Here is a 41061-nt window from a genome sequence, read left to right as displayed (position 1 = left end):
CCCCTAAAGGGGCGCTCGCTCCAGCGCCCTTTCTTTTGGGGGCGCGGGGAACTGCGCGACAAGCCCCCACCGGCCCGCACGGCCACACAACCGAACGGACCCCCACGTGTGCCACAAGCCACGGGGGGGGGTCCGCTCATTGGATCGCCGGGGACGCCCAACTCCCCGGCGCCGGCTGCCATATCAGCCGTGGGCCGTCACCCCCCGACCGGCAGCCCGCCCCGGAAGCACCGTCGGCCAGTGCGCCAGCGCAGCCGTCGCGGCGTACCAGGCCACCGCCCCCGCCGCCACCGCAACCCAGCCGCCGGCCTTGGTCAGTGACGAGCTGTCGGCGAACTGCGCGACGGCGAGCACCAGCATCGCCAGGAACAGCAGCCCGTGCACGGCCTGTCCGAGCTGGTCGCCGCCCGCGAGGGTCAACGACAGGGCCACGAGGGCGAACAGGAGCAGGAAGAGCCCGGCTCCGTTGGCCGAGGTGTGACCGCCAGAGGAGGCGGCCCAGGTGAACCAGAGGGCGCCGAGGGCCACATAGCCCGTGCCGTTCACGGTGTCACGGTCACGGAAGGCCAGCAGGCCGACGAGGAAGAGGGCGACTCCGCCCACGTAGTGGGCGATTGACACGGCGTCAGACGTGGTGACGTTGTCGATGACGCCGGTGGTGCCGAGGCCGAACGCCAACAGGGTGATTCCCAGGGCGAGTCGGCCGGCCACGGTAGTGGTTCCGCTTCCCGCAGAGACGTCGTTGTCCACGGCGGGCTCCCTTCATGCTCTGTGCAGTTGTGCGCGGTGACCGATATATGCCCTTCACAAGGGCACAAACACCTCTACGCACGAGTAGATTTACGCACGGCACAAAGAGAGCCGGACCGTTCCCACGGCACATCTCACCTGGGAGAACGGGGAGTTACGGAATGACAACGACGGGCCGCCTGGCCCGCTTGGCGAGTCTGCCCGCGACGGAGCCGAAAATCCGCCCCACGATCCCCTGGGTCGACCCCACGACGATCGCGTCGGCCTCGTACTCCCGCCCCACCTCTTCGAGTTCATGGCAGATGTCACCGCCGCGCTCGACGAGGATCCAGGGCACTTCGGCCAGGTACTCGGCACAGGCGAGTTCGAGCCCGAGCACCTCGGTGCGGTGGTCCGGCACGTCGACGAAGACGGGTGGCTCGCAGCCGGCCCACACGGTGGTGGGCAGTCGGTTGGCGACGTGGACGATGATCAGCCCCGCGCGGGAGCGGTGCGCCATCCCGATCGCATAGGCGAGGGCGCGCTCACTTGAGGTGGAGCCGTCGAAGCCGACGACCACCCCGTGCTTGAAGGCGGGATCGCAGGAAGGGCGTGCCTCTTCCGCCGCCTGCGCATCGGCCGCCGTGGGGTCGGCGACCGGCCGCTTGCGGTCCGCTGGATCGAAGAATTCGTGACCGGCCATGGCTGTCTCGGCGTTGTGATCCTTGTGTGGGAGGGACGGCAGTGTTGCGGCGGAGCTGTGTCCGGGAAACATCTTCCCAACCCCATACCCCCAAGGGTACGGCGGCACGCCTCCTCAGCCCAGATCCCGCACACTCTCCGTAGGGGACCTTCCCCGGAGTCGGTTAGGGGTTCCAGGGAGCATGCACGAGCCGCGCCCGTAACGCAATGGTTGCTGCCCCGTACAGGCGGTTTGCACAGGATTCGGACAGGCCGGAGCTCCACGCACGGTGACCGACCGCCCGAACACGCGTTGATCCCGGTACGAGTGCGTCACAAGGGAGCACAAGGGAGTACGACGAGGGAGTACGACCATGTCCGGACCGCGCCCCACCACCCCCGCTCCGCGCCCCGCCCGGCACACCGACCCGCACGCCGCCCGGCGCCCCGCCCGGCACCCCGCTCCGGACACCGCCGGCGACGTGGTTCGCTGGGCCGTGTTCTCCTGCGTCCTCGTTCCCGTGGTGCTCCTCTGGTACGGCACCTCGCCGGGCGGCGCGGTCGGCACCGCCCTCGGCCTCGCCGCCGTCACCGCCGCCTGCCGCTTCCTGCTGCGCCGCTCGGAGCGCGCTACGACGCCCCGGGGAGGCGGACGTCACACCCGGAGCAGTACACCGGTCGACTGACCGGTTTCCGCGCACACGAACGCTTCTTTTCAGCCAACTTCCCGGACCTGTGCAAGAGAGGCACCAACCACCCCCCAACCCCCGTTCCACCTGCACGGAAAGGGTCCGCAGGACCCTCCGCACCCTACGCTGTTTGGCCACTGCGACGAGGCGCACTTCCCTGCACGGCCTGTGAGTGCAACCCTTCGTGATCGAATGCTTCACGCCAAGTTGTCATGTCGACAATCGGCGGCGTGTCGAACTGGTCACCGTGACACCGCGGAAACCAGTAGATTCGATCTTGACGTCTTATGGCGGGGGACTCGTGCAGGACCAAGGGGAAACGTGCAGGAGCGACACAACCGAGGAGCCGCGACCACCGAGGGGGGCTTAGCAGGATGAGCCACGACTCCACTGCCGCGCCGGAAGCCGCGGCCCGGAAACTCTCCGGGCGACGCCGCAAGGAGATCGTCGCGGTGCTGCTGTTCAGCGGCGGCCCCATCTTCGAGAGTTCCATACCACTGTCGGTGTTCGGGATAGACCGCCAGGACGCCGGCGTGCCGCGCTACCGACTGCTGGTGTGCGGTGGCGAGGAAGGCCCGCTGCGGACCACAGGGGGCCTGGAACTCACCGCGCCGCATGGCCTGGAAGCGATCTCACGCGCCGGCACGGTCGTCGTACCGGCCTGGCGTTCGATCACCGCGCCGCCGCCCGAAGAAGCGCTGGACGCGCTGCGCCGCGCCCACGAAGAAGGGGCCCGCATCGTCGGGCTGTGCACGGGCGCGTTCGTGCTGGCCGCCGCAGGTCTGCTGGACGGCCGCCCGGCCACCACCCACTGGATGTACGCGCCGACGCTGGCCAAGCGCTATCCGTCGGTGCACGTCGACCCGCGAGAGCTCTTCGTGGACGACGGTGACGTCCTCACCTCGGCCGGTACGGCGGCCGGAATCGATCTCTGTCTCCACATCGTGCGGACGGACCACGGCAACGAGGCGGCCGGTGCGCTGGCCCGCCGCCTGGTGGTCCCGCCGCGCCGCTCGGGCGGTCAGGAGCGCTACCTCGATCGATCTTTACCAGAGGAGATCGGCGCCGACCCGCTCGCCGAGGTCGTCGCCTGGGCGCTGGAGCACCTCCACGAGCAGTTCGACGTGGAGACGCTGGCGGCTCGCGCGTACATGAGCCGCCGCACCTTCGACCGCCGCTTCCGCTCACTGACGGGATCGGCCCCGCTCCAGTGGCTGATCACGCAGCGGGTGCTGCAGGCACAGCGTCTCCTGGAAACGTCGGACTACTCGGTGGACGAGGTGGCGGGCCGTTGCGGCTTCCGCTCCCCCGTCGCGCTGCGCGGTCACTTCCGGCGCCAGCTGGGTTCGTCCCCGGCGGCGTACCGGGCGGCGTACCGGGCGAGGCGGCCACAGGCCGAACGGGCCGACGCGCCTGAACCGGCACCGCTGCCGCCGTCGGGCCCGCTCGCGGTCCCGTACCCCGAGGGCGTACTGCCGATGCAGACCCGCAGGACAGCAGCGGTAGGCCTCTCACCCAGCCTCCCGGGCCCCCGCACAGGCAGCTGACCCACCCTTGCCCACCCGACACCCTCGGGTGGGCAAGGGCTGGCCCCTGCCCATCCACCACCCGACTCGGTAGGACAAACGGCGAGGCCAAAAAAGGACAAGGGGCGGGCCCAAGAACGACAACACTCAGCTGCCCACTCCACCGACCCGCCACCTCACTCGGCAGGACAAGGGCAAGGTCGACGACGGTGCCCAGCCACCGCACCTCCGACCGCCCCGGTAAGACGAGTGGCAAGGCCGAAGACAGCGCCCAGCCACCGCCCTCCACCCCCACCCGACTCGGTAGGGCCAGCGGCGAAGCCGAAGACGAGGGCGTACGCAGCCACACCTTCTGGCCACCCGCCACCCAAGTCGCCAAGACGAGCGGCGAGGCCCACGACGGCGCCCGGCCACCGCTCTCAGTCTCCGCTTCCGGGCGTCCGGCGCTCCGAAGCGGAGGTGCTCAGCGGCCGCCCTCCGATCGCCCGGCATCCGACGACGACGGTGCCCAGCCGCCCCCTCAGCCCGTCCGGCGTTTGAGGGCGAGGCCGTAGGCCGATGATGCGGGGGTACGGGGGCGGCAGCCCCCGAGATGTCGGCGCTGCACCCGGGGCACCCAAACGGCGACGCCAGCTTTAGGGTGGTCGCATGAACGATCGCATGGTGTGGATCGACTGCGAGATGACCGGCCTCTCGCTGTCCGACGACGCGCTCATCGAGGTGGCCGCGCTGGTCACCGACTCCGAGCTGAACGTGCTCGGCGAGGGCGTGGACATCGTCATCCGTCCGCCGGCCAAGGCACTGGAGACGATGCCGGAGGTGGTGCGGCAGATGCACACCTCGTCCGGCCTGCTCGACGAGCTGGCCGGCGGCACGACGCTCGCCGAGGCCGAGGAGCAGGTCCTGGCCTACGTACGGGAACACGTGAAGGAACCCGGCAAGGCCCCGCTGTGCGGCAACTCCGTCGGCACCGACCGCGGCTTCCTCTCCCGGGACATGCCGGACCTGGAGGGATACCTCCACTACCGGATCGTGGACGTGTCCAGCGTCAAGGAGCTGGCCCGGCGCTGGTATCCGCGGGCGTACTTCAACAGCCCGGAGAAGAACGGCAACCACCGCGCCCTCGCCGACATCCGCGAGTCGATCGCCGAACTGCGCTACTACCGCGAGGCCATCTTCGTACCGCAGCCCGGCCCGGACTCGGACACCGCGCGGACGATCGCGGCCAAGCACGTCCTGCCTGCGGAATAGCCGTCCGGAAGGTGTCCGGGAAGTCCGCGGAGGGGCTCCGGGAAAGCCGTGCGCGAGCACCCCTTCGGACCCTGTACACTTTTTCTCGGCCGGTCGGAGAAACCACAAAGTCACCGCCGGTCGTGGTGGGTGTAGCTCAGCTGGTAGAGCACCTGGTTGTGGTCCAGGATGTCGCGGGTTCGAGTCCCGTCACTCACCCTGAACAACCAAGGGCTGGTCTGCGAAAGCAGACCAGCCCTTGATGCTTTCCGGAGCCCGGCCCGGAGCCCGGCCGAAGGCCGGGCCACGCGGCTCAGGACGAGGCCCGCACCACCAGTTCCGCCGGCAGTACCGCATGCCGCCGCTCCAGCCCCCGGGACACGGCCGGGCGGCGGTCGGCGATCTCCGCGAGGAGGAGGTCGATCATCGCGCGGCCCATCTCCACTATGGGCTGGCGGACGCTGGTGAGCGGCGGGTCCATGTGGCGGGCGATGGCCGAGTCGTCGTACCCGACCAGCGCCACGTCGTCGGGGATCCGGCGGCCCGCCTCGCGCAGCACCTGGCGGGCGCCCGCCGCCGTCACGTCCGAGCCGGCGAAGACGGCGTCGAGGGCGGGGTGCCGGTCCAGCAGCACGGACATCGCCCGCCGGCCGCCCTCCTCGGTGAAGTCGCCCGGCTCGATGAGGAGTTCGTCCACCTGGTGCCCGGCGTCGCGCAGGGCGTCGCGGTAGCCGTCGACGCGGCGCTGGGCGCCGTACACGTCCAGGCGGCCGGTGATGTGCGCGATCGTCCGGCGGCCGCCGGCCAGCAGGTGCTCGACGGCCGCCCGGCCGCCGCCGTAGTTGTCGGAGTCGACGGACGTCAGTGTCTCGGCGGCCGAGCGCGGGCCGCTGATCACCGCGGGGATCTCCAGCTGGGCGAGGAGGTCCGGCAGCGGGTCGTCGGCGTGCACGGAGACCAGCAGGACGCCGTCGACACGGTGCGCGGCCAGGTACTGGGCGAGCCGCTGCCGCTCCCGGTCGCTGCCCGCGAAGATCAGCAGCAACTGCATCTCGGTGTCGGAGAGTTCGGCGCCGACACCGCGCAGCATGTCCGAGAAGTACGGCTCCGCGAAGAACCGGGTCTCCGGCTCGGGGACCACCAGGGCGATGGCGTCGGTGCGGTTGGCGGCGAGGGCGCGGGCCGCCGTGTTCGGGACGTAACCGAGCTCCGCGACGGCGGCCTCGACGGCGGCCCGGGTGGCGTCGCTGACCCGCGGCGAACCGTTGATCACCCGGGAGACGGTGCCGCGCCCCACCCCGGCCCGGGCGGCCACCTCTTCGAGAGTGGGCCGACCACCGCTACGCCCCCGCGCTCCGTGGCTTGCCATGGGCTCCGCCCTCCTCGCCGACGTACAACTCGCTGGCCTGGAATCTAACAGTGCCGCCCGCCGCCATGACCCGAGCCATCACCTCGGTCATTTTGTCATGACATATACGATTTTCACGGCGCCGAGCGGAGTTAGCTAACAGCCGGATAACTGAACGCGGTTCGCCGCGCCCACTCCCTTGACACCCCGCTCCGAACCGACGACTCTTCAACACATCACTGGTGGGAGCGCTCCCACAGTACCTGACACATACACATCCCGCACGTTCCCCGCCCGAGCCGCAGCGAGAACTAACGGGCCCAACCATGCAGTTGGCCGGGGGGTCGGCACGTCAGGGCAACAGGAGGACGTAATGCGAGCACGTACCCGAACCGCCTCGCACAAGGCGGTGGTCCTGGCGGCCGTCTTGGCACTCGGAGGAACGCTGCTGGCCGGCTGCGCCGACGACAGCGGTGGCAGCAGCGACGGCACCAGCGGCGGCGGCAAGGGCAAGACGACGATCACGCTCGGCCTGTTCGGCACCTTCGGCTTCAAGGAGGCCGGGCTCTACAAGGAGTACGAGAAGCTCCACCCGAACATCGTCATCAAGGACACCTCGGTCGAGCAGAACGCGAACTACTACCCGGCGCTGGTCAACCACCTGACCACCAACAGCGGCCTGATGGACATCCAGGCCGTCGAGGTCAGCAACATCGCCGAGGTCACCAGCACGTTCGCGGACAAGCTGGAGGACCTGTCCAAGGTCAACGGCGTCTCGGAGAGCAACTGGCTGGACTGGAAGTGGAAGCAGGCCACCACCAGCGGCGGCCAGACCATCGGACTCGGCACCGACGTCGGTCCGCTCGGCATCTGCTACCGCACGGACCTCTTCAAGAAGGCCGGCCTGCCCACCGACCGCGACGCGGTGAGCAAGCTGTGGGCGGGCAGCTGGGACAAGTTCCTCCAGGTCGGCGAGAACTACAAGAAGAAGGCGCCCTCCGGGACCACCTTCATGGACTCCCCCGGTGGCCTGCTGAACGCGATCCTGTCCAGTGAGAGCACCAAGTTCTACGACTCCTCCGGCAAGATCATCTACAAGACGAACCCGGCCGTGAAGACCGCGTTCGACACGACCGCGAAGGCCGCGCAGGAGGGGCTGGTCCAGGCGCAGACCCAGTTCCAGCCGTCCTGGAACAGCACGATCGCCAACAACAAGTTCGCGGCGATCTCCTGCCCGCCGTGGATGCTCGGCTACATCAAGGGCCAGTCGAAGGCGGACGCGGCCGGCAAGTGGGACGTGGCCCAGGCGCCGCAGGCCGGCAACTGGGGCGGTTCCTTCCTGACCGTGCCCAAGAGCGGCAAGAACGTCGCCGAGGCCGAGAAGCTGGTCGCCTGGCTGACCGCACCCGAACAGCAGGCCAAGCTCTTCAGCGTGCAGGGCTCCTTCCCGAGCGCGCCGTCGACGTACACCTCGGCGGCGGTGACCGGCGCCAAGAACGACATGACCGGTGACGCCCCGATCGGCACGATCTTCGCCGAGGCCGCCAAGAACAGCCCGGTGCAGGTCATCGGCCCGAAGGACCAGATCATCCAGGACGGTCTGGCCAACAACGGCGTCATCCTCGTCACCAAGGGCAAGACGCCCGCGGAGGCCTGGGCGACGGCCACCAAGACCATCGACAACAGTCTGGACAAGTGACCGGCATGGCCACCCGGCACGACACCGCCGCCCCCCTCGCGCAGGAGGGGGGCGCGGCCCCGGTCCGCCCGCCCGCCGCTCCCACGGAGGCGGAGCGGCGGCGCCGCGCCCGTCTCTCGCGCCGCTGGCAGCGGGACATCAAGTGGAGCCCGTACGGGTTCATCTCGCCGTTCTTCGTGCTCTTCCTCGCCTTCGGGCTCTTCCCGCTCATCTACACGGGCTGGGCCTCGCTGCACACGGTGGAGCTGACCGCGCCCACCGACATGCAGTGGGCGGGGCTGCACAACTACACCCGGATCTTCGGCGACGACTTCTTCTGGAACGCGGCGAAGAACACCCTGACCATCGGGATCATCTCGACGGTCCCGCAGCTGCTGATGGCGATGGGGCTCGCCCACATCCTCAACTACCGGCTGCGCGCCTCGACCTTCTACCGGGTCGTGATGCTGGCGCCGTACGCGACGTCGATCGCGGCCGCCTCCCTCGTCTTCGTGCTGCTCTTCGGCCGTGACTACGGGATGATCAACTGGGCGCTGCACTTCGTCGGTGTCGGTCACATCGACTGGCAGAACGACAAGTGGCCCTCGCAGATAGCCGTGTCGACGATCGTGATCTGGCGCTGGACCGGCTACAACGCGCTGATCTACCTGGCGGCGATGCAGGCGATCCCGCAGGACCTGTACGAGTCGGCGGCCCTGGACGGCGCCTCGCGCTGGCGGCAGTTCATCCACGTCACGCTGCCGCAGCTGCGCCCGACGATCCTGTTCACCTGCGTGGTGTCGACCATCGGCGCGAGCCAGCTGTTCGGTGAGCCGCTGATCTTCGACGCCAACAAGGGCGCGTCGGGCGGTGCGGAGCACCAGTTCCAGACGCTCGGCCTGTACCTGTACGAGCAGGGCTGGGTGAACCAGCACCTGGGCCGGGCCTCCGCCATCGCCTGGACGATGTTCCTGATCCTCATCGTGATCGGGATCGTCAACTACGTCATCTCGCGCCGGCTGCGCGCCAGTAGTTAGGAGACCGGCCGTGACGACGACCCTGACCAAACCCTCCGAGGCGGTCGAGCCCAAGCGGGCCCGGCGCTCGAAGTCGGCGCGCGCCGGCGGCACCATGCACGCGGGCCCGATCGCCTACACGGTCCTCGCCCTCTTCTCCATCGGCTCGCTGTTCCCGCTGGTGTGGACGGCGATCGCCGCGTCCCGGAACAACAACCGGCTGGCCGAGACCCCGCCCCCGTTCTGGTTCGGCGGGAACCTCTTCCACAACCTGGACGTGGCGTGGAACGAGGCCAACCTCGGGCAGGCCTTCCTCAACACCACGATCGTGGCGGGCATCTCGGCGATCACCATCGTCGTGCTCTCCACGATCGCCGGGTTCGCCTTCGCCAAGCTGCGCTTCAGGGGCCGCAACATCCTGATGCTGACGGTGATCGGCACGATGATGGTGCCGCCGCAGCTGAGCATCATCCCGCTGTACATGATGGTCGCCAAGCTGAACTGGGCGGACCAGCTCCAGGCGGTCATCTTCCCGTCCCTGGTGAGCGCGTTCGGCGTGTTCTTCATGCGGCAGTACCTGCTCCAGGCGCTGCCGGACGAGCTGATCGAGGCGGCCCGGGTGGACGGTGCGAGCAGCTGGCGGGTGGTGTGGCACATCGTGTTCCCCGCGGCCCGCCCGGCCATGGCGGTGCTCGGCATGCTGATGTTCGTACAGGCCTGGAACGACTTCCTGTGGCCGTTCCTGGTCCTCACCCAGACCGGCAACCCGACCGTGCAGGTCGCCCTGGCCGGCCTGGGCCGCGGCTACACCCCGGACCAGTCCCTGATCATGGCCGGCGCGCTGCTCGGCACCCTCCCGCTGCTGCTCGTCTTCGCGATCTTCGGCAAGCAGATCGTGGGCGGCATCATGCAGGGCGCCGTGAAGGGCTGACCGCCGTCAAGACGGGGGGCCGGGTCACCGCCGTCCCGGCCCCCTCCCTTCGCCCTCCTCACCCACCCGACTCACCCGTCGGTCTCCACGACCTCCTATGGGAGCGCTTCCATGCCTGAACCCATGACCTCCGTGACCTTTCCTCCCGCCTTCCTCTGGGGCGCCGCGACCTCCGCGTACCAGATCGAGGGGGCGGTGCGGGAGGACGGCCGCACCCCCTCGATCTGGGACACCTTCAGTCATACGCCGGGCAAGACGGCCGGCGGCGAGACCGGTGACATCGCTGTCGACCACTACCACCGCTACCGCGACGACGTGGCCCTGATGGCGGACCTCGGCCTGAACGGCTACCGGTTCTCGGTCTCCTGGTCGCGCGTCCAGCCGACCGGCCGCGGCCCGGCGGTCCAGGTCGGTCTCGACTTCTACCGCCGTCTGGTGGACGAACTGCTGGCGAAGGGCATCAAGCCCGCCGTCACCCTCTACCACTGGGACCTGCCGCAGGAGCTGGAGGACGCGGGCGGCTGGCCGGAGCGGGACACGGCGTACCGGTTCGCCGAGTACGCGCAGATCGTCGGCGAGGCGCTCGGCGACCGGGTGGAGCAGTGGATCACCCTCAACGAGCCGTGGTGCAGCGCCTTCCTGGGCTACGGCTCCGGGGTGCACGCGCCCGGCCGTACCGACCCGGCGGCCACCCTGCGCGCCGCGCACCACCTCAACCTCGCGCACGGCCTGGCCACTTCGGCGCTGCGCTCGGTGATGCCGGCCCGCAACCAGGTCGCGATCAGCCTCAACTCCTCGGTGGTACGGCCGCTGTCGCAGGACCCGGCGGACCTGGTGGCGGTCCAGAAGATCGACGACCTGGCCAACGGGGTGTTCCACGGCCCGATCCTGCACGGCTCCTACCCCCGGTCGCTGTTCGCGGCGACGGCGTCGGTGACGGACTGGTCGTACGTCCGGGACGGCGACCTCGCCGCCATCCACCAGCCGTTGGACGCCCTCGGTCTGAACTACTACACGCCCGCGCTGGTGTCGGCCGCGTCCGGCACGGCGGCCGGCGCCCGGGCGGACGGCCACGGCGCCAGCGCCCACTCCCCCTGGCCGGGCGCCGACGACGTCGCCTTCCACCAGACGCCGGGCGAGCGCACGGAGATGGGCTGGACGATCGACCCGACGGGCCTGCACGACCTGATCATGCGGTACACCGCCGAGGCCCCGGGCCTGCCCCTCTACATCACCGAGAACGGCGCGGCCTACGACGACAAGCCGGACCCGGACGGCAACGTCCACGACCCGGAGCGCATCGCCTACCTGCACGGCCACCTCTCGGCGGTGCGCCGCGCCATCACCGACGGCGCGGACGTGCGCGGCTACTACCTGTGGTCCCTGATGGACAACTTCGAGTGGGCGTACGGCTACGGGAAGCGGTTCGGTGCGGTGTACGTCGACTACGCGACCCTCGCCCGGACCCCGAAGGCGAGCGCCCGCTGGTACGCGGAGGCGGCCCGCACGGGCACGCTGCCGCCGGCGAGGTCGGCCGCGGCCTGACACGCCGCTGCTCGGCCGCGGCGCCGTCGTGGCTGGTCGCGCAGTTCCCCGCGCCCCTTTGGGGCGCGGAGTGGCGCCCTCGCCTCACAGGGACCGCTCAGCCTTCGGCAAGCGGTCTCTCAACTCCCCGGCGTCTCATGGGTGGTACGAGGTGACCGAGCGGTCCTCGTGGACGTGGACACCGGAGGGCGTCATGGGATTCATCGTGCTGGTGCTGCTGGCGCTGGTCATCGGCTCAGTGGTGGCCCTCGTCGGCCGGAACCGGCAGCAGGCCGCGGCCGGCGCCGGGCAGGTGGCACAGCAGGACCTCACCGCGGACGCCGGGGCGGAGGCCACCCGCTGGGTGGACCGGCTCGGCGGTGGCATCGCGACGCTGGCCGCGGGCGACGACCGGGCGGCCCGCCAGGCCCTGGCGGACGCGACGGAACGCCACCGCGCGGCCCAGGCCCAGCTGGCGACGGCGTACACCCCGGCGCAGTACGCCCTGGTCACCCAGACCGCCGTCGAGGGCCTGCACTACGTACGGTCGGCCCGCACCGCCCTGGGCCTCGACCCGGGCCCGGCCCTGCCTCCGACGGGCGGGGCCGCGGCGGGCCGGCAGGTGACGGTGGGCGGCCAGACGTACACGTCCTCGGACCGCCCGGGCGCGGGGAACCCCTACTACTACCCCGGCGGGGTGGTGGCCGGCCGCACCGTCCCGGGCGGCTGGTACAGCACCCCCTGGTGGAAGACGGCCCTGGTCGCAGGCGCGGCAGGCATCGGCGGCATGCTCCTCGCGGACGCCCTCTTCGACGGCTTCCACCACCCCGGCCCGCCGCTGGGCGGACCCGGCGGGTTCGGGGGCTTCGGGGGGCCGGGCGGACCCGGCGGCTTCTGATCCGGCAGCCACCCGAAGAACGCGCGGCCGCCGGGCTCCTCAGCCGGCCGGTCCGAGATGAGCGACGACCACGTCCCGTACCCGAAGGACGGCCGCAGGGTCGAGGACCGCGAGGACCGGGAGGGCACGCACCCAGGCTCCCAGGGCGAGCGCTTCGGCGAGGAGAACACGCGCTCGGGGGAGGTCGGGGGCGGGAGCAGCCGGGACGAGACAGACAGCGAGGCGTGTGGAGACCGGCAGGGAGTACCGGGGGGATTCAAGGAGCGGTACGACCATGGAGACGCCTGGCATTCCGGCGAAGTGGCCGGCCAGACAGAGGAGACGAAGAGCACGCTCCTGATGCTCCATCGCGCTTCGGGCGCATTCCTCCGCCGCGTCGGGATCTCCCAGTGCGGCGAGGGCGACGGTCGACACGGCACCCGGTCCACCGCCGGTGAGACCTCCGCGCTGCCTCACCAGCGCGTCATTGAGCCGCTGTCGTGCAGCCGCCGGGTCGCTCTCTGCCTCCAGAAGAGCGTGCAGGGCTGCATCCTCGCCCTCGTGGAACAGCCTCCGGGACCCACCGCCGTCGAGAACCTCCGCAACCCGCGGGAGGCTGCCGCGCCCGTCCGGACCCACCTCGACGAGGAGCCGAGAGGCACGCACGGCGTCCCCGGTGCTCTTGCGGAGCCGCACCTCGCCGAGTAGCCGGCATGCCGCCTCCGGAGCGTGCGGCCACAGGCCCGCGGCCGCCTGGACGGCGGCTCTGTCACGGTAGTCGGACAGCCAACCGTCAGCCGTGAGCCACTGCCCGAGAAAGTCCTCGGTGCGTCCCTCGATCTCTGTGCGGGCCATTGCCTGGGCGACAGCCGCCACCATGCCTTCGGGCAACGGGTAGTAGGACGACCGGGGTGAGGGTACCGCTGCCTTCTCACACAGACCGAGTGCCCGGGCCTCGTCGCGTTCGGCCACGGCCAGGGACGCGACGGCGCAGCCCCAGACATATACGTCGCGGTCCTCTATTACGGCGAGAACGCGTTCCGCGTCGTCCAGTCGACCGACCGCGGCCAAGGCTCCGGCAAGGACAGCGAGACTCGCGGGATCGGCCTGGCCGGAGCTGTCTCCCTGGCGTCGCCGGTTCACCTCGCCGACCAGATATCGTGCGTGGTCCGGTTGTCCGGCAGCGAAGTGAGCGGCGAGTTCCACCAGGGTGTCGGTGCCGATCCCATTGCCCAGGGCATGCCGGGCGAGCAGGAACGACTCCAGCTCCTCGACGACGTCTTCACCTGCCTTCAGCAGGAGTTCGACAACACCCTGCTGTCCACTTCTGTTGAGGCCCGACCTGCTACGGGATTTGGCGAGAGCCTCCCAGGCCGCCTTCGCTCTGCCATCGCGTGCCCACGCCCGCGCAATCATGATCCAGGCATCACCGAGCAGTAGTTCCTTCTGCTCTTCGGCGAAGACACCCGTAAACCGAGAAAAACGCTCTCGTTCCCGATACCCCCGATACCAAGGAGAGCGCCGTCGCTCCGGGCTCTGTGGCAAAGGCCCGTAGTTCAGGAGCCGTTCGGCGTCTTCCAGTCGGTTGTCGGCAATGAATGCGTACACGTCGTCATAGGTCCCCATCCCCAGCCTGTAGTGCGCAGGCCCATGAACTGCCCCGGTCAGTCGCTGCGCGTCCCTTGGGCGCACCTCCCGCAGCGCCTCGGCGGCGATCGCGAAGACGTGGGGCCGGTCGATTCCGTGCTGCCGGACCCAGCGGACCACCGAGTCGTAGAGGCGGTCGGCTTCGTCGGGCGAACCCAGGGCCGACCATGTCTGCCCGACGGTCACCAGAGAGCGGACGCGGTCCGGATCGAACTCGCACCGCTCGGCGATCTCTTCGGCCATGCGGCACAGTTCGTCTGCGTGAGCGGGGACACGGACCTGGCGAGCGGTCGCGGTCAGCGCCATGACGAGTTCGCTGTGCGCGGCCTTGAACCGCCAGGGCCAGCCGAAGGCCAGGCGTACGGCTTCGTGTTCCTTGCCCAGCCTCGCGAACACGCCCGCCGCAGCGCTCTGCACCGCGAGGACAGCCGTGGCTGCTCCCCTGGGGCGCGAAGAAAATCCCGGAATTCGGTCCGCTGCGGTTCGCGCCACCGCCGTCGCCAGTTCCGCCCCTTCCTCCGCCAACCGCACCGCACGCGAGTCGTCCCGGTCCGCCAGTACCTCTGCCACTCCGGCCAGCGCCCGCGCGCGGCTGAGACGGTCGGGGACGCTTCGGGCCAGCCCGATCGCCTCGCGGGTCCGGCCGAGGCGAGCGAGGACGGCCGGGACACCGGGATGGAGTGTCCTGTTACGTCGGGTGACGAGGTCCCCCACGGCCGCGAGTACGACCCGTGTCGGCAGATCGTCCTCGCGCGCCGTCGTGCGGGCAGCCGCCACCTCCGAGAGGAACGCAGCGTCGCTTCCCGTCGCCCGGCGCAGCCGGTCGCGTCGGCGGACGTCAGTGGCGTGGGCGAGCAGACGGTCCGCGTCACGGAGCAGGGCGAGCCTGCGGCCATAGGGCTGGAGAAGATAGTTCGGGGTGTCCGGCGGCCAGCCCCGGCCCGCGAAGTGCTCGGCCCAGGCGTGCAGCATTTCCAGGTACGGGACCACGTCCGGCCCGAGTTCCTCCTGGGCGGCGGCGAACAGCGTCTCGTGGGTGAAGACGCAGCCACCGCCGGACACGTACAGGTTCAGGTCGTCACTGTGGTCGTCCTCGCCGTCGGCGCCGTCGCCGTGGTGTGCATCGCGTACCCGCACGGTGCGTCCGAAGGCACTGTCGAGCAGCCTTCGTAGCGCATCGTTGGGCTCGCCGGTCAGGACTCGGAGGTCGTCGGTGGTGAGAGGTCCCCGGGCGGCGACGAGCAGACCGACCAGGTCACGCGGCAGCCGGTCTCCGGTGAGCACCCGGCGCAGCTCGCCCTTGGCCTCGTGCTCACCGTGCTGTGCGGCTTCGTTGGCGGACAGCCGCAGCTCGCGGCAACGGCGCAGCGGGTGGCTGCCTTTGACGTCGACGGGGAGACCCGGGCTGGTACGGCTGGTGACCAGGACACGCACGTTCGGCGGGGGCCGGTCGGGCAGCAGGGAGGCGATGCTCGTGCCGATGCCACCGCTGCGCAAGGACTGGTCCTCGTCGAGACCGTCCACCACGAGGAGCAAGGTGCCACCGCCCCGTCCGACGCGCTCCGCGGCCTCCTCCAGCAGCAGCCGGCGCGCTCCGTCACGGGCCGTGGGGGTGGCGACGGCGGCCGGGTCACGTCCGACGATCGCGGCGAGCTGGTCGATGACCGTCGCCGTATAGACGGAGCTGTCCGACTGATCGGTGGAGCCTGCCGTGACGAAGAACCAGACCGGCACGATGCCCTGTGGCGGATGCAGGGCGAACCAGGCGGCGAGCGCGCTCTTTCCGGCCCAGGGCGGCCCCTGGACCCACAGATAGGGATCGCGGCCGGCACAGAACGAGACGAGTTCGCCGAGCTCCGCTTCCCGGGCCTTCAGCTCAGCGGGCGCCATACCGGCGAGGTGGGCGCGGTAGACCTCCCGAGTCCACTCCGGCACGGTAGGGGGAATGGCGTCGGACAGCGCCTCGGGGTCCAGAGAGCAGCCCAGACGCTTCGCCAGTTCTTCCGTCTCTAACGGATTCAGCCCCTCCGACCACCGGTCGACCCGGCCCGCCGCGATGCGCCCCGGACCGTCCGTGGGGTGGTGCCGGGTGACGACCGCGACAAGGTGCCCGTTGGCGAAGACGGCCGCGCCGGACATGCCCTCCCAGGCGTCGCGGTCCGGATCGGTGTCGTCGGCGGGAGGGGAGGCGACAGCTAGGTCGAGGGTGCCTTCGCGGCGGTTGGAGAGTACGGCGCAGGTCGCGTGCACGTGCTCCGCGTCCCGGAAACGTGAACCGTCGTCGTCCGTACGCAGTTTGAAACGGGGGAAACCCACCGCGGTACAGCGCAGTACCGCGTCCTGCTCTCCCACTCGGCCGTACGAGACGGGCGGGGTCTCCGGCAGGTGTACCTCGTCGGTCAGAGTGAGGACCGCGACATCGATACCTGCGTGCCGCCAGCACACGGTCGCCGTGACGACCTGCTCTCCCGGCCGGTCGGCCTGAAAGTACACCTTGATGGCCTTTGCGCCCTCGACGGCCTCGACGAGATGCGCGGCCGTCAGCACCGTGCGCGCCGCGACAAGGTATCCACTGCCCCGGCGGCCCTGCTTGTCGGGCAGCCCGACGCGGATTGCCACGACCCGCTCCGCCCGCAGCCCCCGGTCAGCGCTCGCCATCGACCTCGACCCCCGCGATCATGGCGGGTTGCGGCGATCCCCCGCCCGCGGGTGCGGCTTTGGGTATGAGTGTCAGCTTGACCCTCTGGGTCTGCGCCTGGGCGTACCTGCCGTTCGAGTCCAGGTCTACGACCCAAACCCGCACCTTGGCGCCGGCACCCGCCTCCCGAGTGACGGCGACGGTGGCCTCGACCTCGATGGGCCCGAGTTCGAACCGTACAGTCTGGCCGTCGCCGTCGACCGCGGCGGCGATCAGCTGCCGCCTCAGCTCACGAATCATGTCGTACAGCTCGATCATTCGTCCCCCTTGTTCTGCAGCGCCCCGATAAAGAAGTTTGTACGTCCCGGCCGGGAAGGGGAAGACCGGACGGGACGTATCGGACGGTGCTCGCGGGTCAGCCGATCGCTGCGAAGGCCTTCGAGAAGGCGTACTTGGCCTGGGTGATCGAGCTGCAGGTGGCGTCGGCGGTGGACTTGGCGCCGCCGGCGCACTGCTGGTCGCGGGTGGCCGACCACATCGAGAGCCAGCCGAGGCCCTTGGACTTGGCGAAGTCGACGAGCTGGGTGGCGTCGTCCACCTTGAAGACCTCGGAGGAGACGTCGTTGACGCCGATCATCGGGGTGACGGCGACCGCCTTCCAGGCGGCGGAGTCGGAGAGGCCGAGGACGCTCTTGATCTGGGCCTGGGTGGCGGTGGCGGCCTGGATGGCGTAGGTGCCCATGTCGCCGTTGTACGAGGCGCCGTAGTCCATCGCCATGATGTTGACGGCGCTGATCCGCACGCCGTTGGCCTTGGCGTCGGAGACGAGGTTCACGCCGTCCTGGGTGAGGCCCTCCGGCATCACCGGGAGGGTGAAGGAGACGTCCAGGTTCGGGTGGCTCGCCTGGAGCTTGGCGATGGCCTTGGCGCGGTTGGTGTTCGCCGTGGTGTTGGGCAGCGCGCCGCCCTCCACGTCGAAGTCGACCTTGGTCAGCTGGTACGCGTCCACGACCTTGCCGTACGCCGCCGCCAGCGCGTCCGCCGAGGAGCAGGTGGTGGCCAGTTCGGAGCCGGACGCGCCGCCGAAGGAGACCCGGACGTCACCGCCCTTGGCGCGCAGGGCGCCGATCTGGGACGCCACACCGTCGCTCGCCAGGTCCGTCACCCCGCCCCACTTGGGCGTGCAGCCGCCGCCGTCGGTGACGAACGCGAGGTTGTAGTTCTTCACGCCGGTCGCGTTCGCCGCCGCGAGGAGGTCGAACGCCGGGTAGAGGGAGGTGTCGACGTACGGGGCGAAACCGGCGGAGACGGTGGTCCCGGTGCCGCTGCTCTGGGTCGGGGAGGCGGTGGGGGTGGCCGTCGCGGTGGGGGTGGCGGTGGCCGTGGGCTTGGGGGTCGCGGTGGCCGTCGGGGTCGGGGTGGCGGACTGCGTCGGGCGGCCGCTCGGCTCCGGAGTCGTCGTACCGTCCGCCGAACAGCTCGCGTTGTCGATACGGCAGCCGGTCGGGTCCCCGCTGCCGTCGACCACGAAGCCGACGGTGTCCGACTCGCCGGCCGCGAGGCCGTCGGTGTCCCACTTCGGCGGCTTCACTGTGACGTGCTGCCCGCTCACCGTGTACTCGGCGTTCCACAGCGAGCTGAGCTTCGCGCCGGCCGGCAGGTCGAACTCCAGCTTCCAGTCCTGCTCCCTGGCACCGCTGTTGTTCGTGACGACGTACTGCGCGGTGTACCCGGTCGACCAGTCGCTCGTCTTCGTGTACGCGGCGCCGATCCCGGCCGCCTGCGCGATCCCGGTGAACAGGATCGCCCCGCCACCGACCACCGCCGCGGCGACCAGACCGCCTATCACCTTGTTCCTGCCACTGATTCTGCGCCGGTGCGTACTCATGCCGTGCCTGCCTTCGCCTGCCGGAGGGGGTGGGGTGCGGCAGCACGCTAGCGGCCAGGAATCAGACAAAAGGCCTGATAGGGGCGGCTGTTGAGGTTCTTAGGCTGCGCTTAAGGAAGGCATCGGGAGCGATTAAAGGTCGAGACCAATTTTGCCGGTTCCCCTTCTGCCCGGATCGCCCGGCTGCCTGCGCGAACGGCGCCGCCGCACCGCTCCCCGGTGCCCCCTGCGCTCCGGCTGCCCGCCGTCCAGCTGGATCCAGATCCGCACCTCGGTCCCGCCGAGCACCGACGACCCGATCCGCACGTCGCCACCGGTCGACTCGGCGAGCCGGCGCACGATGTCGAGCCCGAGCCCGGTCGACCCGGCCGCCCCGGAACCCCGCCCCCGGGCCATCGCCGCCTCCGGGTCACGGATGCCCTGTCCCGCGTCCGAGACCAGCACGATCACCGCGTCCTCCGCGTTGTGCACGTCGACCGCGAAGGCGGTGCCCTCGGCGGTGTGCCGGAAGACGTTGCCGAGCAGCGCGTCGAGCGCGGCGGCCAGGTCGGCGCGGGCGACGGGTATGCGCACCGGCCGCTCCACGCCGGCCACCCGCCACTTGCGGCCCTCGTCCTCCGCGAGCGCCGACCAGAACCCCATCCGCTCCCGCACCACCTCGGCCGCGTCGCAGCCGGCTCCCGGTCCGGCGGCCGCCGTCTGCGGCTTGGCCTCCCGGGCGGTCCGGATGATGGTGTCGACCTCGCGCTCCAGCTGCGCGACGGCGGCCCGGGTCTGCTCGGCGGCGGCCCCGTCCCCGAGCGAGGCGGCGTTCAGCCGCAGCACGGTGAGCGGGGTACGCAGCCGGTGCGACAGATCCGCCGCCAGCTCCCGCTCGTTCGCCAGCAGTTGGACGACCTGATCCGCCATCGAGTTGAACGCGACCGCCGCCAGCCGCAGTTCGTTCGGCCCTTCCTCGGGCACCCGCGCCCCCAGCTTGCCCTCCCCCAGTTCGTGCGCGCCCTCGACCAGCCGCTGGGCGGGCCGCACCATCCGTACGCCCAGCCGGTCGGCGACCGCGACCGAGCCGACGATCAGCGCCAGGCCGACGGCGGCGAGCACCGCCCAGGCCGTGCCGACGCCGTTGGTCACCTCGGACTCGGGCACGTACACCTCGACGACCGCGATGGCGCCGGAACTCAGCGCGACGGGCTGCAGCAGGGTCGACCCGCCGGCCACCCCGGTCGTGGAGGCCCGCCCCAGCTTCCGTACGGCCGCGATGTCCCCGTCTGCGGCGCGCTGCCGCCCGATGTCGACGGCCGCCTGGCCGCCGGCCGCCGGTATGTGCACGGCCATGCCCCGGTCGGCGCCGGCCGAGGCCACCACCCGCTCCAGCTTGTCCCGGTCGGTGGTGATGGACAGGGCCGGGGCGACGGCGGCGGCCTCCCGCTCGGCGTTGGAGAACGCGCGGTCGCGGGCGAGCTCCTTGACGACCAGGCCGAGCGGGACGGCGAAGGCGACCACGACCATCGCGGTGACCGCCAGACAGACCTTGACCAGGGCCCACCTCATCCGACCGGCCTCGCTTCCCCGCCGGGCGGCTCCAGCTTCACGCCGACCCCCCGCAGTGTGTGCAGGTACCGCGGCCGGGCCGCCGTCTCGCCCAGCTTCCGCCGCAGCCAGGACAGGTGCACGTCGATGGTCTGGTCGTCCCCGTACGACTGCTGCCACACCTCCGCCAGCAGCTCCTTGCGCGGCACGACGACCCCAGGGCGCCCGGCGAGGAAGGCCAGCAGGTCGAACTCCCGCCGGGTGAGATCGAGCCGCACCCCGTCCAACTCGGCCTGCCGGCGCAGCGGGTCGACGGCCAGCCCGCCCACCCGCAGCACACTCGACGGCGCCGCTTCGCCCCCGGCCGACCGCGCCCGGCGCAGCACGGCGGCCATCCGCGCGGACAGGTGCTCGACGGAGAACGGCTTGGTCAGATAGTCGTCCGCGCCGGCGTTGAGCAGCCGGACGATCTCCGTCTCGTCGTCCCGGGCGGTGGCGATGATGACGGGTACGTCGGTGATGCCGCGCAGCATCTTCAGCGCCTCGGAGCCGTCCAGGTCGGGCAGGCCGAGGTCCAGCACGACCACGTCGAAGCGGAAATGGGCGACCTCGCGCAGCGCCTCCAGTGCCGTGCCGACGCTGCGCACGGTGTGCGAGGCGTCGGTGAGATGCCGGATGAGCGCCGAGCGTACGAACTGGTCGTCCTCGACCACGAGCACACTTGCCATGCGCCGCACCGTACGCCATGCGGCGGACGCCGGTCGGGGCCTGTGGATAACTCGGGTCGAGTGCGTACGGCGGTGCCCCTGAGGCAGTATGGCCCGCGATGCGCAGAGGACTCGTACACGTACTGGCTTGGCTGCTCGCCACGGGCGCGGCGGTCACGCTGTCGTGGTGGGGCGTCCACACGGTGATGGCGGCCACGGCCTACGCGCCGCCCCGCGCCCTGCCCGTCACGGCGACGGACGACGACCCGACCACCCAGGGCTCCAAGCCGCTGCCGTCGCCGGCATCCCGGACCCCGAGCCCTTCGCACACGGCCGCACCGCGCCCGTCGGCGACTCCCACGCCGACGCCGTCCCGGACTCCGACGACGTCCCCGACCCCCTCGGCCACGGCGACCGCGTCCGGCCAGGTCAAGGCGTACGACACGGACGGCGGCCGGGCGGTCTTCGATCTGGGCAGCGCCAGTGCGACCCTGGTGTCGGCGACGCCGGGAACGGGCTGGTCGATGCAGGTCTGGAAGACGGAGACGTGGATCCGCATCGAGTTCAGCAAGAGCACGGACCGCGTGTCGGTGTTCTGCACCTGGCACGACAGCGCGCCGCAGGTGCAGGTGGAGACCTACTGAGAGCGAATGGTGGGCCGGGGCCGGGGGTGGGGACGCTTACCGGCGCTTGCAGGGTGCCGCCCGCGGCAATATGAGAGACGGCTGGGCAGCGCGCCCCAAAGGGGCGCGGGGCTGTATCGATGTGCGGCTGCCGCCGCGTGGGCGCGATCAGTCCCCACCGGCCCGCAGGCTCAACGAAACACCGAAGGCGGCGGAGAAGGCGAAGCCACGGCCACTGAATCAGTCACAGCCACCGCCCCGCCCGTGAAGTCCCTCAAAGACCGCCCGTGTTCGACCCGCCCGGGGTGAGGGTCGGATGCACAGCGCCGGGTGAACTCCCCCACCGGCAGCTGTACGTCGGCCGCCACCAGCACCGCGTTGCCGAACCGCTTCCCCCGCCACACCCCCGCGTCCGCCACCACCGCGACCTCCGCGAACCGCGCCCCCGCCGTCGCGATCTGCCCCCTCAGGTGGGCGAGCGGCGGCCCGTCCGCGAGGTTGGCGGCGTACACACCCCCCGGCCGCAGTACCCTCCGCACCTCGTCCAGGAACTCCGTGGACGTCAAGTGCGCCGGAGTGCGCGCCCCGCTGAACACATCCGCTATGACCAGGTCCGCCCACGCCTCCGGAACCTTCCCCAGCCCCTCCCGGGCATCCACTGACCGCACCCGTATCCGCGCGTTCGGATCCAACGGCAGCTCCCGCCGGACCAGTTGGACGAGGGCCGCGTCCCGCTCGACGATCTGCTGCGTGGACCGGGGCCGGGTGGCCGCCACATACCGCGCCAGCGTGAACGCCCCGCCCCCGAGGTGCACGACCTGCACGGGCCTGCCCGGCGGTGCGACCAGGTCGATCACATGGCCGAGCCGACGCTGGTACTCGAAGGAGAGGTACGCCGGGTCGTCGAGGTCGACGTGCGACTGCGGGGCGCCGTCGATGAGCAGCGTCCAGGCCCGGCCGCGGTCGGGGTCGGGGATGAGCTGGGCGAGGCCGCCGTCGACGGCCTCGACAACGGCTTCGGCGGCGGCAGCCGACCGGCGCCGTGAGTTCCTGGACTTGCCCATCCCGCCATTTTCCCAGGCGACGGCCGTCCGGGAAATTCAGCGCCGGGATCTCAGCGGCAGCTGTCCGCGGCCTCGATCATCCGGGCCGCCTCCCCGAGCGCCCGGCGCAGCACCGCCGGATCGGTCGCGAGGTCGGCCTCGCCGGGCGGCAGCAGCCAGTCGGAGCCCTCGACCGGCGGCTCGGGGCTGAGCCGCAGCCCGCGCCCGTCGGTCTCGGTGCAGGTGCTGCCGGGCACGTCCCAGCCCGCCGCCGTACCGGCCGGCACCACGAAGCCCAGGGTGCCGCCCCCGTCGTCGTGGAGTACGGGTCCCACCGCGTCCCCGGGCCCCCGGCGCAGGATGTCGACCGCCTCCAGGCCCTGCCGGGCCGGCACCGTCACGAGGTCGCACCCCGCGTCGTCCGCCGACGGTACACAAGGATCGTTGCTCTGGCTGGTCTCCATCCCGGCCTCCACCGCGCAGCCCTCTTGCAGTCCATGAGGGACAACGCGCCACCGCGTCAACGGCTACGGCGGAAGTCAGCCGCAAAGGATGGCAGTTCATGGCAGATCGTGCATGAGATATCCGGTTTGTAGCCAAACCCTGCGTCACGGGTCCGACACAGCAGGTACGTTCTTGCCCGCCGGAACCAAGGGTCCACTCGGACAACTCACCACGAGTCCGGCATGGTTCGACGGTTCGCACGAGAGGACCCGGCCATGGCGTCGTCAACCACGAACTCGCCGCAGCCAGATCGGCCGGTACGGCCGAACCTCACCTTCCGGCAGGTGCGCGGTCGGCACTCGCCGGCCGAGTTCGCCGCGCTGGTGCGGCGCGCCGCCCGCGAGATCGGCGAGCGGGTGAGCTGTGACGCGCGCTACATCGGCCGGGTCGAGGCGGGTGAGATCCGCTGCCCGAACTACGCGTACGAACGGGTGTTCCTGCACATGTTCCCCGGTCGCACGCTCGCCGACCTCGGCTTCGCGCCCCGCTCGTCCGTCCGCGGACGCGCGGCGCGGCCGCCGGAGGACGTGCCCCCGGCTCTCGCCGGAAGTGAGACGCAAGGGGCCGTCGAGCCGTATGACCCGCAGGACCCGCACCACCCGCAAGACCGGCATGACCCGCACGAGATGCGGAACCCGCAGGACCCGTACGAGACGCACGACAACTACGAGGAGAGCGACGTGCTGCGTCGCCTATTCATGACCGGCGGAGGCGCCACAGTGGCCGCCGCCACGCTGGGCCCGCTGGGGTTCACCATCGACGCCGTCGCGGCGGACCGGCCGGTGCGCCGCGCCGGGTCCTCGCACGCGGCCGCCCTGGAGGAGGCCGTACGCCGGATCCGGCTGCTGGACGACCGGCACGGCGCGGACGGGCTGTACCGGCGCGCGGCGGCTCCGCTGCGCGCTGCGTACGCGCTGCTCGACGCGGGCGCGACCAGGCAGACGACCGCCGAGCGGTTGCACTCGGGCGCCGGCGAGCTGGCCATCTCGGTGGGCTGGCTGGCCCATGACTCCGGCCGCTTCGACGATGCCCGCTCGCACTACGCGGAGGCGCTGGCGACGGCGCGGATGACCGGGGACCCGGGGCTGGAGGCGCACGCCTTCTGCAACACGGCGTTCCTGGCGCGGGACGCCGGGCGGCCACGGGAGGCGGTGCGGGCGGCACAGGCCGCCCAGCGGGTCGGCCGGCCGCTGGGCTCGGCCCGCCTGATGTCCCTGCTCGCGCTGCGCGAGGCGGGCGGCTGGGCGGGGCTCGCCGACCGCACCGGCACCGAACAGGCGCTGGCCCGCGCGCAGGCCCTCTTCGAGCGGGGCCACTCGGACGCCGACCCCGAGTGGATGAGCTTCTACGGAGAGGCCGAGCTGGAGGGCCTGGAGGCGCAGTGCTGGTCCATGCTGGGCGACTGGCGGCGGGCCGCACGGCACGCGCGCCGGGCCGCCGACCTGCAGGATCCGCACTTCACGCGGAACATCGCGCTGTACACGGCGGAGCTCGCCGACGACCTCGCGCGTGGCGGGCGGCCCGACGAGGCGGCGACGGCGGGCATGCGGGTGCTGGAGCTGCTGGACCAGGTCCAGTCGTCCCGGATCCAGGGGATGCTGGCGGGCACGGCCCGGGTACTGCTGCCGCACCGCCGGGCCAGCGGGGTCCAGGAGTTCCTGGACCGGCACGCGTCCACACCGAGGGTCGTGTAGGGCCGGGACCGGGGTCGCGGGGCCGGTTCTCGGGTGCGGGTGAGTGGGGGCTGATCGCGCAGTTCCCCGCGCCCCTTACGGGGCGCTTCACCCGCCGTCACCCCGCCAGGTGCCCCAAGTCGTTCCAGCTTTCAATGGCAGGCTCCCCGTAAGCCCACCCCAGTACCGACAGCGACGTCGGGTTCAGCCTGATCCGGGCCGCGAAGTCCAGTGGCAGGCCCAGCCACCGCGCCCCGATCGACCGCAGGATGTGCCCGTGGGCGAACACCAGTACGTCCCGGTCCGCCGACCGCGCCCAGGACACCACCTCGTCCGCCCGCGCGGTCACCTCCGCCAGGGACTCGCCGCCGGGCACCCCGTCCCGCCAGATCAGCCAGCCCGGCCGGTCCGCCTGGATCTGCGCCGGGGTCAGGCCCTCGTACGTCCCGTAGTCCCACTCCATCAGCGTGTCCCAGCGGGCAGCACGGTCGCCGAAGCCGGCGAGTTCGCACGTCTCACGCGCGCGTGCCAGCGGACTGGTGCGTACCTCGGCGTCGGCGAGGCCGTGGAACGGCGGCCGGTGCAGGCGCTCGCCCAGCAGCTTGGCCCCACGCCGCCCCTCCTCCAGGAGCGGTACGTCGGTCCTGCCGGTGTGCTTGCCGGACAGCGACCACTCCGTCTGTCCGTGCCGGGCCAGCAGGATGCGCGGTGCCATGAGCGGGAGAACCCTTCGGGAGAAATTCGGAGGCGGGACACCTCCATCATCACCCACGCTGGGAAGACGCCGGGAGCGGGCCGGGAACGGGCCGGGGGCGGGCAACCCGGGGCGCGTTCTCCGCGTCTTTGAGTGCTGAGCGCCCCGCGTGGGCGGGAATGCCCGCGACGTAAAGTGTCACGGTCGGCCGCCGGGGGCCGCGCGGACAGGGACGAGAAGGGGGAGGCAGTCGGATGCCGCAGACCGAGAAACCGGGCACCGAGGTGGCTGCGCGAACCCGGCTGCGCTGGTGGACCGAGCTGCCCCTGATCCTGCTGGTGTACGCCTGCTACTCGGCCGGCCGCCTGCTGGCGCGCGGGGACACGGACACCGCCGTCGACCACGGCCTGGCGATCCTGCGCATCGAGAAGGCCCTGCACCTCAACGCCGAGCACCCGCTCAACCGCCTCTTCACCCGGGAGGCCTGGCTCGGCATACCGGCGGACTTCTGGTACGCCTCGCTGCACTACCTGATCACCCCGGCGATCCTGGTCTTCCTGTTCCGCAAGCGCGCCGAAGTCTACCGGCGGGCCCGCACCTGGCTGATGACGTCCACGTTCATCGGCCTGATCGGCTTCACCCTGCTGCCCACCTGCCCGCCCCGGCTGCTGGCCGCGAAGTACGGCTTCGTCGACACGATGGCCCAGTACAGCTCGTACGGCTGGTGGGGCGGCGACGCCAGTGCCCCGCGCGGCCTCGGCGGCATGACCAACCAGTACGCGGCGATGCCGAGCCTGCACTGCGGCTGGGCGCTGTGGTGCGGGGTGATGCTGTGGCGCCACGGCGGCAACCGCCTGACCAAGGTGCTCGGCGTGGCCTACCCGCTGCTGACCGCGATCGTCGTGATGGGCACCGCCAACCACTACTTCCTGGACGCGGTCGCGGGCGTGTTCGTGATGGGCGTGGGCTACCTGCTGGCGCCGTACGTCATGCGGGTCGCGGATCTCGTCAGGGTGCGGATCACCCCGGGCGCCTCCCTCGTCGCAGCCCGCTCGGGCGGCGCAGGTTCCCCGATTGTCAGTGCCGGATGCCAGACTTCGGCGGGTGAGCGAATTCCATCGCAGCGCGAGTCCCGGCCTGCCTCCGCAGCCGAACCGGACGCCTCCCCCACCGACGCGGGGGACGGCGCTCCGGCACCGGCTCGCTGAGCTGCGCGGCCCCGCCGTCCCGGCCAAGGCCCTCGACGCGCGTGCCCTCGCGGCGCTCGCCGCGAACCCGGGGTGCAGGCGGCGGGCGATCCTGGACGGCGCCGGGGTGGACAAGAGCGCGCTGGCGGACGCCCTCGGCTCGCCGTCGGCCTTCGGCCAGTCGCAGTTCGCGCTGACCCGGGGCAACGCCTTCGAGGCGAAGGTGAAGGCGGACCGCGGGGCCGAGTTGCTGCGGCTGGTCCGCACCCACCTCGACCCGGGCGCCGAGCCTGCCGACGGGGCCGCCGTGCCGGACCTGTCCGCGAGCGGGCCCGAGGGGCGTACGGCCCGTACGGCGCTCGCGCTGCGCGAGGCCGTCGAGGCGGGCGGCTGGGCGCTGTTCGACCATCCGATGCTGGCCCTCGAGGTGGCCGGCTCCCCCGCGTTCCTGGAGCCGGACGCGGTGGTCGTGCACCCGGACGGCAGCTGGACGGTCGTGGAGATCAAGTCCTTCCCGATGCTGGACGGTTCCGCGGACCCGGCGAAGGTGGGCGCGGCCGCCCGGCAGGCCGCGGTGTACGTGCTGGCCCTGGAGCAGGTCGCGGCCCGGCTCACCCCGGCCCCGCGCGTGCGCCAGGACGTGCTGCTCGTCTGCCCCAAGGACTTCGCCAACCTGCCCACCGCCGCGGCCGTGGACATCCGCAAGCAGCGCGCGGTCACCGCCCGCCAGCTGGCCCGGCTCACCCGTGTCCAGGACATCGCCGACACCCTCCCGGAGGGCACCTGCTTCGCCCCGGACCTGCCGGCGGAGCGGCTCACCGCGGCCGTGGACGCCGTCCCGGCGGCCTACGCGCCCGAGTGCCTGTCCGCCTGCGAACTGGCCTTCCACTGCCGGCAGCGCTCCCGCGCGGCCGACGAGGTGACCGCGCTGGGCCGCGCGGCGCGGGCCGAGCTGGGCGGGCTGAGCACCGTCGAGGAGGTGCTGTCGGCGGCGCGCGGCGAGAGCGGCGACCCGGCCGACCCGGCGGTGGCCGCCCTGCGCCGGGCGGCGGCCCTGCGTGCCGAGGCACTGAGCGGCGCTCGGGAGGCCGGGTGTCCCTGATCACCACCCTCGCCCGGCTCGAAGCGGTGAGCACCGGCACAGCACGGCCCGCCGCGACCGTCCGCCACCGGCATCTCTCCGAGCATCCGCTGGTCTTCGTCCCGCTCACCACCGCCGGTGAGGCGGGTGCCCCGCTCGGCGCCCTGGTCGGCACCGACCGGGACGCCCCGCGCCTGCTGGTCGTACCCCAGCCGCGCGACCGGGACCTGCGGTTCGCGTTCCTCGCCGAGCTCGCCGACGTCGTGCTGCCCCACCTGGACTCCTACGCGGACAGCGTCGAGGCCGCCGAACGCACCGAGACCGACCCGGAGACCGGCAAACGGGTCAAGGTCGAGGTGGAACTGTGCGCGGACGCACCCCAGTTGATCGTCCCGGGCCGCGCGGGCGTCGAGTACGTACGGCTGCTGGGCCGGTCGATGCGGTTCCGGCGCACGGCGGAGCAGGACCCGGAGGCGCCCTACCCGGCCCCGCCCCGGGTGCCGTTGCTGGGCCGCTGGCTCACCCACTTCGGCGAGCGTGCCCGGGTCCCTGGCTCCGCTCTGCTCCTCGCCATGACCGACCTGCTGTCCCGGCACTGGGCGACCGGCCAGTCCGGCATCGAGGACCAGCACCTGGGCGCGCTGCTCGCCTGGATCGCCCCGCCGGAGGGCAGTACGGGCGCGCAGGCCGCGCGGGTGGCCGAGCTCGCGCGGGACGCCGACGGCCAGTTGCGGTGCCCGCCGGCCGGTCCCGCCACCGACCCGGCCTTCGACAACAAACTGCTGGCCCCCGCCTTCGAGCGCTACGACCGGGCCCGCATCGCCCTCGCCGAGGCCGCGGACGGTCTCCAGGCCGACGACCGGCTGGCGATCCTCACCGCCGCCGAGCGGGAGATCCGCGCGCTGGTCGAGAGCCGTACCCGGCCCACCTGGGACGCGGTCTGGCAGGGTCTCGACCTGCTGCGCGGGCTGCCGGAGGGGGCCCGGGCCGAGGAGCGGTGGACGCGCGACCGCTGGTCGTTCACCGGTCACCGGGACCGGGTGCTGGCCGGCGAACCCCCGCAGCCGCGCCGGGACGACGCGGTCACGGCCGCCAACAAGCTGGCCACGCGCGAGCGCGAACAGGCCCGGCTGGACGCCCAGGAGGCCCTCGACGACCCGCTGGTGATGGCGGGGCGGCGGCTGTCCGGGGAGGCGTTCGCGGGCGAGGTCCTCGATGTCGTCATGGCGTACAGCGAGGGCAAGCGGCCCAGCCCGCGCCCGCTGGTGACCGTGCGCACGGAGGACCGGCCGCAGCTGGGCGAGCGCGCCAAGGCGTACCGCTCGCTGGGCGGGAAGCCGCAGTCGGTCGAGTTCGTCGGGTACGAGGCGGAGGGGGTCCTGGTGCTGCGCGTCCTGGACAAGATGGGCCGCGGCAAGGAACCGGAGGAGGGCTCCGTGCCGGAGAAGGGCGACCGGCTCGTCTTCACCCTGTTCGAGCACGAGCAGCGCGGCGGCGCCAAGCTGCCCGACCCGGAGCAGACGCCGTGGACGCACGGCGGGCCGCCGGGCGAGACGGCACCCGAGGCGGCCGACACGGTGACCGCGGAGGACATCCTGTGACGACCACGACCACGGACCTCGATCCCGGAACGGCCGCCGCACAGGCCACCGCCGCGATCCTCCACGACACCCTGCACGGCACCGACCGGGGTGTGGTCGTGGACTCCCCGCCGGGCGCCGGCAAGTCCACGCTGGTGGTCCGCGCCGCGCTCGAACTTGCCGACGCAGGGCGCCCGCTGATGGTGGTCGCGCAGACGAACGCCCAGGTGGACGACCTCGTCCTGCGGCTCGCCGAGAAGAACCCGGAGCTCCCCGTCGGGCGCCTCCACAGCAGTGACGCCGACCCGTACGACAAGGCGCTGGACGACCTGCCGAACGTCCGCAAGTCCGCGAAGGCGGCCGACCTCAGGGAGTCGCAGGTCGTACTGTCCACCGCCGCGAAGTGGGCGCACGTGAAGGTGGACGAGCCCTGGCGGCACGCGATCGTCGACGAGGCGTACCAGATGCGCTCGGACTCGCTGCTCGCCGTGGCCGGCCTGTTCGAGCGGGCGCTGTTCGTGGGCGACCCCGGGCAGCTGGACCCGTTCGCGATCGTGGGCAGCGAGCAGTGGGCGGGCCTGTCGTACGACCCGTCGGCCTCCGCCGTCTCCACCCTCCTCGCCCACAACCCGGGCCTCCCGCAGCACCGTCTCCCGGTCTCCTGGCGCCTGCCGGCCTCCGCGGCCCCGCTGGTCTCCGGCGCGTTCTACCCGTACACCCCCTTCCGCAGCGGCACCGACCACGGCGACCGGCGCCTCGGCTTCGCCGTCCCCTCCGACGGCTCCGGGCCCGACCGGGTGATCGACGAGGCGGCGGAGTCCGGCTGGGGCCTGCTGGAACTGCCCGCCCGGCACACCCCGCGCACCGACCCGGAGGCGGTCCGGGCGGTGGCGACGGTGGTACGGCGCCTGCTCGACCGGGGCGGCTCGGCCCTCTCCGAACGCTCCCCCGACCCCGCACCGCTCACCGCCGAACGCATCGCCGTCGGCACCGCCCACCGCGACCAGGCGGCGGCCGTCCGCGCGGCCCTGGCGGAGCTGGGCGTGACGGACGTCACCGTCGACACGGCGAATCGCCTCCAGGGCCGTGAGTACGACGTGACGGTCGTCCTCCACCCGCTCTCCGGCCGCCCCGACGCCACCGCCTTCCACCTGGAGACGGGCCGCCTCTGCGTCCTCGCCTCCCGCCACCGCCACGCCTGCATCATGATCTGCCGCGCCGGCGTGACCGACCTCCTGGACGACTACCCATCCACCGAACCGGTCCAGCTGGGCACCCTCGTGAAGTTCCCGGACGGCTGGGAGGCGAACCACGCGGTACTGGCCCACCTGACCGAACACCGGGTGACCTGGCGCCCCTGACGGACACCGGAACCAACGCCTCACCCGCCGGACGGAGTCCGGCACGCCGCCGGAGGCGGCCAATGGTTGCAGCCCCGGACGGCTGGGAGGCCAACCACGCGGTACTGGCCCACCTGACCGAACACCGGGTGACCTGGCGCCCCTGGCGGACACGCCCGGGCAGTTCGGCGCAGCGTCAGGCGGCGGCCTTGGGGTGGTCTTGCGTGGGCGCGGGAGAATGGACGGTGGTCATCGGACCGTAGTCATCGACACCGTACGAGGAGGACCAGACATGGCGGAGCCCACGCCGCGTCGGAACGAACCGCGGCTACGCCCCGCGCCCCTGCTCTTCGAGCCCGTGGGAGCGGTCGCCGACCCGGAGCACTTCTTCGGCCTGGAGTCGGTCGAGGACCCCGGGGCGCTGCTGGCCCGTGCGACGGAGCTGGCCCAGGCGTTCCGGATGGCCACCGACCGGGCCGTGGAGTTCCAGGCCATGGCCGCCGCCCAGCTCGCCGACCCGCGCCGCTTCGACCGTCTGACCCCGGCCGACATCGCCGAGCGGGCCGAGTGGACCGAGGACTACGCGAAGAAGATGGTCGAGTTCGGGCGGGACCTGCTGAGGGGGAAGGAGGGGCAGGGGCCCGAGCAGATCTAGGGCCTGCCGTTTGGATCATGCCGGCGTCGCGGGGCCAAACAACAGGCCCTAGGGCCTGGTCCGCCGGACGGGCCCTGGCGGGTGGCATATGCCGGGCGGGCAAGATACGCCTCTCCGCCCTGTCCCGTCCCGGTTTCCCGCAACTCACGGCGAGCGGGTGTTCACCCGGGGTATCAATTCCCCATGAGCCGCACACCGTACGAGACTCTCCCCGGCGACGCGGCCGGGGTCACCTCCGACGGAGCCGCCTGGCTGGCCTCGGCAGGAACGTATCCGCGGAGCACGCTCGCCCTCTGGGAGGAACGGCCGGACGCCCCGGTCGTCCTGCCCTGCGGGACCGTGTTCGACGTGGTGAACACCCCGGCGATCTTCGGCCGCCGCATGCTGGACCGGCTGTGGGACGAGGGACCGGGATCCGGGCCGGTCGCGGTGTTCCGGGGCCGGATGCTCCTGTTCGCCGCCCCCGGCACCGCCGCCCGGCTGCCGTCACTGCTGGGATGGGAGGAGTGGGGCGGCCGCGGCCAGGCCGTACCGCCGCTGCTGTGCCACGGCACCGGCGACGCGGTGACCGTCCCGGCGCCGCACGCCGACCCCTCCCCGGCCCCGTCCGGTGCCCGCTGGCTGGTCGCCCCGGACACCCGGCACCCATGGCTACCCGGCCCGGAGATCCTGCTCTGGGCGGCCGTCCGCGCGGCCCGCTCGACCGTGCGGATATCGATTTTTCCTCCCGCCGATCAGGATGCTAAGGTCTACGACGTCAGCAGGCGCCGCTAGCTCAGTTGGTTAGAGCAGCTGACTCTTAATCAGCGGGTCCGGGGTTCGAGTCCCTGGCGGCGCACGCGAAGTAGTTGAAAGGCCAAGCTCCTGTGAGCTTGGCCTTTCGCCTTTCCGCCGCCGGAGCCGGAGTCCGGTTCAGTCCGGCCTGCCCGGCGTGATCTTCACGTTCCAGGCGCCGGAAGCCGTCCGCCCCTCCACCGACACCCGCACGCCGTCCCCCGGCACGGTGAAGCTCTCGCCGAGGGCGACCGGGGCGTCGGCCAGCGGCGGGTAGACCGAGTTCTCCCAGCAGGCCTCGGTGCGCGGATGGGCGTCGATCACCTCGATCGGGCCGCCGCCGGAGGCCGTCTCGTCGCGGACCCGGTAGACGAGGATGCCCTGCCGGCAGGCCGCGCTGTCGTTGCCGGTCGCACCGCGCGCCTCGAAGGCCAGCACGGTGTCGGGCCCGGTGCGCACCACCGCCAGCTTGGTGCCGTCGCCGAGCCCGAAGGCGGGGGCGCCCGCGGCGCCCTGCGCCGCTCCCCCCGGCCCGGCGGACAGCGGCTCCAGGGTCAGCCGGGTCGGCCCGGCCCCCCGGACACACACCACCTGGCGCGGATCCAGCCATCCCAGCTTCCACTTGTGCCAGGCGAACAGATCCGGCGACAGCCCGAACTGGCTGCCCATCAGATCCCAGTCGCCGACATAGGTGTCCCAGTCGCCCTTGCCGTCCACCGGACGGTGGTAGAGGTCGGGGAGGTCGAAGACATGTCCGGTCTCATGGGCGAGAACCAGCCGGTCCGGGGGGTGCTTCTCGAAGACGGTGACGACCCGTTGGACGTCGGTGCCGTCCACGTGCACCGGGGTGTCGAGATTGACCACCTTCGTGGCGTCGGAGTCGACGCCGGGCGCGTCCGGGTCGGCCACGAAGTACACGACGTCGTAGCGCGAGAAGTCGACCTCGGGATCGGCCGCGGCGAACGCGTCCCGCAGGTAGGCGGCCCGCAGCGTGACGCTCCAGTCGCGCCTTATGCCGTACGAGACCGAGGGCCGGGGCATCCGCAGCCAGTGGGTGAGCGGGTGCGGGTGGATGGTGAACTTCCCGTAGGAGGCCTGCTCGTAGTAGCGGCTGGTGGCCGGGAAGTGATCGGCGGCCAGCTCCGCGGGCGTGGTCTGCGGGGCCGCGTCCGGGAAGGAGAGGAACACCATCACGGCCGAAAGCGGGTGGGTGGGGCGGGTGTAGTCGGCGTTCCAGGTGTCGACGCCCTCGGAGTGGTGCGCGTCGGTGCGGTGCAGGGCACAGGGGGCCGTGGAGAACGGCTGGGCGACCGACGGTCCGGACAGGATCGTCGTTGCGACGAGCGCCGACATCGTGGTGAACACGGCGGCGGAGCTGCGCAGCGGGAGACGCGGCACGGAAGGACCTCCGGGGACGGTTCGCGGGACACCGCCCCCAGCCTGTGTGACTTTGTCGCGATATGACCTGTTTACCTGCACCAACAGGGTGAGGAACGCCCTGCTCATCGCAGGCAGACCCGAACGGCCGACACCCCGAGTCACTCACGGAACGTCACAAGTGGTCGGACGCCCCAAGAACCCGTCCAGGTGCGGGCAGAAACGATCTGTCAGAATCGCCGGTTCATCGGGGACACTGGACAGTGGCTGGAAGGCCCTCGGGCCAGCATCTATGATCGGCACACTTTCCTGCACGGACAGAGATCGAGTGCACTGCGGGAGCGAGCGGTGAGCGGAACGTCCGAAGGGCCGACGCCCGCGGCAGACCTCGACCGGTCCGCCGTCACAGAGAGTGACAATACCTACCGGAAGTCGTACGAGAAGACAGAGCAGAAGACATACGAGTACGCCTTCGAGGCGGCCACGCTGCCCATGGCCGTGGTCGACCGCGAAGGGCTAGTCACCACCGCCAACGAGGCGTTCGCCACCCTGATCGGCGCCGATCCGGCCGGGCTCCCCGGGCGGATCGGCGCGGACCTGGTGGACCTGGCCTCCGACGCCCGTACCTGGCACGCCTACCGCGAGGTACTGCGCGGCCGGCAGGCCAAGCTGCGCTGCACCCGCCGGCTGAAGCACCCCGACGGGCACTCGGTGTGGGTCCAGGTCACCATCGCGCCGCTGTCCAAGGACGCACCGGGGGTGCTGATCTCGGTCTCGGACATCAGTGCCCGCCGCGAACTGCAGGCCCGGCTGCGGCACTTGCAGATGCACGACCCGGTGACCCGGCTGCCCAACCGGACGCTGTTCTTCGAGCGGCTGTCGGCCGCGCTGGAGGCGGACTCCTACGAGCAGAGCGGCACCGGCCGGATCGGCCTGTGCTACCTGGACCTGGACGGCTTCAAGGCGGTCAACGACACCCTCGGCCACCGGGTCGGCGACCGGCTGCTGGCCGCCGTCGCCGAGCGGCTGACCCGGGTCGCCGACGAGGCCGGCTTCGCGCGGGCCGGCGCCCCGCTGGTGGCCCGGCTCGGCGGCGACGAGTTCGCCCTGCTGGTCGAGGACTCCACGGGCACGGAGCAGCTGGCCGACCTCGCCGAGTCCGCGCTCGCGGCCCTCCAGGCGCCGTTCGACCTGGCCGGCCAGCGGCTGTCGCTGTCGGCGTCGATCGGGGTGGTCGAGCGGCATGCCGCCGGCACCACCGCCACCGGGCTGATGCAGGCCGCCGACACGACCCTCTACTGGGCGAAGGCCGACGGCAAGTCCCGCTGGACGCTCTTCGACCCGGAGCGCAACGCCCACCTCGTGACCCGGCAGGCGCTCTCCTCCACCCTCCGCCCGGCGATCGAACGCGGCGAGTTCGTACTGGAGTACCAGCCGCTGGTGGGCATGGGGGACGGCCGGCTCAGCGGTGTCGAGGCACTGGTGCGATGGCACCATCCTCAGTTCGGCACACTAGCGCCGAATCGGTTCATCGGATTGGCGGAGGAGGACGGCTCGATCGTCCCGCTCGGCCGCTGGGCCCTGACCACCGCCTGCCGGCAGGCCCGCCGCTGGCAGCTGGACCACCCGGGCGAGCCGCCGATCTTCGTCAGCGTGAACGTGGCGGTCCGTCAGGTCTGGGACTCCGACCTGGTCGCGGACGTGGCCGAGACCCTGGCCGAGACCGGCCTGGCCCCGCACCTGCTGCAACTGGAGCTCACGGAATCGGCCGTCATGGGCTCGGCGGGACGGCCGTTGCAGGCGCTCCAGGCACTCAGCGACATGGGGGTGCGGATCGCGATCGACGACTTCGGGACGGGCTACTCGAACCTCGCCTACCTCAGCCGCCTCCCGGTCTCCGTCCTCAAGCTGGACGGCTCCTTCGTCCGGGGCTTCCAGTACGACGACCCGGGCGACCGCCCGAACCCGGCGGACGAGGTCGTGGTGGAGGCGATGATCCAGCTGGCCCACCGCCTGGGTCTGACGGTCACCGCCGAGTGCGTGGAGACCTCGGCGCAGGCCTCCCGGCTCCGCCACATCGGCTGCGACACCGGCCAGGGGTGGCTCTACTCCCGGCCGGTGACGGCGGATCGTATCTCCGAGCTGCTGGACACCCGGGCCTACGCGGACGCCCCGGTCGGCAAGCCGTAGGCGTCGGCGACCAGTTCGTAGGAGCGCAGCCGCAGCTCGCCGCGGTGGGCGTGGGTGGTGAGCATCAGCTCGTCGGCGCCGGTGCGCTTCTGGAGGTCGTCAAGGCCGGCGCGGACCTCGTCGGCGGTGCCGTGCACGATGTTGGCGGTCCAGGAGTGCACGAACTCCTCCTCCATCGGGGAGAACTCGTGCTTCTCGACGTCGTCGGGGTCGGGGAACAGACCGGGCCGCCCGGTGCGCAGCCGCAGCATGTTCACCGCGCCGGCCCGCACCTGGCGCTGCGCCTCGCGCTCCTCGTCCACGGCGAGGACGGAGACGCCGATGAGGGCGTAGGGCTCGTCGAGCACGGCGGACGGGCTGAAGGACTCCCGGTACAGGTCGAGGGCCGGGACGGTGTTCTGCGCGGAGAAGTGGTGCGCGAAGGCGAACGGCAGCCCCAGCATGCCGGCGAGCCGGGCGCTGAACCCGGAGGAGCCGAGCAGCCAGACCGGCGGCCGGTGCGGGGACTGCACACCGCCGGGGGCGGTGCTCTGGACCGGCCCGGGGATGGCATGGATGCGGCGGTACGGATGCCCGTCCGGGAAGTCGTCGTCCAGGAACCGGGTCAGCTCGGCGAGCTGCTGCGGGAAGTCGTCGGCGCCCTCGTTGAGGGTCGGGGTGCGGCGGAGCGCGGCGGCGGTGGCGCCGTCGGTCCCCGGCGCCCGGCCGAGGCCGAGGTCGATCCGCCCGGGAGCCAGCGCCTCCAGCGTGCCGAACTGCTCCGCGATCACGAGCGGGGCGTGGTTGGGCAGCATGACGCCGCCCGACCCGAGCCGGATCCGCTCCGTGTGGGCGGCGAGGTTGGCGAGGATCACGGCGGGCGAGGAGGAGGCCACGCCGGGCATCGAGTGGTGCTCGGCCACCCAGTACCGGTGGAACCCGCGGTCCTCGGTGAGCCGGGCGAGCGCGGCGCTGGTGCGCAGGGCGTCGGTGGCGGTACTGCCGGTGCCGACGGTCACCAGGTCCAGTACGGAGAGGGGGACGGGGGCGGTCCCGTGCGTGATGCCCCGGATCTCGTCTGCCGACACGGTGAGAGCCTCCTGATGTACGACCGTGAACTGTATGGGGTGGTTAACAGGAGGGGGTCTCCGGTTATTCCGGGCGTGCTGTTCCCGACACGCCGGGCTCTTGATCCCCGGGCGGTTCCCGCCTACTTTCGGGTAACCACTACGGACCTGGAGCGATGCGGACATGCCTGACCCCAGCGGCGACCGGCGCCCGCGGATCGCGGTGTTCGGCGCGGGCAGCATCGGCTGCTACCTCGGCGGCCATCTCGCGCGGCACGCGGACGTGACACTGATCGGGCGGCCCTCGGTGCTGGACGGGCTGCGCGAAGGGCTCACGCTCAGCGGCGGAGGCCGCCCCGCGGTCAGCGTCCCCCGGGACCGGCTGACGCTCACGACGGATCCGGACGCGGTCGCCGACGCCGACTGCGTCCTGGTCACCGTCAAGTCCGCCGCCACGGTGCCGGCCGGACGGGAACTGGCCGGCCTGCTCCGCCCGGACGCCGTCGTGGTCAGCTTCCAGAACGGGCTGCACAACGCCGCCCTGCTGCGGGACGAGCTTCCGGACGTCACCGTGCTCGCGGGGATGGTGCCGTACAACGTCGCCCGGATCGCTCCCGGCACCTTCCACCAGGGCACGGGCGGGGCCCTGATGCTCGACGGCGGCCCCGCCTCGGCCCCGCTGGTGGCGGCGCTGACGGCCGCCGGGCTGCCGGTCGAGCCGCGCGCCGACATGCGGCAGGTGCAGCACGCCAAGCTGCTGATGAACCTCAACAACGCGGTGAACGCGCTGTCCGGGCTGCCGCTGCGGGACCAGCTGGGCGCGCGCCCGTACCGGACGTGCCTCGCGCTGTGCCAGGAGGAGGCACTGGCCGCCTTCGCCGCGGCGGGGGTCCGGCCGGCCCGGCTCGGCCCCGTCCCGGCCGGGCTCATGCCGCGGATCCTGCGCCTGCCCGACGCCCTGTTCCGCCGCATCGCCGGGGCGAGCCTCCGGGTGGACGCCCACGCCCGGTCCTCGATGTGGGACGACCTGGAGCACGGGCGGGCGACGGAGATAGGCAGCCTCCAGGGCGAGGTCGTCGCCCTGGCGGAACGGCACGGCCTGACGGCACCGGTGAACGCGCGGCTGACGGCCCTGGTCCACGAGGCCGAACGCCCGGGCGGCCGCCGCTCCTGGTCCGGCCCGGAACTGCTGCACGCGGTCCGTCAGTCGTGAGTCGGCCGTGAGCCGGCGCGGTCCGGTGCGCCCGGTCAGGCCTGGACGATCGGTTCGCGGGTGAACAGGGTGCCCAGCGCCGGTGCGTTCACCCGGCGGTCGGCCAGGCGCAGGCCCTCCCACACGGTCACCTGGTTCGCCGTGAGCACCGGTTTCGACAGCGCCTTCTCCAGCAGGGACAGGTGCGCCGCCGTGTGCAGTGCCGTGTCCGGAAGGAGCACCGCCTCGGCCTCCCCGGTGTCCACCGCCCGCGCCAGGGTCAGGACCTCCTCCTCCCCCCACGTCCCGACCTCCGCCGCCGTGACGATCCCGGACGAGCGGATCCCGGTCACCTCCAGGCCTCCGGCCCGCAGGAAGTCCGCGAAGAGGGCGGCCACGTCGTCGGGATAGGTCGCGCCGACCGCCACCCGCCGTACCCCGAGCTCCCGCGCCGCGTGCACGAACGCGAAGGACGTGGACGACGCCGGCAGACCGGCCGCCCGGGCGAGCGCGCGGACCTGCTGCTGGGCGCCCTCCCAGCCGTACACGAAGCTGCCGCTGGTGCACGCCCACACCACCGTGTCCGGGCCCGCGAGCCGCAGCTCCGCCACCCCGGCCGCCAGCCGTTCCTCGGCGCCCATCTGCCGCAACGCGTCCACCCGGTGCGCGTCCTCGCCGATGTCGGTGTGGACGACGTCCACCCGGATGTCGCTGCCGAGGAGCTGCTCCATGCGGGGGTAGTCGTCCTCCGCGGAGTGCCCCGGATAGAGGATTCCGAGCGCTGTCATGTCCACCCTTCCTGCTGTTCTTCCGGCAGTACGGGCCACTCGCGCGCCGCCGCCGGTTCGTCCGGATGGCGGACCAGCGCCTGATAGGGGCCCACCGCTCGGGTACCCAACCTGCGCAGCGCCGCCCACATCGTGACCTGGTTGGCCGACAGGACGGGAATCCGCAGCTCGGCCTCCAGCTGGGGGATGACGTCGTAGGTGGGCAGGTTGGTGCACGAGATGAACAGGGCGTCGGCGGCCCCGGGCCGTACCGCCTGCCGGGCCATGGCCACCACGTCCCGGTACGGCACCTGCCAGATGTGCCGGGTCAGCCCCATGAACGCGCAGCCGGCGACCTGTACGCCGGCCTCCGCGACGTACTCCTCCAGGACCCGGGTCACCGACACGGTGTACGGCGTGACCAGCGCGAGGCGTCGTACGCCCAGCTCGGTCAGCGCGTCGAGCAGTGCCCCGGAGGTGGTGAGGGAGGGCACCGCGCCGGAGCGGGTCATCGCCTCGCACATCGCGCGCTCCCCCGCGATGCCGCCGACGAAGCTGCCGGAGGTGCAGGCGTAGGCGACCACCTCGGGTGCGACGGCGGTCAGCGCGCGTACCGCGTCGCCGAGGGTCTCGTGCTCGCTGACCAGCCGGGCGAGGTCCAGGCTGACCTCGACCGGCACGTACGGCGTCCTGGTCAGGTGCAGCGACACGTCGTCCGGCACCCAGCGCCACAGCTCGCGGTCGAGCGCGAAGTCGAAGGGCGCCACGACGCCGACACCGCGCTGGGGGCGGGGTCCGCCCAGAAAGGAGACGTCCATGGGAAGTCACCGGCCTCACGCTGGAGATCGAGGGCAACGGTCGACGGATACGCCCGTGTTGACGAAGGTAGGTTCGGGTGTCAGCGTGGTCAATCCGTGCCTCTGAGACATTCCGTCCGCCCAAGTCAGACGCCGTAGGACACCGGGAGACCGCCCCGAATGACGCCGTCCGTGCCCACCCTGCTGGTCCTCGACGCCGACCCGCCGCCACGGCTGGGCCGGCTCACCGGCCGCGCCCGGATCGTGCACACGGACGCGGCGGGCCTGGCGGCCCGGCTGCCGGCCGCCGATGTGCTCCTGGTCTGGGACTTCGCCTCGCACGCCGTCCGCGAGGCCTGGCCGGGCGAGGGGCCGCGTCCGGGCTGGGTGCACACGGCGAGCGCGGGCGTCGACCATCTGATGTGCCCGGAGCTGGCCGCGTCCGGCACGGTCGTCACCAACGCGCGCGGGGTCTTCGACGCGCCCATCGCCGAGTACGTGGCCGCGCTGGTCCTCGCGATCGCCAAGGACCTGCCCCGGACCCTCGACCTCCAGCGGGAGCGGACCTGGCGGCACCGCGAGGCGCGCCGGGTGGCCGGCACGCGCGCGTGCGTGGTCGGCACCGGCCCGATCGGGCGGGCGATCGTCCGTGTCCTCAAGGCGCTCGGCATCACCACGGCCCTGGTCGGCCGGGTCCCGCGCACCGGCATCCACGGCCCGGACGACCTGGACCGGCTGATGTCCCGCGCGGACTGGGTGATCGCGGCCGCCCCGCTGACCGAGCAGACGTACGGCATGTTCGACGCGCACCGCTTCGGCGTGATGCAGCCGTCGGCCTGCTTCATCAACGTCGGCCGGGGCCAGCTGGTCGACGAGGACGCCCTGGTCCGGGCGCTGGACCGGCGCTGGATCGCGGCCGCCGCCCTCGACGTGTTCGGCACCGAACCGCTGCCCGCCGACAGCCCGTTGTGGACCGTGCCGGGGCTGCTGGTCTCCCCGCACATGAGCGGGGACACGATCGGCTGGCGGGACGAACTGGGCACGCAGTTCCTGGAGTTGTACGACCGGTGGGCGGCGGGCAGATCTCTGCTGAACGTGGTGGACAAGAAGCGCGGATACGTGCCAGGTCACTGACGCCGGGAGGCCCCATGCAGCTCACCGACCTCACCGCCCGACAGCTCCTCGACGGTTACCGCACGGGCGGGTTCGGCCCGGTGGAGGCGGTCCGGGCGGCGCTGGAGCGGGCGGCGCGGATCCAGCCGGAGGTCAACGCGTTCGTCCGGCTCACCGAGGAGGACGCCCTGGCGCAGGCCCGGGCCTCGGAGGAGCGGTGGCGGCGGGGCGAGCCGCAGGGCCTGCTCGACGGTGTCCCGGTGACGGTCAAGGACATCCTCCTGATGCGCGGCCATCCGACCCTGCGCGGCTCGAAGACGGTCGCCGCCGCCGGGAGTTGGGACGAGGACGCGCCCTCCGTCGCCCGACTGCGCGAGCACGGCGCGGTGTTCATCGGGAAGACGACCACTCCGGAGTACGGCTGGAAGGGCGTGACCGACTCCCCGCTCACCGGGGTCACCCGCAACCCGTACGACCCCTCCCGTACGGCCGGCGGCTCCAGCGGCGGCAGCGCGGCGGCCGTCGCGCTCGGCGCCGGGGCGCTGTCGCTGGGCACGGACGGCGGCGGCAGTGTGCGCATCCCGGCCGCGTTCTGCGGGATCTTCGGCCTGAAACCGACGTACGGCCGGGTGCCCCTCTACCCGGCGAGCGCCTTCGGGACGCTGTCCCACGTCGGCCCGATGACCCGGGACGCGGCCGACGCGGCACTGATGCTGGACGTGATCGGGGTCCCGGACGCCCGCGACTGGTCGGCCCTCGGCCCGGCGCCGGGCTCCTTCGCGGCGG

General features: G+C 72.1%; 35 protein-coding genes and 2 tRNA genes (1 of these 37 only partly in view). 22 read left to right on the top strand and 15 right to left on the bottom strand.

The window, feature by feature from the left end:
• Positions 1 to 183 precede the first annotated feature (183 nt).
• Both ACWGKQ_RS20640 and ACWGKQ_RS20635 read right to left on the bottom strand, forming a co-directional pair.
• Positions 184 to 750 carry a GPR1/FUN34/YaaH family transporter gene (locus tag ACWGKQ_RS20640; RefSeq protein WP_453293370.1) on the bottom strand — a complete coding sequence of 189 codons (567 nt, stop codon included), beginning with the start codon at positions 748 to 750 and terminating at the stop codon, positions 184 to 186.
• A 154-nt stretch (positions 751 to 904) separates the two neighbouring features.
• Positions 905 to 1432: a universal stress protein gene (locus ACWGKQ_RS20635; protein WP_189261256.1), complete on the bottom strand. Its 528-nt coding sequence runs from the start codon at positions 1430 to 1432 to the stop codon at positions 905 to 907.
• A gap of 352 nt (positions 1433 to 1784) precedes the next feature.
• Here ACWGKQ_RS20635 and ACWGKQ_RS20630 point away from each other — a divergent pair, with 352 nt between their 5' ends.
• The 4 genes from ACWGKQ_RS20630 to ACWGKQ_RS20615 all read left to right on the top strand — a co-directional run bounded on the left by ACWGKQ_RS20630 (position 1785) and on the right by ACWGKQ_RS20615 (position 5074).
• A complete protein-coding gene (locus tag ACWGKQ_RS20630; protein WP_453293369.1) occupies positions 1785 to 2096 on the top strand; it encodes a hypothetical protein in 312 nt (103 codons plus the stop codon).
• 377 nt (positions 2097 to 2473) lie between these two features.
• On the top strand, positions 2474 to 3646 hold the full coding sequence (locus ACWGKQ_RS20625; RefSeq protein WP_453293368.1) for a helix-turn-helix domain-containing protein: 1173 nt from the start codon (positions 2474 to 2476) through the stop codon (positions 3644 to 3646).
• Positions 3647 to 4273: 627 nt separating this feature from the next.
• Positions 4274 to 4876: an oligoribonuclease gene (gene orn / locus ACWGKQ_RS20620; protein ID WP_453293367.1), complete on the top strand. Its 603-nt coding sequence runs from the start codon at positions 4274 to 4276 to the stop codon at positions 4874 to 4876.
• A 125-nt stretch (positions 4877 to 5001) separates the two neighbouring features.
• A tRNA-His gene (locus tag ACWGKQ_RS20615) sits at positions 5002 to 5074 on the top strand.
• A 94-nt stretch (positions 5075 to 5168) separates the two neighbouring features.
• On the opposite strand, the gene ACWGKQ_RS20610 is transcribed toward ACWGKQ_RS20615, so the two are convergent.
• On the bottom strand, positions 5169 to 6224 hold the full coding sequence (locus ACWGKQ_RS20610; RefSeq protein ID WP_453293366.1) for a LacI family DNA-binding transcriptional regulator: 1056 nt from the start codon (positions 6222 to 6224) through the stop codon (positions 5169 to 5171).
• Positions 6225 to 6576: 352 nt separating this feature from the next.
• On the opposite strand from ACWGKQ_RS20610, the gene ACWGKQ_RS20605 reads away from it, so the two are divergent.
• The 5 genes from ACWGKQ_RS20605 to ACWGKQ_RS20585 all read left to right on the top strand — a co-directional run bounded on the left by ACWGKQ_RS20605 (position 6577) and on the right by ACWGKQ_RS20585 (position 12250).
• Positions 6577 to 7902, top strand: coding sequence for an ABC transporter substrate-binding protein (locus tag ACWGKQ_RS20605; protein WP_453293365.1), 1326 nt, complete (start codon positions 6577 to 6579; stop codon positions 7900 to 7902).
• Between the two features lie 5 nt (positions 7903 to 7907).
• Positions 7908 to 8918, top strand: a complete 1011-nt coding sequence (locus tag ACWGKQ_RS20600) for a carbohydrate ABC transporter permease (RefSeq protein ID WP_453293376.1) — start codon at positions 7908 to 7910, stop codon at positions 8916 to 8918.
• Between the two features lie 10 nt (positions 8919 to 8928).
• On the top strand, positions 8929 to 9828 hold the full coding sequence (locus ACWGKQ_RS20595; protein ID WP_453293364.1) for a carbohydrate ABC transporter permease: 900 nt from the start codon (positions 8929 to 8931) through the stop codon (positions 9826 to 9828).
• A 111-nt stretch (positions 9829 to 9939) separates the two neighbouring features.
• Positions 9940 to 11373: a GH1 family beta-glucosidase gene (locus tag ACWGKQ_RS20590; RefSeq protein ID WP_453293363.1), complete on the top strand. Its 1434-nt coding sequence runs from the start codon at positions 9940 to 9942 to the stop codon at positions 11371 to 11373.
• 193 nt (positions 11374 to 11566) lie between these two features.
• A complete protein-coding gene (locus ACWGKQ_RS20585; RefSeq protein WP_453293362.1) occupies positions 11567 to 12250 on the top strand; it encodes a hypothetical protein in 684 nt (227 codons plus the stop codon).
• A gap of 39 nt (positions 12251 to 12289) precedes the next feature.
• Here ACWGKQ_RS20585 and ACWGKQ_RS20580 read toward each other — a convergent pair whose 3' ends face one another.
• The 5 genes from ACWGKQ_RS20580 to ACWGKQ_RS20560 form a co-directional block, all read right to left on the bottom strand.
• A complete protein-coding gene (locus tag ACWGKQ_RS20580) occupies positions 12290 to 16495 on the bottom strand; it encodes a trypsin-like peptidase domain-containing protein (protein ID WP_453293361.1) in 4206 nt (1401 codons plus the stop codon).
• Positions 16496 to 16520: 25 nt separating this feature from the next.
• A complete protein-coding gene (locus ACWGKQ_RS20575; protein ID WP_453293360.1) occupies positions 16521 to 16832 on the bottom strand; it encodes a trypco2 family protein in 312 nt (103 codons plus the stop codon).
• 97 nt (positions 16833 to 16929) lie between these two features.
• Positions 16930 to 18402, bottom strand: a complete 1473-nt coding sequence (locus ACWGKQ_RS20570) for a glycoside hydrolase family 18 protein (protein WP_453293359.1) — start codon at positions 18400 to 18402, stop codon at positions 16930 to 16932.
• A 132-nt stretch (positions 18403 to 18534) separates the two neighbouring features.
• On the bottom strand, positions 18535 to 19953 hold the full coding sequence (locus tag ACWGKQ_RS20565; protein WP_453293358.1) for a sensor histidine kinase: 1419 nt from the start codon (positions 19951 to 19953) through the stop codon (positions 18535 to 18537).
• Positions 19950 to 20660, bottom strand: a complete 711-nt coding sequence (locus ACWGKQ_RS20560) for a response regulator transcription factor (RefSeq protein ID WP_453293357.1) — start codon at positions 20658 to 20660, stop codon at positions 19950 to 19952. Before ACWGKQ_RS20560 ends, ACWGKQ_RS20565 begins: the two co-directional genes overlap by 4 nt.
• Before the next feature lie 98 nt (positions 20661 to 20758).
• On the opposite strand from ACWGKQ_RS20560, the gene ACWGKQ_RS20555 reads away from it, so the two are divergent.
• Positions 20759 to 21283 (top strand): hypothetical protein, encoded by a 525-nt coding sequence (locus ACWGKQ_RS20555; protein ID WP_453293356.1) that lies wholly within the window; start codon positions 20759 to 20761, stop codon positions 21281 to 21283.
• 170 nt (positions 21284 to 21453) lie between these two features.
• Here ACWGKQ_RS20555 and ACWGKQ_RS20550 read toward each other — a convergent pair whose 3' ends face one another.
• Complete coding sequence (locus tag ACWGKQ_RS20550; RefSeq protein ID WP_453293355.1) at positions 21454 to 22326, bottom strand: spermidine synthase; 873 nt, start codon at positions 22324 to 22326, stop codon at positions 21454 to 21456.
• A 50-nt stretch (positions 22327 to 22376) separates the two neighbouring features.
• Complete coding sequence (locus tag ACWGKQ_RS20545) at positions 22377 to 22769, bottom strand: hypothetical protein (protein ID WP_453293354.1); 393 nt, start codon at positions 22767 to 22769, stop codon at positions 22377 to 22379.
• 255 nt (positions 22770 to 23024) lie between these two features.
• On the opposite strand from ACWGKQ_RS20545, the gene ACWGKQ_RS20540 reads away from it, so the two are divergent.
• Complete coding sequence (locus ACWGKQ_RS20540) at positions 23025 to 24503, top strand: hypothetical protein (protein ID WP_453293353.1); 1479 nt, start codon at positions 23025 to 23027, stop codon at positions 24501 to 24503.
• Between the two features lie 97 nt (positions 24504 to 24600).
• On the opposite strand, the gene ACWGKQ_RS20535 is transcribed toward ACWGKQ_RS20540, so the two are convergent.
• Entirely contained in the window at positions 24601 to 25197 is a 597-nt protein-coding gene (locus tag ACWGKQ_RS20535) for a histidine phosphatase family protein (RefSeq protein WP_453293352.1), read from the bottom strand.
• Positions 25198 to 25430: 233 nt separating this feature from the next.
• Between ACWGKQ_RS20535 and ACWGKQ_RS20530 the strand changes: the two genes are divergently transcribed.
• From ACWGKQ_RS20530 to ACWGKQ_RS20500, 7 genes are all read left to right on the top strand, one after another.
• Positions 25431 to 26384 carry a phosphatase PAP2 family protein gene (locus ACWGKQ_RS20530; RefSeq protein ID WP_453293351.1) on the top strand — a complete coding sequence of 318 codons (954 nt, stop codon included), beginning with the start codon at positions 25431 to 25433 and terminating at the stop codon, positions 26382 to 26384.
• Entirely contained in the window at positions 26281 to 27465 is a 1185-nt protein-coding gene (locus ACWGKQ_RS20525; RefSeq protein ID WP_453293350.1) for a hypothetical protein, read from the top strand. Before ACWGKQ_RS20530 ends, ACWGKQ_RS20525 begins: the two co-directional genes overlap by 104 nt.
• A complete protein-coding gene (locus tag ACWGKQ_RS20520) occupies positions 27456 to 29045 on the top strand; it encodes a hypothetical protein (protein WP_453293349.1) in 1590 nt (529 codons plus the stop codon). The genes ACWGKQ_RS20525 and ACWGKQ_RS20520 overlap by 10 nt, the downstream gene beginning before the upstream one ends.
• Positions 29042 to 30385, top strand: coding sequence for an AAA family ATPase (locus ACWGKQ_RS20515; protein ID WP_453293348.1), 1344 nt, complete (start codon positions 29042 to 29044; stop codon positions 30383 to 30385). Before ACWGKQ_RS20520 ends, ACWGKQ_RS20515 begins: the two co-directional genes overlap by 4 nt.
• A gap of 271 nt (positions 30386 to 30656) precedes the next feature.
• On the top strand, positions 30657 to 31019 hold the full coding sequence (locus ACWGKQ_RS20510) for a hypothetical protein (protein ID WP_453293347.1): 363 nt from the start codon (positions 30657 to 30659) through the stop codon (positions 31017 to 31019).
• A gap of 183 nt (positions 31020 to 31202) precedes the next feature.
• Complete coding sequence (locus ACWGKQ_RS20505) at positions 31203 to 31793, top strand: bifunctional DNA primase/polymerase (RefSeq protein ID WP_453293346.1); 591 nt, start codon at positions 31203 to 31205, stop codon at positions 31791 to 31793.
• Positions 31784 to 31857: transfer RNA gene (locus tag ACWGKQ_RS20500), tRNA-Lys, on the top strand. The genes ACWGKQ_RS20505 and ACWGKQ_RS20500 overlap by 10 nt, the downstream gene beginning before the upstream one ends.
• A gap of 74 nt (positions 31858 to 31931) precedes the next feature.
• Here ACWGKQ_RS20500 and ACWGKQ_RS20495 read toward each other — a convergent pair.
• On the bottom strand, positions 31932 to 33146 hold the full coding sequence (locus ACWGKQ_RS20495; RefSeq protein ID WP_453293375.1) for a M6 family metalloprotease domain-containing protein: 1215 nt from the start codon (positions 33144 to 33146) through the stop codon (positions 31932 to 31934).
• Positions 33147 to 33518: 372 nt separating this feature from the next.
• On the opposite strand from ACWGKQ_RS20495, the gene ACWGKQ_RS20490 reads away from it, so the two are divergent.
• On the top strand, positions 33519 to 35360 hold the full coding sequence (locus tag ACWGKQ_RS20490; protein WP_453293345.1) for a putative bifunctional diguanylate cyclase/phosphodiesterase: 1842 nt from the start codon (positions 33519 to 33521) through the stop codon (positions 35358 to 35360).
• Here ACWGKQ_RS20490 and ACWGKQ_RS20485 read toward each other — a convergent pair.
• The gene (locus ACWGKQ_RS20485; RefSeq protein WP_453293344.1) at positions 35330 to 36427 is read right to left on the bottom strand and encodes an LLM class flavin-dependent oxidoreductase; all 1098 of its coding nucleotides are present in this window, start codon (positions 36425 to 36427) and stop codon (positions 35330 to 35332) included. The genes ACWGKQ_RS20490 and ACWGKQ_RS20485 overlap by 31 nt on opposite strands.
• A 163-nt stretch (positions 36428 to 36590) precedes the next feature.
• Here ACWGKQ_RS20485 and ACWGKQ_RS20480 point away from each other — a divergent pair, with 163 nt between their 5' ends.
• The gene (locus ACWGKQ_RS20480) at positions 36591 to 37619 is read left to right on the top strand and encodes a 2-dehydropantoate 2-reductase (RefSeq protein WP_453293343.1); all 1029 of its coding nucleotides are present in this window, start codon (positions 36591 to 36593) and stop codon (positions 37617 to 37619) included.
• 35 nt (positions 37620 to 37654) lie between these two features.
• Here ACWGKQ_RS20480 and ACWGKQ_RS20475 read toward each other — a convergent pair whose 3' ends face one another.
• Positions 37655 to 38386 (bottom strand): maleate cis-trans isomerase family protein, encoded by a 732-nt coding sequence (locus ACWGKQ_RS20475; protein ID WP_453293342.1) that lies wholly within the window; start codon positions 38384 to 38386, stop codon positions 37655 to 37657.
• Positions 38383 to 39183, bottom strand: coding sequence for a maleate cis-trans isomerase family protein (locus tag ACWGKQ_RS20470; RefSeq protein ID WP_453293341.1), 801 nt, complete (start codon positions 39181 to 39183; stop codon positions 38383 to 38385). Before ACWGKQ_RS20470 ends, ACWGKQ_RS20475 begins: the two co-directional genes overlap by 4 nt.
• Positions 39184 to 39342: 159 nt before the next feature.
• Between ACWGKQ_RS20470 and ACWGKQ_RS20465 the strand changes: the two genes are divergently transcribed.
• Both ACWGKQ_RS20465 and ACWGKQ_RS20460 read left to right on the top strand, forming a co-directional pair.
• Positions 39343 to 40296, top strand: coding sequence for a D-2-hydroxyacid dehydrogenase (locus tag ACWGKQ_RS20465; protein WP_453293340.1), 954 nt, complete (start codon positions 39343 to 39345; stop codon positions 40294 to 40296).
• A gap of 14 nt (positions 40297 to 40310) precedes the next feature.
• A protein-coding gene (locus tag ACWGKQ_RS20460) for an amidase (protein ID WP_453293339.1) crosses the window boundary here: on the top strand, positions 40311 to 41061 show its 5' portion. It continues 656 nt past the right edge of the window; only the first 751 of its 1407 coding nucleotides appear in the window; the start codon lies at positions 40311 to 40313; the stop codon falls past the right edge of the window.

It is taken from the genome of Streptomyces sp. NPDC054770, from assembly GCF_053611985.1.
The sequence above is the reverse complement of the archived record's forward strand: the minus strand, read 5'-3'. Positions and strand labels throughout refer to the sequence as shown.

Bases quoted from the DNA above. Each gene is read 5' to 3' on its own strand.
- ACWGKQ_RS20635 (WP_189261256.1), bottom strand. From the start codon at position 1,432: ATGGCCGGTCACGAATTCTTCGATCCAGCGGACCGCAAGCGGCCGGTC.
- ACWGKQ_RS20630 (WP_453293369.1), top strand. From the start codon at position 1,785: ATGTCCGGACCGCGCCCCACCACCCCCGCTCCGCGCCCCGCCCGGCAC.
- ACWGKQ_RS20625 (WP_453293368.1), top strand. From the start codon at position 2,474: ATGAGCCACGACTCCACTGCCGCGCCGGAAGCCGCGGCCCGGAAACTC.
- orn (WP_453293367.1), top strand. From the start codon at position 4,274: ATGAACGATCGCATGGTGTGGATCGACTGCGAGATGACCGGCCTCTCG.
- ACWGKQ_RS20610 (WP_453293366.1), bottom strand. From the start codon at position 6,224: ATGGCAAGCCACGGAGCGCGGGGGCGTAGCGGTGGTCGGCCCACTCTC.
- ACWGKQ_RS20605 (WP_453293365.1), top strand. From the start codon at position 6,577: ATGCGAGCACGTACCCGAACCGCCTCGCACAAGGCGGTGGTCCTGGCG.
- ACWGKQ_RS20600 (WP_453293376.1), top strand. From the start codon at position 7,908: ATGGCCACCCGGCACGACACCGCCGCCCCCCTCGCGCAGGAGGGGGGC.
- ACWGKQ_RS20590 (WP_453293363.1), top strand. From the start codon at position 9,940: ATGCCTGAACCCATGACCTCCGTGACCTTTCCTCCCGCCTTCCTCTGG.
- ACWGKQ_RS20585 (WP_453293362.1), top strand. From the start codon at position 11,567: ATGGGATTCATCGTGCTGGTGCTGCTGGCGCTGGTCATCGGCTCAGTG.
- ACWGKQ_RS20575 (WP_453293360.1), bottom strand. From the start codon at position 16,832: ATGATCGAGCTGTACGACATGATTCGTGAGCTGAGGCGGCAGCTGATC.
- ACWGKQ_RS20570 (WP_453293359.1), bottom strand. From the start codon at position 18,402: ATGAGTACGCACCGGCGCAGAATCAGTGGCAGGAACAAGGTGATAGGC.
- ACWGKQ_RS20565 (WP_453293358.1), bottom strand. From the start codon at position 19,953: ATGAGGTGGGCCCTGGTCAAGGTCTGTCTGGCGGTCACCGCGATGGTC.
- ACWGKQ_RS20560 (WP_453293357.1), bottom strand. From the start codon at position 20,660: ATGGCAAGTGTGCTCGTGGTCGAGGACGACCAGTTCGTACGCTCGGCG.
- ACWGKQ_RS20555 (WP_453293356.1), top strand. From the start codon at position 20,759: ATGCGCAGAGGACTCGTACACGTACTGGCTTGGCTGCTCGCCACGGGC.
- ACWGKQ_RS20550 (WP_453293355.1), bottom strand. From the start codon at position 22,326: ATGGGCAAGTCCAGGAACTCACGGCGCCGGTCGGCTGCCGCCGCCGAA.
- ACWGKQ_RS20545 (WP_453293354.1), bottom strand. From the start codon at position 22,769: ATGGAGACCAGCCAGAGCAACGATCCTTGTGTACCGTCGGCGGACGAC.
- ACWGKQ_RS20540 (WP_453293353.1), top strand. From the start codon at position 23,025: ATGGCGTCGTCAACCACGAACTCGCCGCAGCCAGATCGGCCGGTACGG.
- ACWGKQ_RS20535 (WP_453293352.1), bottom strand. From the start codon at position 25,197: ATGGCACCGCGCATCCTGCTGGCCCGGCACGGACAGACGGAGTGGTCG.
- ACWGKQ_RS20530 (WP_453293351.1), top strand. From the start codon at position 25,431: ATGCCGCAGACCGAGAAACCGGGCACCGAGGTGGCTGCGCGAACCCGG.
- ACWGKQ_RS20510 (WP_453293347.1), top strand. From the start codon at position 30,657: ATGGCGGAGCCCACGCCGCGTCGGAACGAACCGCGGCTACGCCCCGCG.
- ACWGKQ_RS20505 (WP_453293346.1), top strand. From the start codon at position 31,203: ATGAGCCGCACACCGTACGAGACTCTCCCCGGCGACGCGGCCGGGGTC.
- ACWGKQ_RS20495 (WP_453293375.1), bottom strand. From the start codon at position 33,146: ATGTCGGCGCTCGTCGCAACGACGATCCTGTCCGGACCGTCGGTCGCC.
- ACWGKQ_RS20480 (WP_453293343.1), top strand. From the start codon at position 36,591: ATGCCTGACCCCAGCGGCGACCGGCGCCCGCGGATCGCGGTGTTCGGC.
- ACWGKQ_RS20475 (WP_453293342.1), bottom strand. From the start codon at position 38,386: ATGACAGCGCTCGGAATCCTCTATCCGGGGCACTCCGCGGAGGACGAC.
- ACWGKQ_RS20470 (WP_453293341.1), bottom strand. From the start codon at position 39,183: ATGGACGTCTCCTTTCTGGGCGGACCCCGCCCCCAGCGCGGTGTCGGC.
- ACWGKQ_RS20465 (WP_453293340.1), top strand. From the start codon at position 39,343: ATGACGCCGTCCGTGCCCACCCTGCTGGTCCTCGACGCCGACCCGCCG.